The sequence below is a fragment of the Parapedobacter sp. ISTM3 genome (assembly GCF_016533505.1).
GTDB classification, from domain to species: domain Bacteria; phylum Bacteroidota; class Bacteroidia; order Sphingobacteriales; family Sphingobacteriaceae; genus Parapedobacter; species Parapedobacter luteus.
In genome coordinates this window covers 1-57192 of the sequence record NZ_JAENGN010000007.1, presented here as the reverse complement: position 1 = coordinate 57192, position 57192 = coordinate 1, and the positions used below count along the sequence as shown (strand labels likewise).

Sequence of the window (57192 nt, the reverse complement as noted above, 5' to 3'; positions counted from 1 at the left end):
CATTTGCAATCTTAGCGTCTGCCAACTGCAATTGAGCAGAAAGCTGCTGGCTAGCCAGGTGATATTCTTCACGTAGGCCTGTGGAAACGAGCTGCTGGGCTTTTATCTGCATGGCAACGCGCGCGATCTGCGTAATGTTCCAAGTAATGCCCAGCCCCAGGAGGTAATTGGTGCGTGAGGGATTAATGCCGTCCCAGTAACTCCGGGTATATGCATGCTGGTCCTGCGCGTAATTGCTGGAAAACCCCGAGGCGCGCGTCTGAAAAACGCCCACCAGCGATACGGTCGGAAAACTAAACGTTTTGAAGTACCGTGCCTGCCGGTCATTGAAGTCCACGCGGCTTTGGTACCACTGCAATTCAGGATGCTCTGAAAGTACCGAATCGCTGGACAATTCGCCCAACGTATTGGGGATGCGGGTGAAGAAAAAGCTGTCCAGCCTGAATTCAGTAGGCGCTACGCCCATCAATATGGCGAGCTGAGTGGCTTGTTCCTGTTCGAGGTCTTGGGCTTTGACTAATGCAATATGCGCGTTCGAAACTTCCGCATTGGCCTGTGACGAATCTACGCCGGCAATGAGCCCGTTCAGGGCGCGGGTGACGGTGACTTGGCGGAAGGTATCCGCCCGTGCCAGGTTTTTGCGATAGGATTCCGTGAGCCGTTGCGCAGCCAGGAGGTTAAGGTAGGCTGCGGCCACCTTTACGCGGTGCTGAAATACTTCCTGTTGATAGTCCCGCTGCTCGCGCGTGGCTGCCGCCGCTGCGGTCTTCATCCGTTCGTGAGCACGGCCGAACGCAAAAACTTCCCAGTTAATGTTGCCTAAATACAGGGCGCCGAACGCTGCATTCCAATTCTGGTCCGGAAGGGGTAAGCCGGATGAGCTCACGCCCAGCCCACCGAACCCGTACGCAGGGCCGTTTTGCCCGTTGACCGTGCCATATACCTGCTGGGCAGACAACGAAAAGTTAGGCAGGTAATCCCGTTTGGCTTGTGAAACTGCTGCGTTTGCGGCCTCCGCATAAGCAGCCTTGGCTTTGATCCGTCCGTAATTTTCTGTTGCCGTTTGAATGGCTTGTTTGAGGGAAAGCGTTTGCTGTGCCTGCAGGTAGTGCCCCATAAAAAGGCATGTCAATAACAGCAAATAGCATGAAATAGATCGCATAATTTGACAGGATGTAAAAGTATCTGCTTGTATAACGCAAATTTAGCATGCTATTTTGAAGTAATTTTGAAGAAATGGACAAGATAACGGGCCTATCCGTAACAAAAATGTATAGAATCGGATTAGGCGCCGGCAAATACTTCGGTTTTGCGTACTTGCACCTTGTTGGGATCGAATAAGACCGATACGCAATGCCAACCATCGGCATAATGGTAAGCGATATTAAAACCACTGATTTCACAAATTTGCCTGACGATTGCCAGGCCGAGGCCGATACCATCACTGCTCTGGTTGTTTTTCTTGAATCGTTGGAAAAGCTCCTCCGTTGGTGTTTTGGGTGCAATACCTGTGTTGCGGACAACCAGTTGTTCCGAAGTGAGGTTTACTACGATGTGACCTTCCTGGACATTGTGACGAATGGCATTGTGCAGCAAGTTGTTGAGCAAGATTTCGGCCAACGTCGGATGTAGCTTTACATGCACATTTTTATTGACCCGCCGTTGCACAGTAAGCGATTTCAGCTGGATAAGCTCCTGGTAGGCTGAGAGTGTGGCGGTTGTTAGCGTGCACAGCCGGATATGTTCGGACGGCTCAAATTCGTGGTTTTCCAGTTTGGTCAGCAATAAAAGTGACCGGTTGATACGCGAGAGCTTTTCCACGGAATGTTGTGTTTCGGCTATCAGCTGGGCTTGATCGGCCCGTATCGGCGTATTGGCCAGTAAATCCAGTTTACTGCGGATAACGGCCAACGGCGTTTGAAGTTCGTGCGATGCGTTTTCGCTGAATTCTTTGAGCGAAGCATAGTCCTCACTGATTTTATCAGTCATTTTTTGTAAAAGCATGTTCAGCTCCTTGAACTCCTTGGTGCTCGTCTGCGGGAATCCAATTTTTTCTTTTTGCTTTAAGCTGAACGATTGTATCGCCCTGAGCGTTTGGTAGAAGGGCTTAAGGATATAGCCAGATACGATATGCGCGGTGAGTGCTACGCAACAGGCAATTAGCAACATTTTCCAGATTACGCCACTCATCATTCCGGCGAGGATTTGCTTCGCTTTGATGACGTAATCATGCGACTCAATCCGGTAGTAAGTGTCGCCGATTTGGTAATAAGAAGTAACGGTAAGCTGGCATTCTTCACGCTGTAGATCTTCGTTAAAATAGTTTTCTTCCGTTATCCGGACGTGTTCATCAGGGAGTGGTCCAGCTATTTTTGACACATGGATCGGTCTTCCCTGCGCGTATTTTTCATGTGGGATACCTTGGCGGAGTTGGGAGGCGACTACACCATTGACCTGCGTAAGCCGTTCGATTTCCGCTTCGTCTATTTTTTTGCGGATGTTGTAATGGCTAATCGCCATACTGATTGGGGTGGTAAGAATCAGTATGCCCACAAACCACAGGGTGAATTTATTAACCAGCTTCATACTTGTCTGCATTGAATTTGTAGCCCAATCCGTATACGGTGTCAATGTAGTCCCGTCCGCCCAGGTGATTGATTTTCTTTCGGAGGTTTTTGATGTGCTGGTACACGAAGTCAAAATTAGGAAGGCCGTCAATGTAGTCTCCCCAAAGGTGGATAGCAATGGCTTGTCGAGACAATACCCGATTCTTGTTGACGACCAGGTAGAGCAGTAGTTCAAACTCCTTGCGAGTAATATCCAATAGCAGGCCGTTTACCCGAGCCTCAAACGAATCGGTGTTGATAACCAGCTCGTTAAAGGCGATGCTGTTGCTCCCGCCAAGCTGCTTGCGCCGGTAAATGGCCCGTAGCCGGGCATGCAGTTCAGACAGGTGGAAAGGTTTCGTCAGGTAGTCGTCTGCCCCCAATTCCAACCCGCTGATTTTGTCATCCAGCGCATTTTTTGCGGATATGATGAGGATTCCGCTTTGAATTTTTCCATCTTTTATCCGTGTGAGCAAGTCGAGGCCGTTCCCGTCGGGAAGCATGATGTCGAGCAGGATACAATCGTAGGAAAACAGGTGTAATTTCTCCCATGCGTTTGAGTAATCTTCCGCCAATTCGCAAATATACCCTTCTTGGGCCATTAGTCCCAGAATGCTGCTTGCAAGCTCACGATTGTCTTCGATGACAAGGACTTTCATCTATTCATTGTTTTAACCACGCCGGGTTCATGGTAAAAACAAAGATAGGATAGAAATTTGAATAAATTTTGAAATAGTGGGAGCCATCCGCCGCGTACAAACATATACGGCTTTTCATTGTTTGTTTTTGTAGGTAAGTTTGGCTAAGTTTGCCTACAATAAAAGCAATTTCTATGATCCAACGTATCCAAACCATTTGGTTGTTCCTGGCGTCGGCTACAATTTTTGCCTTGTTTCTTTTCCCTTATCTTCAGTATGCTGATATCGGTGGACTGGGCAAAGCATTAAAGGTCACCGGAGTCTATCGCGGGTTGGAAGGGCAGGCTATCCGGGAAGAATTTTTTGTCTTGCAGTCCATTGCCACCGTCCTGTTGGGTGTATTTCCGTTGTACATTATTTTTAAGTTCAGAAACCGAAAGCAGCAGATCCAGTTGGTTGTTTTAGCCGTTGTGCTGATTTTATTATTCGGCGTCTGGCTATATACGGCAGCAAGCGGGGCGCTGACAGAGGCGAGACAGTTTCTTTCGGCGCGGAATATCGGTGTTGGTTTTTTCCTGCTGCCTATCAGTATCATCTTTTTATTGATGGCGTTGGGAGGTATCCGGCGCGACGAAAAGTTAATCAAATCCGCAGATCGACTGAGATGACGAGACAAAAGTTAGTGCTGGTGATGCTGATACTCTCTTCAGCGACGGCTGTATCTGCCCGCGGGACCGCCGCCCGCGATTCCAGCGTGCTTGTTATTGACGATATCCGGTTCGAAGCAGAGCGGTTTGTTGTTGACTCCGCTACCAACGTAGCCACGGTGGAGCTGTCGCTTGTCAACTTGAAAAAAATGCCCCGCGAGCTGAAGGTTAACGTCTACGGGACTCAACTGGTAGACGACAGGCGGGATGCATATTATTTTTCGACGATTGGGTTGGGCCGTGTATTGATGCGTTTTACCGATAAACAAAACTACTTGCACTACCTATTGCAGCCCGATAGTCCTGCCAAGCTTGTGATCACCGCCGAAGGTATTTCCCCGGGGGCGGCCATTCAAGTGGTAAAAATCGTTTTTGAAGACAGTGCGGAAGAAGGAAGGTTCCTTGATGCTTACCTCACGGAGGCGTCAGGCGCAGCTAACTAACCCCTTTTTTTGGGGTTACCGGTAGCGGATTTGCTGGCGGTCCATCATGCCCATTTGGTCTTTCATCATTTTTATCTGATCGGCCAGCAGCTTGTTTTTGTCGGCTTTTTTAGCCTCCTGCAAGTACTTGGTTGCCTCCCGTTTATTCCGTTTGGCCATCGCGATGCCTGCAAGGCTTAGCTTGGCGAGTGCTACGTTGTGCCCCATGTGCAACCCCAAGGTAAGTGCTTTTTTAAAGTACTTTTCGGACTGCATGGGTGATTTTTGTGATTCCATGAGACCCAATAACAGGTGGTAATAGCCATGTTGCGCACGGATGAGCTGTTTTTCGTAGTTTGTGATACGGCTTAGCCATTGAGCAGCCTTTGTCATATTCTCTTTGCGCAAATAGAATTGGGCAATCAGCATATTTTCATTAAAAAATACGGTTACAAAGGCTATGATGGTTATGAGGATACCCAGTATTCCCCACCCCCATTCTCCATAAAAAAATAAGGCTATGGTGCCGATTAATAAAAGCGATGATATGATGATTCGAACAAGATTAGACATGTTGATGATGATTTAATTCACGATGTGCTTAATTTAAATATTAGTGCAAATATCCGTTTATTTAGGCGCTTTAACAACTGCAATATATATATTTTGCAAAATGTGTATTTTTGTTGAATGAGTATACAATTGGAGGCGGGATGGCGGGCGGTATTAGCCCCCGAATTTGAAAAGCCCTACATGGCGGAACTCAAACGTTTTTTACAGGAGGAGAAGCGTCATCATACCGTATATCCTCCTGGTAACCTTATTTTTAATGCGTTTGATCATACACCCTTTGATCGCGTTAAGGTTGTGATCCTCGGGCAGGATCCATACCACAATGCGGGGCAGGCGCATGGCTTGTCGTTTTCCGTTCCGAAAGGGATCGGGATACCGCCCTCCCTTCGAAATATGTATTTGGAGCTGAGCAACGATATTCCGGGGTTCCAGATTCCGGCACACGGCGATTTGACCGCTTGGGCCAACCAAGGTGTACTGTTACTCAATGCGACACTGACTGTGCGGGCACATACTGCGGGTTCGCACCAAGGCAAAGGCTGGGAGGCCTTTACGGATAAAGCCATTGCTGAATTATCGGCTCGTCGGAGCGGAATTGTTTTCATGCTATGGGGCCGGTATGCAAAAAACAAAGCGGCACTCATTGATTACCATAAGCATTATATCCTCACGGCTGCTCATCCTTCACCATTCTCCGCGTCCAGCGGCTTTTTTGGGTGCCGCCATTTTTCCAAAGCCAATGAGTTTTTGGTCAAGCAGGGAATGGAAGCCATCAACTGGCAGGTATGATTTTTAATATTCCATCGGCACGATGGGTTCTTTTTTGCTGGTAGACATGATCATCATGGTCTGGAATGTTTTGACGTAGGGTATTTTGCTGATTTTTTCCATAATTACAGCTTCGTAAGCCTTAATATCCTTCACATAGACTTTCAGGATAAAATCACATTGGCCAGTAACATGGTGGCATTCGGTCACCTCTTTTATGTTTTTCACGGCCGCTACAAATTCGGGGATGGCATTGTGCGTGTGAAAATCGAGCGAAATTTGGATGAACGATTTTATGCCCAGCCCGAGTTTTTCCTCATCAACAAACGCGTGGTAGCTTTTGATGTAGCCGGAATTTTCCAGCTTCCGCACGCGTTCAAGCGTGGGTGCTGGCGAAAGTCCGATGCTTGACGCCAATTGCAAGTTGGTAATCCGGCCGTTTTCCTGTAATAACTTCAGGATTTTAAAATCAGTTTTGTCGGGTTGAAAGGGCATATTTGAAAACAATAACACCAAATTATATTTGGCAATATTACAATTTATTTTCAAATAATTTGCTCTCAAATTGCCATAAGTAGCTAAAACCGTTCATGATAAGGAAATTGTATTCATTATCACTGATTTGTAAAAATACAGTGCCATTCAACCTTGAGCTAAATGAAAGGGCGATATGCACGGTTAATGCCAGTTAAAATTTGTAACTTTGCAACTCGAAAAGTCTGACGGGTTGCCTGTCTGCTCGGTTTTTAATCACGTTGCGAAAGGGTGCGTTATGAGTACTAAAGATGATGAATTGCTGAAAGAGCTAGCGCTCGAGGAATATAAATACGGATTTACGACGGATATTGAGATGGATATAGCCCCTAAAGGGCTTTCCGAAGATACCGTTCGGCTGATTTCTGCGAAGAAGAACGAACCGGAATGGCTGCTGGAGTGGCGGCTGAAGGCGTTGCGGCATTTTTTACAGATGGAAATGCCTGCTTGGCAGAATTTCGAGCATCCCGATGTGGATTTTCAGGATATTTCCTATTATGCTGCGCCCAAGGCGAAGCCCAAACTGAACAGCATGGATGAAGTTGATCCGGAATTGCTGTCCACGTTTGAGAAACTGGGTATTCCATTGGACGAACAGAAGGTGTTAGCCGGTGTTGTTGCCGTAGACGCCGTGTTCGATAGCGTTTCGGTCAAAACCACCTTCCGTGAGAAATTAAAAGAACAGGGGGTTATTTTTTGCTCGTTCGGCGAAGCCGTGCAAGAGCATCCGGAGCTTGTCAAACAATACCTCGGCTCGGTGGTGCCGCAAACAGACAATATTTATGCTGCGCTTAATTCTGCGGTGTTTTCCGACGGTTCTTTCGTATATATACCCAAAGGCGTGCGCTGTCCGATGGAGCTTTCCACGTATTTCCGCATCAATGCCGAAAACACGGGCCAGTTTGAACGCACGTTGATTATCGCTGACGAGGGGGCGTACGTCAGTTACCTCGAAGGTTGCACGGCTCCTATGCGGGATGAAAACCAGTTGCATGCTGCGGTCGTTGAGCTGATTGCACTCAAAGACGCCGAAATCAAATACTCGACGGTCCAAAACTGGTATCCGGGCGACAAGGACGGCAAAGGAGGGATATATAATTTCGTGACCAAGCGCGGGATGTGTAAGGGTGATAACAGTAAAATATCTTGGACACAGGTAGAGACCGGATCGGCCATCACGTGGAAATATCCGGGAGTGATTCTCAAGGGCGATCATTCTGTGGGTGAGTTTTATTCAGTAGCGCTGACACGAAACAGGCAACTGGCCGACACTGGCACCAAGATGATCCACCTGGGCAAAAATACCCGGAGCAAAATCGTATCCAAAGGTATCTCGGCCGGGGTAAGTCACAACAGCTATAGAGGGTTGGTAAAAATAGGTCCCGGAGCTGAAAATTCGCGGAATTTCACCCAATGTGATTCATTGCTCATCGGCGATAAGTGTGGGGCGCATACATTTCCCTATATTGAAAGCCGGAATAAAACCGCCAAACTGGAACATGAGGCTACAACATCAAAAATCGGTGAAGACCAACTGTTTTACCTTACCCAACGGGGCATTGATCCCGAGAAGGCAGTGGGACTTATCGTCAATGGGTACGCGAAAGAAGTTTTAAACCAATTGCCCATGGAATTTGCCGTGGAAGCACAAAAATTATTAGCCATATCCCTGGAAGGAAGTGTCGGGTAATCGAAGTGTGGGATAATTACATAAAGCGAGAGAGTAGTAAAACAACCATGTTAAGTATTAGGAATTTACACGCATCAGTAGAAGATAAACAAATATTAAAAGGGCTGGATCTTGAAGTGAAAGCCGGAGAGGTACACGCCATTATGGGCCCAAACGGTTCGGGCAAAAGTACCCTTGGAAATGTGTTGGCCGGTCGGGAGGCCTACGAGGTGACCGAAGGCGAAGTGCTATTGGATGGGAAAGACCTGCTGGATCTTTCTCCGGAAGACCGCGCGCGCGAAGGTGTCTTCCTGGCGTTCCAATATCCGGTTGAAATACCGGGTGTTTCAAACATCAATTTCCTCAAAACGGCGCTTAATGAGGTAAGGGCCTACAAAGGGCTGCCCCCAATGGAAGCTAAAGAGTTTCTGAGCAGGGTAAAGGAAAAACAGAAGCTGGTGAAATTTGACGCTAAGTTGGCCAACCGTTCGCTGAATGAAGGCTTTTCGGGCGGCGAAAAAAAGCGTAATGAGATTTTTCAGTTGGCTATGCTGGAGCCGAAGCTGGCTATTCTTGATGAGACCGATTCGGGGTTGGACATCGATGCGCTACGTATCGTTGCCGGCGGCGTAAACCAATTGCGGTCCAACGATAACGCATTTATTGTCATCACGCATTACCAGCGTCTACTGGATTATATCGTGCCGGATTTTGTGCACGTGCTCTACAACGGCCGGATCGTGCGGTCGGGTACCAAGGAGCTCGCACTGGAGCTGGAAGAAAAAGGATACGATTGGATAAAAGAAACAGTGGACGCCGAAGGGACCGTTTAATTCTTTTCGGTTTTAGTAAAGAGCGGTTATGTTGGATGAAGTGGCTACAGATATCATGATTACACAAGTAAGCGATTCATTATATACACAGTTGATTAAAACGTATGGCGGCAACCTGCCCTCATCAGAGCCCCATTCGCTTGACGAAATACGCAAGCAGGCTTTCGAGCGGTTCAAAAGCGCTGGATTCCCCACGGTGAAGCAGGAAGATTGGAAGTACACCAATGTACAACCGCTCGTCAATCGTCAGCACTATGTGCTGGATGCGGAAACGCTTTCTTCCGATGATTTATCGCTCGACAAAGCGGTTATTCCCGGTTTGGATGCTTACCGCGTGGTTATGGTCGATGGCAGGTACAACGCTAAGTTATCCACCGCGGCGGATATCCACGGCCTATCTATAATGCCGATTGACCAAGCATTCGACCGTCTTTGTTTTGCGAAGTATTTTGCAGAATATGCAGATAAAACGGATAATCCGTTTGTGGCGCTTAACACCGCTTTGTTTACCTCAGGATTGTTTATCGAAGTGGGCAAAAACGTCCAATTGCAAAAGCCGATACACGTTATCCATGTCGCCTCTGCCATGAAGCCCTTATTTGCACAGGTGCGCAATCTGTACGTGATCAGCACATTTGCTGAAGCTGAAATCATCGAATCATTCATTACGGATGAAGGTGCAGCGCACAACCTCAATAACACAGTGAGCGAGGTTGTGGTACGGGAAAGTGCAAAATTGCAGCATTATTACCTACAGGTTGCAGGGGCACAAGGCAATTACCTCAACCATACCGAGGTCTATCAGGAAAAGCACAGCCTTTATAATCATTACAACTGTACCTTCCCGGGCGCTGCGTTTGTGCGGAATAATATTAATGTTCGGCTGGGCGACAGTGAGGTTGAGAGCCATTTATACGGCGTGACGCTTACCGCAGGCAACCAGCTCGTCGATAACCATACGATCGTCGATCACCGCGAGCCGCATTGCGAAAGCTATGAGTGGTATAAGAATATCACGCAGGATACGTCTACGGCTGTGTTCAATGGAAAGATTTTCGTGCGTCCCGATGCACAAAAGACCAACGCGTTCCAACAAAACAACAATATGCTCATTGGCGAAAAGTCTGCCGTATACACCAAGCCGCAGCTGGAGATTTTTGCAGATGACGTAAAATGTAGTCACGGCTGCACGATTGGACAGTTTGATAATGAAGCGTTATTTTACCTTCGAGCCAGGGGTATCAGTGAGGCGCAGGCACGTGTGCTTCTGGTCCATGCCTTTGCCTTTGACGTGACGAGCCGTTTTGCCAATGCGACCGTACGTGAGTACGTGGAGCACTTGGTGGAGCAAGGGTTGAAGGCGGGGTAAGAGAAGCCCGCTTATCTCGCGGCGGAAGGTTAGTCAGATAATCCCCTCTTTTACTTGTCGTCTTAGCTGGGCCACAAGTGGTCCATGCAGCCCCTTACGCCCGTACCGATGCAGGATGAGTGCGGGTTTGGTCCTATTTCACGCGCCGGTTGCAGCAGACATAAATTTCGTTATAGGATATTTTTTGATGTCGGCCAAAACCTTTTAAAACCGTCCGAAGTGACTTTCCAAACCCTCCGAAGCGGGTTTTACGACCGGCTTCGGAGACTTTCCGGACGCTCCGAAGCCGGTTTTCAGAGTGACCAAGGGTCGTTTTTGGGCTTTTTTAAACAAAAAAGCCGTCCCGAAACACATCGGGACGGCTGCGTAAACGGTTAATGGAGCCGGATTTACCGGTTTTTCTCAAAAGTTAAACCGTCAATCACTTGCTTGACATGCTTGCCGGGATAGAACAGCAGGCGCTTACGGAAGATGTTGGCCGCGGTCACCTCCTCTTCGGCATCGCTCCCCGTGCTGTTGCTTCCCAGGCGGAATGCGCCGAGGTTACCCAAGCGGACGATGTATCCGTGCTGGATGTTGCGCGGGATTTCACGCACGAGGCTCTGCAATACGGCGTAGACATCGGATTCAGTGAGCGATGAGGCGTGCGAGATGTCTGCCGCCAGGTTTTCCAGGGTGATCTCGCCGGCATGGACCGGCCGTGCATAAAACTTCTTCGGCGCCGCGGCATCCCCCGGTTTGCCGATTTCCAGAATGTTGTACTTAATTGCCATTGTTTAAAAATTAAAACGTTAAAAAAAACAAACTTTACTCCGCGTCTCCGGGCGGTACCTGACCCGTTGACAAGACAAAGTTCCGCAGGATGGCAATAAACGCTGTCGGGATTGGCGGGTTTGGCGGAATTGTCGGAATTGACGGGTTGATGGGCAAAAAAAACCGCGGCGGCCAGTCGCCGCCGCGGGTTGTCCCTGAAAATCTGTCGCTGTCCCGGCAAACCCTTTGCCGGCTGCTTGGGTCAGGATCGGCGCATGAAGCGGGAGATTTCTGCTACTGAAATGCCCAGATATTCCGAGGCCTGATAAACCGTCACATGCTGGTGCTTATCCAGCCCAAACATATCCCGGATCTTGTTTAGGAGCCGTTGGCAAGTGCGTTCGCTCTGGCCGGTGATCCGCTGCAGGTCCGCGGGATAAACAGCTAATCTTGGTAAAGATATTTCCATATCTGCCAAATAGCGTATGCAAATTTACGAAATACGCAAAATTGTCGGAAATAATTGGTTGATTTTCTGTGGTTTGATGGTTGTTTTTATGAAATTTGCAATTTGCTTCGTATCACGATTTTTATATTTTCAACATCGGTAGAATACAATTTATGAAAATGGCAAATGAAACTCCCGCAAGCTGAAAAATCAGAGCGAAAGACGAGGCTCGAACTCGCGACCCTCAGCTTGGGAAGCTGATGCTCTACCAACTGAGCTACTTTCGCTAATACAACTACAAATGTAAGGCGGCCGTTCGTTATTTTCCAAATCTTTTTAATCCTTTATGGCATCGGCGCAGTTCATCCCATCAATGGCTGCCGATACGATGCCGCCGGCATAGCCCGCCCCTTCGCCACAGGGATATAGTCCTTTGATTTGCGGATGCTGCAACGTCATTTTATCCCTTGGTATCCGCACGGGCGATGAGGTGCGGGATTCCACACCCACTAAAATGGCCTCATTCGTATAGTAGCCTTTCATCTTTTTTCCAAATAGCGGGATCGCTTTCCGGAGTGCGTCATGTACAAAAGGAGGAAGCACCTCCGAGAGCAACGCGCTGTGGGTGCCCGGTTTATAGGAGTTGACAGGCAGCGTATTCGACAATCTGCCCTCCACGAAGTCGACCATCCGCTGGGCTGGAGCCACCAATTTGCCCCCGCCCACTACGTAGGCCCTTTCTTCTACCTCATGCTGGAAATCCAGCAGCGCAAAAGGATAACGTACAGCATGCGGGACGTCTTCGAGGTTGACCTGCACGACAGTGCCCGAGTTGGCATAGGGGTTGTTGCGTTTCGAAGGCGACCAGCCGTTGACGACGATCTCACCTTTATCCGTTGCACAGGGCGCGATGATGCCGCCCGGGCACATGCAGAACGAGAAGACCCCCCGGCCATCCACCTGTTCGACCAGGCTATAGTACGCCGGTGGAAGGTGCTCGCTCCGCACGTTACAGTGGTATTGGGCCTGATCGATGATTTGCTGCGGGTGTTCGATGCGCACACCGAGGGCAAATGGCTTAGGCTCGACTAACCATCGCCTTCGATGAAAGATTTCGAAGATGTCGCGTGCCGAATGCCCGGTGGCCAAGATGACATGCTCAGCGTTGATGTGCTCGCCGGAAGCCAGCTTCACTCCTTTTACATGACCGAACTGCTCCACGATATCCACTACCCTGCTGTCAAAATGAATTTCTCCGCCATGGTTGAGGATGGTATGGCGTATCGCTTGGATGATGTGGGGCAACTTATTGGTGCCGATATGGGGGCGGGCATCCACCAGGATGTCGTCCGTGGCGCCATGGGCGACGAGGAGCTGTAGGACCCGCTGCACATCCCCGCGTTTATTGGATCGGGTATACAGTTTCCCGTCGGAATACGTGCCCGCACCGCCTTCTCCAAAACAATAGTTGGAGTCTGGATTGACGATTCCCTGTCTATTCAATACAGCCAAATCCCGGCGGCGCTCCTGTACACGTTTTCCCCGTTCAATGATGATGGGGCGTATCTTTTTTTCCAGGCATCGCAGGGCCGCAAACAGACCGGCAGGACCGGCGCCAACAATGATCGCTGGTGGATCGTCTGCAACATTGGCATATTCCAGGGGTAAAATTTCAGGGATCGGCTGTTCGTCGATGTAGAAGATGACCCGTACCCGGAAGACTGCCTGTTTCCCCCGGGCGTCAATGGAGCGTTTGCGTATTTTTAGGCCTTTAATCCGTGCTGGAGCAATCTTCAACAACGCGGCACCTTTTTGCAGGATGTGCGTTTGATCCGCGATTCTTTCCGGCAGGATGGCCAATTCAAGTTCGTGCTGCATGAAATGATGTCGGGTTTTTATCCCGAAGTGTAACAAAGGTATGAATTTTGCCATCAAAGTGTTAAATTAGTAGCAATATGAATTTAAATTCAGTCAACATGAAAAGCAGATTGTTTGTTGTAATGGTAGGTGTATTCGTAGCCCTTTCGTTCAGCTCATGCGGATATAATACCCTGGTGAACCAAGAGGAGAATGTAAAGGCCAAATGGGCTCAGGTGGAAAACGCTTACCAACGGCGCGCGGACTTGATTCCGAATTTAGTCAATACGGTAAAAGGTGCGGCCAATTTCGAACAGGAAACGCTTACGCAGGTTATTGAAGCGCGTGCCAAAGCTACTTCTGTAACCGTTGATCCGGAAAACCTGACGCCTGAAGCCATTCAGCAGTTCCAACAGTCACAGGACGCATTGTCCCAATCGCTGGGACGGTTATTGGTGAGCGTAGAACGTTACCCTGAGTTGAAAGCCAATCAGAATTTCCTTGAGTTGCAAGCGCAACTCGAAGGTACCGAAAACCGTATCAGTACCGAACGCCGGGCATTTAACGAAGCAACACAGGAGTACAACTCATCGGTAAGGCGCTTCCCGAACAACATTACGGCAGGCATGTTTGGATTTAAACAAAAAGGTTATTTTACCGCCGAGGCTGGAGCTAATCAGGCTCCGGAGGTACAGTTTTAGGTATATGGAACAATTTACAGCGGAGCAGCAGGAAAAAATTGTGCACGCCATTCAATTGGCCGAGTCGCGTACGTCTGGAGAAATACGGTTGGCCGTGGAACCCCACTGCCCCACCGATCCATTGGAACGTGCGACGGTGTACTTTCAACGGCTGGGCATGAACCAGACTGCCCAGCATAACGGGGTGCTGCTCTATATCGCGACGGAAGATCACCAGTTTGCTATCATCGGCGATCGCGGCATCAATGCGAAAGTACCGGCCAATTTCTGGGAAGAGACGAAAGAACTTATGGTACAACATTTCAAGCGAGGTGATTTGGTGCAGGGCCTTATTGAGGGTATTGTGCACGCTGGCGAGCAGCTACAGCACTTTTTTCCGCGGCTGGATGACGATGTAAATGAATTGCCTAACGATATCGCCTTTGGTAATGGTAAAGACTAAACTTTTTTTGCTGAAAACTATCCTTCTATTGGGCGTGAGTGGTGCCTTGGCACAAGATTTTCCTCCTACGCCGAATAGATTGGTCAACGATTATACACAAACACTGACAGCCGCACAGGTACAGCAATTGGAACACAAGCTGGTGGCATTCGATGATAGCACATCCACGCAGATAGCTGTGGTACTGATGCAGTCAACGGGGCAGTACGACATCGCTGATTATGGTGTGCGACTGGCCCAACGATGGGGCGTGGGCGGCAAGGATCATGACAACGGTATTTTGCTCTTGGTGGCTTTGGGCGACCGGGCCGTGACCATCCAGACAGGTTATGGCGTGGAAGGGGCTGTGCCCGATGCGATAGCGTACCGGATCATCGAAAACGAGATTAAGCCTGCTTTCCGGCGGGGTGATTATTTTACGGGGATTGACAGGGCCACGGACGCGCTCATTGCTTACACCAAAGGCGAGTACACGGCGCCACCGAAGCGTGATGGCAAAGGAGGCTCCGGCTCGATCGTATTGATACTTATTATTGTCTTTGTTCTCGTAGCCCTTCTTAGTCGTGGTGGCGGAGGCCGTGGTGGCGGCAAGGTTCTAGGCGGCCGCGGCGCGTCGGACCTCCTGTGGTGGACATTGCTTAGCGGGATGGGCCGTGGAGGCGGCCGAGGTGGCTTCGGTGGAGGGTTCGGTAGCGGCGGCGGTGGCTTCGGTGGTGGCGGCTTCGGCGGTTTTGGCGGCGGCGGCTTCGGCGGCGGCGGTGCCAGCGGAAGGTGGTAGTGCACAAAATCTCTTACAGGACCTGTGGTTTCCGATAAAAATATGGCATCTTTGCCATAATTGCATATATAAATAAAAAAGAACCCTATGATGAGAAGGTTGGTTTTGATGGCAATGACGGTATTGCCGACAGTGGGATTTGCGCAGGATGATTTTACAATTACGGCCAAAGTCGGCAGTTTAAACGCACCGGCTAAAGCTTACTTGAGTTACCGCACGGGCACCGGCACTGTATTGGACTCTGTGGATGTCGCTGATGGTCGGTTTAAGTTTCACGGCAGCGTGGAAGCGCCATCTCGGGCGCTGGTACTCCTCGCTCATGAGGGGGGCGATATCCGCGAAATGGATGATCCCGATCGGGTGGAGCTCTATTTAGAGAAGGGGGCCATTACGATTACAGCGGACGACTCACTAAGTGGTGCTTCAGTAAAAGGAGGCGATATTAATAAGGATTTCCTCGTTTATCGGTCGCACTCGGCACCCGTACAGGAGAAAATGGGTGACCTTATAGAGCGGTATGCCGCGGCATCGGATAGCCAGAAGCAGGATCCTGCATTTGTACAAGCGCTGCAAATGGAAGCCATGACTATCCAGGAAGAGCAGAAAGCCGTTGATTTCAAATATATCGCCGATTATCCGGCAAGCGTTGTGAGTCTGGATCTGCTTTTTCCTTATGTTGGTTCGGAACCGGTGCAGGAGGTGATCGAACCTGCATTCAATGGGCTTTCGGCGGCGTTGAAAACTTCGGACAAGGGCAAAATCATTGCTGAGCAGTTGGAAAATCTTAAGCGCGTAGGGATTGGTGCCATAGCCCCTGATTTTACACAACCGGATACCGCTGGCAATCCGGTGGCCTTGTCGTCATTGCGGGGCAAATATGTGTTGGTCGATTTTTGGGCGAGCTGGTGTACCCCCTGCAGGCACGAAAATCCCAATGTGGTGGCGGCATATCAAGCATACAAGGACAAGAATTTTACCGTATTCGGCGTATCGCTCGATCGGCCAGGGCAGAAAGAGGCGTGGCTGAAAGCGATTCATGATGATGGCTTGCAGGACTGGCCACATGTATCTGAACTGAAGTGGTGGCAGTCTGATGTTGTTGAGCAATATGCGATTCAGGGTATCCCCGCAAATTTTCTACTTGACCCGGAAGGCAAAATTATAGCTAAAAACCTCCGCGGGCCGGAGTTGCACGCAAAACTGGCCGAGTTATTAGACTGACCGCAGCGTAAGCCGCTCGCCGAGATATCAAAAGCCGCCTCTTTCCTAAGGGCGGCTTTCATTTTGGTATACTGTTTTGACCTGGTGCCCGACCTCGCTTGTTGAATGCGGATGCATCCTGCCGGACCAAAAATTCGGAAATGGATAAAAATGGTAAAATACCATAGTATTCGGTCAAAATATAATCAAAAGCTTTGGCTATTTTTGGAAATTCTAATCAATAAAAACCAATCGCTGGCATAGCCGGAAATAGGGCATTTATATCGAATTGACCTACGATCTTTTTGTTTTTGCATATGAATCGACATGTAACGTTGGACGAGGAGCTACTAAAGCGATTGAAAAAAGGTGACCAAGACGCGTATGCATTCTTATATAAGGAATACTATGTCTTACTTTGTGCCTATGCATTTAAATTTGTGCACGATCACCTGACATCCGAATCCATCGTCAATGACGTGGTATATACCATCTGGAAAAACAGAGAAAACCTGATGATTGAGAAAACGCTGCGCAGCTACCTGGTGCGTGCGGTAAAGAATAGATGTATCAACCACCTCAACCAGCAGAAGCTGCAGCAGACACTACGAGACCAGATCTTGCTGGAGCATTCCTTCGTCAACAACGAAAACAGTTTTGATAAACTGATCCTCCGCGAATTGGAAGACCGGCTGGAATCGGCGTTGAGGCAACTGCCTGAGCTCACCGAAACGATTTTCCGGAAAAGCCGGTTCGAGCAGTTGAGATATCAGGAGATTGCCGATGAACTTAAGGTTTCGATTGATGTCGTTAAGTATCACATCAAAAGTGCCCTTTCGGCATTGCGTGTTGCCTTGAAGGATTTCTTGTTTTTATTGCTGTTGTTAAATTTTTTTTAATTTTCATTTACCCGCTTTTAATTTTCACTTGTCTACTAAACGTAATCAGAAAATGATAGAAAACAAGTCCTTTTGGAAGACGTTGATCACGGGCTTTTTGGCCGATGAACTGACTGTGGAGGAACAACGGAAACTAAAAGACTGGCTCGACGCTTCCATAGACCACCGGGCTTATTTTCAGGAGCTTGAAAAGCTTTGGTTTGCGAGTGATTTACCTGCTAACCAATACAACTATAACACAGATGCAGCGTGGAGCCAGTTCAGGGGTCGTATTGAAGAAGAGACGGTCGTCGCGCCGCCGCGCCATCCGTCAAAGCGATTGTTCTTTAACAGGCTGTTGCCGTATGCGGCCGTCTTGGTGCTCGGGTTTATTGCCGGTTTCCTGTCACTTAAGTGGGTCAACCGAGATACCAGCCAGCGGGTACCAGTGGTGATGAGTACGCCGAAAGGGTCGAAGTCGAGGGTTACCCTGACTGACGGAACAGTGGTTTTCCTGAATGCGGATTCCCGGCTGGTACTGGCGCCAGGGTTCGGGAACAGCGAACGGCGCGTGCAGTTGGATGGAGAAGCCTACTTTGAGGTGGCAAAAGATACCAAGCGCCGGTTTGTGGTAGAAACCGATGGTGTGGAGGTGAGCGTGCTGGGTACGAAATTCAATCTCCAGAACTATGGTGAAGCCGATAAGCTAGCACTCCAACTGTTGGAAGGGGCTGTGCAGATGGCCTTAGATGGCAAGGAGAAAATTATACTGAAGCCAAACGAAGAGGCAGTATTGCTGAAGGCGACCAACCAGGTCGTTGTCAACGAACGGAACGCCGCTGATGCCATTAAATGGACGGAAGGTAAGCTTGTTTTTGATTCCATACCTTTCCGCGAGATTAAAACCGTTTTGGAGCGGAACTACGGCGTGGAGATACAGGTGCATGACCATAAATTGAATGACCGGATTTTCTTCGGTGAGTTCGAAAACGGCGAAACTATCGAGCAAGTGCTCAATGTGATTACTGCGGACGGCATGTACCGATACACGATAAAAAAGAACAAAATTAATATATATAAATTATGAGGAAATACTGACAAAGCAACAACAAGAGACACGAGTTACGCGGTCGCCAATTGTAAATTCATTTAATTAAACTGTATTAACCAATGATTAAAAATAAACTTTTCGCAAAGTTTAAGGGTTTTCCTTTGCCTTTAACTTCGAGAATCTGGACCTTATTGATGATATGCCTGACTTCCTTTTCGGTGCTGGCTTCGTCCATCTCACTGAACAAACGGGTGTCTATCCGGGCGGAAAACAAGACCATCAAGTACATTCTGAAAGAGATCAAACGACAAACAAACTATTCGTTTTGGTATGATGTGGAGCTTATCAATAATACCAAAAAAGTAACCATGCATGTTGAAAACGGCACACTGGAGGATGTGCTTGGGCAGCTTTGCACGCAATACGGGCTGGAGTTTAAGGTCAACGAAAATCACATTGTCCTCTTACCCAAGCGCCATGCACCACGGTCCGATAAGGCTGCGCTCGCAGATGGAGCGCCCCTCAACCGTCAGCAGGAGCTATATAAGGGATACGTGCGAGATCAATCGGGCGAGCCCGTGGGTGGGGTGACCATCAAGGTAGAAGGCACCTCAAGTGCTACGACAGCCACTGACGAAAACGGGCAATTCCAGTTTTCTGCAGTACCCGGCGGTACCGTTACATTCAGCCATTTGGCGTATCATACCAATTCGTTTACGCTTGGCGAGGCTACCACCCTCAATGTTGTGTTGGAGCTGATAGACCAAGCCTTGGAAGAAGTGGTGATCGTTGGTTACGGCGCGCAAAAGAAAGTAAACCTTACCGGTTCGGTAGCAGCCATCAATGCTGAAGTGATCAATGACATCCCATCATCCAGCCTTTCAAACGCGCTGAGCGGCCGGATGTCGGGCGTATTGATTACACAGAGCGTCGGCAAACCCGGGGCAACATCGAACATCAAGGTCCGGGCAGACGGCACGTGGAATTCGGCGGCGCCATTGTACGTCATCGACGGTGTGGTGCGCGATAAGTTTGCATTTGATGGGCTGGATGCATCTGAAGTTGAAAACATCTCCATTCTTAAGGACGGTGCATCGGCCGCCATTTACGGTTCGCGAGCTGCAAATGGTGTCATTTTGGTCACCACCAAACGCGGTAAGGTGGGCAAACCCGTCATCAGCTATACCGGTTCGTTCGGTGTCTCCGATGCCACATTGATACCGCATCGGCAGAGTGGTTATGACCAAGCCATCCTGATCAATAACAGCCTGGCCATTGATCAGATCCCCACTACCGACAACCGGTACTTTACCAGCGATGAGCTGGAGTACTTCAAAAACAATCGGTGGGACTGGCTGGACGATTCATGGGTAAATCCCATTCGCAATAGGCATTCCTTGAATGTAAATGGCGGTTCGGAACACGTCCGTTTTTTTGTGGGCGGCACTTACTATAATGAAACCGGTTCTTTCAGGAATTTAGATTTTGATCGTTATAACCTCCGGGGCAATTTGGAAGCCAATATCACCGAAAACCTGACCGCTTCGCTCAACCTGAATATTGAAAACCGAGATGATCTGAAACCTTACTGGCGCTGGGACAGCGACAATGACAACATGGCCGACCTGTACAAAGGGCTGTTGGTCCGTTCGGAAATGATACCGCCATATATCAACGGCAGACCCAATGGCGGCTTTGTGGAATGGCATCCCTTGGAGATTCTGGCCGACCATACAGGTTATAACCGCAAACGGTACGGCAACTACGAGGCCACGCTGGCGCTGGAATACAAAGTCCCTCAGATTGAAGGCTTGAGCGTAAAGGTGATGTACAACCGTTACAACCGGCATGCGTTCATCAAGCAGTTCAACCGGCCCTACCCGCTGTATAACCCGGTAATGACCGGTGGGCACGGCCACATCGCTACGGATGAGATCGAAAGCGTGAAAATACGTAATGATGGCGATTTTCTTTTCGAGCGCTACGATCGCACAGATAATTACCAATTCAATACGATGGTCAATTACAACAATCGGTTTGGTAAGCACGACGTTGGCGCTGTGTTTGTTTATGAGCAAGCGGAAGGCATGCTCGATTGGTTCAACGGGCAGCGGAACTTTTTTATCTCCTCTGCGGTAGACCAATTCTATGCAGGCAGCCCCGATGCCATTAACTCTACGGTAAACGGTACCGGTGAGGAATTTGGCCGCCTTTCGTATGTTGGCCGGCTAAACTACGGGTACGACGGCAAGTACCTCATCGAAGCTTCTTTCCGTTATGACGGGTCGGCAAATTTTGCGCCCAGCCAGCGTTGGGGATTCTTCCCGTCAGTATCGGGTGCATGGCGTATCTCTGAAGAATCTTTTTTCAAAAACAATGTCCGGTTTTTTGACGAAGCCAAGCTGCGCGCTTCGGTCGGACTGTTGGGCAACGATGCCGTGGGTGGATGGCAATGGCTGCAAATGTATAACTTCGTGAGCGGGTCAACACCGGTAACAGGAGCCCAGTTTGGGAATCTCAGTAGCGGCATCGTGGCCGGCGTGGTGCCCAACCCGAACATTACGTGGGAGAAATCGCTGAATTATAACGTGGGTCTGGACACCCGGTTCTTGCAAAACAAAATGTCGCTGACGGTGGATGGATTTTACAAAAAAACCTACGACATCCTCGGGGCGCGCATGGAAAGCCTCCCGACCACCTTCGGAGCCGCCATGCCTGCGGAGAATTATGCGAAGATAAATGCCTACGGCTTCGAATTAGAATTTGCATACAACGATCAAATAAGCCAGGATTTCTCCTATCAGGTAAGGGGCAATTTCGGGTATGCGACCAACAAATTGGTCCTCAAAGACGAACCTGAGAACATCCGGGCATTCCGTTCGGAAATCGGTCTCAACACCGGTCGCACGCTGGGTTATGTCGCCACCGATATCATACGCACGCAAGCCCAACTGGATGCCCTTCCTGACGGGTACACGATATTCGGTCAGAAACCGGAGCTAGGTATGCTGAACTACCAGGACTTACGTGGTGCCACTTCTGACACGCCGGACGGGAAAATCGATGAGCACGACATGGACTGGATAGTGAACCGTACCATCCCTCCGGTAAACTACGGTTTACTGCTTGGGGCCAAATGGAGGAACCTGGCGTTTGAGGTATTCGTACAGGGCGTTGCCGGCAATGACGTGCTGATCAACCAACGGAGCATCGAAGCTCGCCCGCATGTGACCAACTTCGATTTCTGGACAGATCACTGGACGGCCGAAAACCCCAATGCCAGTTTTCCGCGACCGGGCCGGAATACTGCCGACGCCCCTTCTACATTTTGGGTGAGGGACGGGTCTTTCGCCCGGCTGAAGAACCTCCGGGTCTCGTATGATTTACCTGCCGACTGGCTCCGTAAAATCGCCGTTTCACAACTGCGGGTATTCTTGAATGGTGATAACCTATTTTTGCTGCAAAACAACGTGAAGTATTTTGATCCCGAAAACTCCAGTATCATAGCGTATCCCTTGATGAAGAGTTATACAGTAGGTGTTAACCTTAATTTTTAATGACGACATGAAAAGGAACTTAATCTATTATACAATCCTTACCGGAGCTTTGGCCTTGACAGGGTGTAGCAAAGTCCTCGACAAACGAAACCTGTCGGCCGTTTCAGACGACCTCGTTTGGAACGACGAGAATTATGCAGAAGCATTTCTGAACAAACTATACCTTGACAATCTTCCGTCATGGGACGTCGAAGTATCTTCCTATTCGGACGAGGCGTCACCCGAAGTTGGCAACTCAGCTATTCTGTACGGGCAACTAGTCACGACTTCAATAGACGAGTGGTATTATGATCAAATCAGGTCTATCAACTTACTGATGGCCAACGTAGACAAAAGTAGTTTGGGCGCTGAGGTGAAAAACAGCTTCAAGGCGCAGGCGGCCGTGCTCCGGGCATGGCGTTACTTTGAGATGGTACGCTTATATGGCGGGGTGCCCTTGGTGCTGCATCCCCAAGAACTTACGGAAGACCTTTCCGTCTCGCGTGCCAGCGCCTCCGATTGCATAGATGCTATCCTTGCTGATTTGGAGTTTGCTGAAGCCTACCTGCCTTGGCGATGGACGGGCAATGACGAGGGACGTTTCACTAAAGCCGTCGTCCAAGCGCTGAAAGGCCGTGTGCTGCTGTACTACGCAAGCCCCCAGTTCAACCCCAATCAAGACCAGGACCGCTGGACAGCATCATACAATGCCAATAAGCGAGCAAAGGAGGAATTGGCAGCGGAGGGTTATGGTTTGTATGAAAGCTACGCTAATCTTTGGTTTGACGAAATGAATAAGGAAGTGATTTTCGTGAAACGTTTCCAGGAACCTACCGTCGTCCATAGTTGGGATGCAAGCACCCGTCCGCTATCCGAGGCTCAGAACTTCTCGGGGGCCAACCACCCGACGTGGGATATGGTGGCGTCATATCCGATGGCATCCGGTGCGGCCATTGACGATCCAGATTCGGGTTATGATCCAATTTACTATTGGAAGAACCGCGATCCGAGGTTCGATGCGACCATCGCCTATAACGGCGTGTTGTGGGAACTGAGTGGCAAAAGCGGCAGAAGACAATGGACCTATGAGGGAGCCGAGGCCAATGCGCCTACGCTATCGGGGTTCTATTGCCGCAAAGCCGTCAATGTAGGTTATACGCCTTATTTTACCGAAAGAAGCAGTACCGATTGGATCGAGCTGCGTTATGCCGAAGTGCTGCTGAATTTCGCCGAGTCGGCGGTAGAGACCGGCCGGTTGGATGAAGCGTATGACGTGCTCAAGCAGATTAGGCACCGTGCCGGTATCGCTCCGGGCAGTGAGCAGCTTTATGGCCTGAAAGCTGGTATGGGTAAAGCTGAACTGATTGCGGCCATTATGCTGGAACGCAAACTGGAGTTTGCTTTTGAAGGCAAGCGCTACTGGGATCTCCGGAGAAGGAAGCTGTTTGAACAAGAGTTGAACGGCAAGCGCCGCAAGGGATTGCTGCCGAAGCTGAAGGTTTCAAACGCCGAGTTCGAACGGGTAAAAGATCAAGTTGATTTGAACACCCAATATCATTTATATTTTGAAGACGAAATCATCAATGTGGACAGGGTGTTTGATATCAATTTCCGGGATAACTATTACTTTTATGCCCTCCCGAATAGACACTTGGAAACTAACGCTAACCTGGAACAGACTATCGGTTGGGAAGGTGGTACATTCGACCCCTTGAAATAGCCCGAAGCGGCATGTATGCAAGGAATAGACAATACAAAATAAAACGAAAAACAGGCGATATGCGTATGACACGATTCGGTATCAAAAAGGCGGCCTTGGCTGTTATACTGACGATGGCCATCCACCTCGTGATGGCAACGGACTTAAAGACCGCACAAACCCAGGTCAGCATCGATGAAAAGGGCTTTTACCGTTCCATCAAGGTTGCGGGGCAGGAAATTCTGGGGGCAGGCTCCTACCCGCTCCTTTCGGCAGCGAAGGGCAACCAGATCGTATTGCCCCGTGCATTGGATGTGCGTGGCAACCGTTTTGTGCTGACGATGGAAGACGGACAAACAATCGAACTGCTGGTTGAACAGGCCTCGCAAGCCATAACCTATGAGGTTACCCGGATCAGTGATGATTACCGTTTGGTGGTCTTTGGTCCGCTTAAGGTCTCGTTATGCGAGGTTGTTGGCGAAATCGTGGGTGTAGTGCAGCAGGGCGACATTGCGTTCGCCATGCAATCCCTGCACATCAAGACCAATGGTGGGATCCCGCAGGAATATGCTGATCAGTACAGTGAGCAGTTTGCTTATACCGGTGCAAATACCGAACTCTCCGTGGCCAGCATACCGTTTTACAATTTGGCAGCTGTTGACGCGGGCGATGGCACGGTGTTCCAGCTGTCAAGCCGTGACCGCCAAAATGTGGAGTACCGGCAAGTGCAACAGGTAAGCCGGTCGCTCACGCTGCCTGTGGTTGGTGCCGATGGCCGCATTGTGGGTTCGAAGATTGCGCTCTTTGGAGACTTGCGCACATCAATCCTTGACCGCATAGGCAACGTTGAGATCGAACAGGGATTGCCTCACCCGCTCATCGAGGGCGAGTGGGACAAAGTATCGCGTGCCTCAATGGGGTCTTACCTCATTTCCAATTTTTCAGCTGAAGATTTTGATTTTGTCTTGTATAAAGCCGAACGTGCCGGTTTCAAGCATGTATACCATACAGACCCGTTCGAAACCTGGGGGCATTTCCGGTGGAAGCCCGCATTTGTCAAGGATGGAGACCACGGAGTGAAGGCGCTTGTAGATCGCGCCAAGGCCAGGGATATTCATGTGGGGGTGCATACCCTCACCAATTTTTTGACGACGAATGACCCATACGTCACACCCGTGCCAAGCAAGAAGCTGTTGAAACAGGGGGAACTGACCTTAACACATGACCTGGACGAAACGCAGACCGAACTGGAGATCATGCATTCGGATTTATTTGACATGCCGCTCTCACTGAATGCATTGCAGATTGATGACGAATTGATTACCTTCGGTAAAGTAACCCAAGCGGGTGACCGGATCAAACTGACCGGATGTACGCGGGGCGCATTCGGCACCCAAAAAGCCGCTCATACCAAGACCAGCACCCTATACAAGTTGTGGGATTACCCGTACAAAACGCTGTTTCCTGATTTGGAACTTCAGGATGAATTCGCGCACAGGCTGGCCGAGATTTTCAACCGTACCGGGCTTAGGCAAATTTCATTTGATGGCTTGGAGGGCAGCATGTATACCGGTCATGACTATTACGCAACAGCCCGGTTCATTACGGCGTATTACAATAAGCTGGAAGATCAGGCGAATTTAGTTAATGATGCTAGCCGGTTGGATCATTATTTATGGCATATCCATACGCGGATGAATTGGGGCGAGCCTTGGGGCGAGGAAATGCGCAAAGGGCAAGTGGAAAACCGCATCAAAAACCAGGATTTTTTTAAGCGGAACTTGTTCCCACGCATGCTGGGGTGGTTTTTGGTACGGTTGGCCGAACGCCAATTCGAGGCCACGACATTAGAGGATCTGGAGTGGGCGCTGTCTGAATCGGCCGGCTTCGATGCGGGTTATGCCATGAGCATCAATATGCGTACACTTAAGCGTCACGGTCAAATCGACCTGCTATTGGACGCCATGAAAAATTGGGATGAACTGCGTTTCGCTCAGGCGTTCTCGACGGAGCAGATGGAACGGCTTAAAGATCCTGAAACGGAATGGCACCTTCAGAAGCTTGACGACCACAATTTTCTGCTCTATCCGCTGCATATCTCTGAACGCTATCGTTGCAATCTTGCCGAAATGCAGCCGGGGCAACCCGGCGGGGCGGATTGGTCGTGGTATACGCCCTATGAAAGCACCTATGCGCTACGCCTGAAAGTGGAGGGTGAAGGAGCGATCTCTAATCCTTCTTTTACCACTACGCGCGGTGTTATCAAGGTCGAGGGCACGATTGAAGCGAACCAATACCTTCTGCTTGATCACGAGGGCAACGCCACCGTGACCGACCAGAATTATAACGTATTGAGCCGGCCGGCAGTACATGGCAAGGCCATATTGGCTGAAGGATCCAGTAGCATAGCGTTTGCCTGCGATGTGGAGGATGATAGCACGCCGGAAGTCGTCGTGCGGTACATCACCCGGGGTAAGCCGGAAAAGATCGTGAAGCGCTGAATGGCTTGGACGTGACGCGGATATGGTCGTATCGGCTATCTCAAAAACAACGTGCCCCCAGGAGTTTGATGACTGCTGGGGGCATATCATAGCCGCTACGAAGATAGGATGTCGACGATCCGGAGTAAATTGTCGTTAATCGCGCCAATGTGTTTTATGGCTTTATTGAAGGGGGTAAACGCAATCTGGCCATGCACCAACCCTGCCATTTCGCCCCGCCGGCCTTCCATCAAGGCCTCTACGGCGGCTACTCCCAGACGGCTGGCCAACACGCGATCCATGCATGACGGGCTACCGCCTCGCTGGATATGCCCGAGGATAGAGACGCGCAGGTCGTAGTGCGGAAAACGTTCCTTGATGCGTTCTGCGACGGCGAAAGCGCCACCAGCTTCGTCGCCTTCAGCCACGATGATCACCCGAGAGGCCTTATTTTTGCGCGTCCGATCCAGCCTGTCCATCATGGCTTCGTAATCTACCTTGATTTCCGGGATGAGCACACACTCTGCCCCTACGCTGATGCCCGACCGTAAGGCAATCAGTCCGGAATCACGACCCATCACTTCGACGACAAATACCCTGTCGTGGGATTCAGCGGTATCGCGGATTTTATCTACCGCTTCAATGACCGTATTGATGGCAGTATCATAGCCAATGGTAAAATCCGTCCCTGCCAGATCGTTGTCAATCGTGCCGGGCAACCCAATGACAGGAATGTTGTACTCTTCGATAAATTTGGCCGCGCCGGTGAATGTTCCGTCACCGCCGATGGCCACCAGACCATCGATACCATGCTTTTGCAGATTTTCGAACGCCCTGCGGCGGCCTTCCTCGGTTCGAAACTCGTCGCTGCGTGCGGTTTTCAGGATGGTTCCTCCCCGCTGGATAATATTGGCTACGGATTTGGCGTCCATGGAGAAAATATCGCCATGTACCATGCCGTCATAACCACGCCCGATACCGAAAACATTGAGTTTGTAATACAATCCTGTACGGACCACTGCGCGTATAGCGGCATTCATGCCCGGTGCATCTCCTCCGGATGTGAATACAGCGATGTTTTTAATGTTTGTGCTCATTGATATTAAATAGGTTTTTGTTTTACGTTTTAGGGACGGTTGGCGCGGAATGCTTCCAATCCGCTGGTCAAAAAATTAAGGTAATTCGAAACATCTTCGTTATAGGCCTGTGCAGGCACCAGTTGATTACCCTCACTGTCTACGATGACATAATAAGGTTGTGCATTCACACCAAATCTGGACTGTTGGAGATCCGACCATTTCCGGCCAACGGTGTTAATCTGCTTACCGCTGAATTCGGAAACATACTGTTCATGGGGCTCCAGTTTGGTACGGTCATCCACATACAATGAAGCGAGGATATATTCTTCTTTTAGGAGTTTTAGCACTTGGGGGTCCGGCCACACCGACTCTTCCATTTTGCGGCAGTTGACACAGCTCCACCCGGTAAAGTCAAGCAACACGGGTTTGCCGACCTGCTTGCTATACTCGAGCGCCTGTTCATAATCGTAGAAGGCGTCTATGCCATGCGGTGCATGAAAGAGGTCTCCGTATTTTTTTGCAATTCCTGCACTCGCCTGTGGCGTAGCGCCCGCAAGACGGGCTTGGTGCAGGTTGAAATCCTGCGTGGGCGACGGGGGTAACCATGCGCTCAGTGCTTTGAGCGGCGCACCCCACAATCCCGGAATCATATAAACGGTAAAGGAAAGGACGGCGATGGCAAAGAATAATCGGGGAATCGAAAGGAAGGGGACATCACTGTCGTGCGAGAATTTCAGCTTGCCCAACAGGTATAATCCGAATAGTCCAAAGATGACGATCCAGATGGATAAGAACACTTCTCTATCGAGTATACGCCAATGGTAGGCGAGGTCTACATTAGATAAAAATTTAAATGCCAACGCTAACTCCAGAAATCCCAGGGAGACTTTTACGGTATTTAGCCAACCGCCTGACTTGGGCATTTCCTTTAGGAGAGACGGAAAGAAAGCAAACAACATGAATGGGATGGCCAGTGCCACTGAAAACCCCAGCATTCCCATGGCCGGTCCGAGCAGGGCTCCTTTTGATACGGCCTCCACCAATAGGTAGCCGATAATGGGGCCGGTGCAGGAAAAAGATACCAATGCCAGGGTAAATGCCATGAAAAACAGCCCTAACAAACCGCCTTTATTGGATTTTTCATCCATCTTATTGACAAAACGAGAAGGCAATGTAATTTCAAATGCGCCGAGAAACGAAATGGCAAAAATAATGATGATGACAAAAAACAGCAGGTTGAACCACGCACTGCTTGCCGCTTCATTGAGCGCAGAGGCCCCGAAAACAAGCGTAACGAGCATGCCCAATGCGACGTAAATGACAATAATGAAAAGGCCGTACAACAGGGCATTGCCTATGCCTCTCGCCCTTGTGCCACTTTGTTTGGTAAAGAATGAGACCGTGAGGGGAACCATCGGATAAATACAAGGCATAAGAAAAGCTGCAAATCCACCAATGATACCGGCAATGAATATACCCCATAGTGTCTGCGGGTTCTGATCGGAGGCATCGGCATGACCGGCCGAAGCCACTACCTCGGAAGTATCCTGACCGTCTGTAAATACGACGTCATCAGGAACGTCCATATACGTAGCTTCGGCAGTATCCTGTCCATCCGTAAACTCGACATCGTCGAAATCAACCAAGGTATCTTGAACGACTGAACGCGAAGTGGCGATGTGGATAATGCCAAGCAGGAAAAGCAAAGCAAGAGAGACTCGTTTCATGAATCTGTATACGTTAAACGGGCTGCAAACATAATAATAAAAAAAGGCAGTACACTGCCTTTACTGAATTCTTTTAATGCAGGTTATTTTACAGCCACCGTAAAGGCCACCTCATCCGGAGGGAGGCATTGCGTGGCATCACAAGCCATGAATTCGACTGTTCCTTTGACGGTGGTCGCTCCTTTCTTCAGCTTGATTTTTTGCTGGAAGACCACTTCTTTGTCGAAATAAGCGACATCCATGTCGAAGACGTCCTCGTGTTTGACTTTCGGCTTCGGCTCAGCCGGCTGGCCTACCAATGTGTAGTCCGATGACGGGGCGAACGAAAACGAAGTTTTTATGGGGCCTCCCTCTTCAACGTTTTGGGAGTAAATGTGCCAGCCGTTGTCCATGACCGCTTTCATGAAAATAACCGCCTCATTTTCGTTCAGTTTTTTAGCGCCGAACTGCCATTTTACAGGTTCCAAGATTTGTGCGGAAATACTCGTAACTGAGATAAATGAAACCGCTATTGCAAACAAGAATTTTTTCATGATATCGTTATATTATGTATTGTTTTAAGATAAGACCTTCAAACAATGTGGAGGTTTAATGCCCTGCCAGTTTACGTTCGGTATTTGCGATGCAAAGCTAACCATTCTAACTCAAATGACAAAAGCAATCTCCTTAATATCAAAGTCGACTACGTGTCCCTCAAAATCGATCTGTAACCGGCCGGCCTCTGTGACTCCTGCCAGTGCGCCAGTTACTTTCACGCCATCGACGAGGAAAGGATGTGTTTCACCAAACCGATAGAGGCGCTTCCTGTATGTTGCCAGAAGGGTGTCGAAGCTTTCCTTTTTTAGCGCCTGATACGCGTGTCCGATGTGGTTACAAAGTTCGGCTAATAATTTTGGTATATTGCTATCGTTGTGTAAAATTTGTTTGATAGACGTGACCTGCCTACTGATCGGGTCGGGGAACACGGTTTGATTGACATTGATGCCAATGCCGACAATCGCTGATTTCCAAGTCTTTCCGGCGAGGATGTTTTCGATAAGTATACCGCCGATTTTTTTGTCGCCGATGTAAATGTCGTTGGGCCATTTGATTTTCACCGGCGTTTTAAGCAGGGCTTCCAGCCATTGCGCGACAGCCAAACTGATGGCAACGGTGAGGCGGAATTGATGCTTCGGATTCAAGAAAGTGGGGGTGAGCAACAGGCTAAACGTCAGGTTTTTTCCCGGTTCGCTGTGCCAAATAGCATCCTTCTGGCCCCTGCCAGCGTACTGATCCACTGCCATTATTACAGTTCCCTCGGCAAGTGGCGTGGATTTTGACAGTTCTTTTTTTAGAAATTCGTTTGTGGAGGGAGTCCGCTGTAATGTAATAACATTTTGTCCTTCTAATAATCCTGAAAATGTGTTACTTTGCAATACGAATAAATTAAGGGGTAATATTGCCCAAAACTATAATTATTTTTAATGATAAAAAACAAAAAATCAGCCATGTCAGCTCGCATATCGGAGGCTGTTATCCACGGTATGCTGGAGAAGAAAGGGAATGAGATTGTGCGGCTTGATTTAAGAAACATCCATAGTTCGGTATCAGATTATTTCGTAATTTGCCACGCGGATTCATCTACCCAAGTCAACGCATTGGCAAAAAGTGTAGAAGAAGAGGTGTTTAAAGCCTTGAATCAGGAGCCCTGGCGGAAAGAAGGTTTGGAACACGGTGAGTGGATATTACTGGACTTTGTCGACGTAGTGGTACATATATTTAAGACAGACAAACGTAAATATTATGGCATTGAAGACCTCTGGGGCGATGCCGAATTAGAATATTATCAAAGTGCGTAATTCAAAAGAAACGAAACAAAAGAGGAAGAAAGGTATGCCTAACGGACCTGATAGAATGAAGCGAGTACCTAGCAAGAAAGTGACGCCTAAGCCGCCGCGTTTCAATATTATGTGGTTGTGGGTGGCGATGATTTTCGGCTTTTTTGCGTTGCAGTATATATTTACCGACGATAAAGCAAAACAGATAACTTATCAGCAGTTTGAAGAAACGATGCTGAAGGAAGGGGATGTGGAGCGTCTGGTAGCCTACAAGCGGAATGATTTGTTTTTCGTGGAGGTGTTTATCAAAAAAGACCGCCTTTCGGACCCCAAATATCGGGATGTAAGACCAAGTGCAAACAGCCTTACGCTTACTCCCTCAACGGGGCCGCAGTATTTCTTTACGGACGGCTCCTATGACGCGTTGGAACGTAAGTTGAATGCTGCTCAGGAAGCGATGGAGCCAAGCGAACGGGTATCCCTTCGGTTGGAAGATCGGACAAACGCATGGACGGGGTGGATATTTTCCATCATGTTGCCCCTACTGCTGATTATCGTATTTTGGATATTTATCATGCGGCGTATGGGGGGCGGCGGTGCTGGCCCCGGCGGCCAGATTTTCAACATCGGAAAATCTAAAGCTACGCTTTTCGACAAAGAATCCCAGGTGGCCATCACGTTCAGTGATGTAGCAGGTCTTGAAGAGGCCAAGCAGGAAGTGATGGAAATTGTGGATTTTCTGAAAAATCCGAAGAAATACACCAACTTAGGCGGTAAGATTCCTAAAGGAGCCCTATTGGTAGGTTCTCCCGGTACGGGTAAAACGCTACTGGCAAAAGCTGTGGCGGGGGAAGCACAGGTGCCATTTTTCTCGCTTTCAGGTTCTGATTTCGTGGAAATGTTTGTCGGTGTCGGTGCGTCGCGCGTGCGGGATCTCTTCCGTCAGGCGAAAGACAAAGCGCCATGTATTATCTTCATAGACGAGATTGATGCGATTGGGCGTGCGCGTGGGAAGAACAGTGTGATGGGCGGCAATGACGAACGGGAGAATACACTGAACCAGCTGCTCGTGGAAATGGATGGCTTTGGGACAGACTCCGGTATCATTATCATGGCCGCAACCAATAGGCCTGATGTCCTGGATTCCGCATTGCTGCGTCCCGGACGGTTTGACCGCCAGATATCGATTGACAAACCCGATTTGGTAGGGCGCGAGCAAATTTTCAAGGTGCACCTGAAGCCATTGAAATTGGCCGCAGAAGTGGATGCTAAGAAGTTATCTGCCCAGACCCCCGGCTTCGCGGGAGCCGAAATAGCAAACGTGTGTAATGAAGCGGCGCTTATTGCGGCCAGGCGTAATAAGGCTTCGATTGATATGCAGGATTTTCAAGACGCAATAGACCGTGTAATCGGTGGCTTGGAAAAGAAAAATAAAATCATCTCACCGGAAGAAAAACGTATCGTTGCTTTCCATGAGGCAGGACATGCCATTGTAGGCTGGTTTCTCGAACACGCCGACCCCTTGGTGAAGGTTTCGATCGTACCCCGGGGCGTTGCGGCGCTGGGTTATGCGCAATACCTGCCGAAGGAGCAATTTTTGTATACGACTGAGCAACTGATCGACGGCTTGTGCATGACCATGGGCGGCCGCGTGGCTGAAGACATTACATTCGGCAAAATTTCGACCGGAGCACAGAATGATTTGGAACGCATTACCAAATTGGCCTACGCCATGGTTGCCGTGTATGGGATGAATCCGCGTGTAGGCAACGTCTCGTTCAATGATAGTCAGGAAAACCAGTTTCAGCGGCCATATTCCGAAAAAACGGCCGAACTGATCGACGAGGAAGTACGCAAGTTGATAGCGGAAATCTATGACAAGACCAAGAAACTGCTGCTTGACAAGCAGGACGGACTGATTGCGTTGGCCGAAAAGCTCCTTGAGAAGGAAATCCTTTTTCAAGCTGATTTGGAGCAAATATTGGGCAAGCGCCCCTTTGATCACCGGACAACCTATGACGAGTTTGTCAATGGCGAACGCGGGGAAGGCGATCAAAGCAAAGCTGCCAAAAGTTTGGTGCATGATGGCGTAGGGGATAATTCGGGAACGTTCGAAAAGCGATCTGCCGAGGAAGAAACCAAAGGCTCGGAAGACTAAGTGGACAGTCTACGGGTGAGTAATAGATTGAGAGCTTGCTTTGCAAAAAAACACAAAGACCACGACGGCCAAGGAGCGCATGCTGAAAAAGATCCGGCATGCGCTGCTTCAAAAGCGGGAAGCCCCCTATCCCAATTTTGAAGAGGCTGAGTTGCACCCTAAAGAGTCTGAGCCGATTGATGTACTTTTCGCCCAGCGGTTTACCGATGTGGCAGGCAAATTCGTCTATTGTGAAGATGAGATAAGTTTTATCGAAAACCTAATTTCCTTGGCTGAACGCGAAAAGCTCCGAAGAATGTACGCTTGGGAGCCCGCTGTGCAGCAGCTGCTGGATAAATATGGTTTTCCGTTTTACCGTACCGAAAGGGACCTTGACCAAATAGAAGCAGGCATCACCACGTGCGAAGCGCTCATCGCGCGGTCGGGCAGCATCCTGGTAAGTAATGGGAACGCTTCCGGGCGCCGGCTGGCTATCTATCCGCATGTGCATGTAGTGATGGCCTTCGCCTCACAGTTGGTGATGGATATTAAAGACGGGTTGTCGCTCATGCAACGCCGGTATGCCGAAGGCCTTCCGTCCCTAATCAATGTCATCACCGGACCGAGCCGCACAGCGGATATCGAGAAGACTCTTGTTCTTGGGGCGCATGGACCTAAAGAGGTGTATGTCTTTTTGTTGGAAGATAGACCGATGTAGGGTTACCTCTTAACTGCCTTGATCAAATTGTTATCTTTTCTTGCGTGTTGTTTACTAAATAAATTAGTATATTTGCATGTATGGATACGATACAAAACCCCGAATATTTCAAAGGTCGTGGGGCGCAGGTCAATACATATAATAAGTTTGCCGCACAACGATATGTGGCCGAACATGTGGAGGGGCTGGATGAGGAATTTTTGGAAAACACGTCTACCCAGCTGATTGATGAGCATGCGAAGAAGATCATCAGTGTGAATGACAGCCCGGATTTATCGTTGGGTTATTCGTTGAATCCGTATCAAGGATGCGAACACGGGTGTATCTATTGCTATGCACGGAATGCGCATGAGTACTGGGGATATAGTGCAGGCCTGGATTTTGAACGTAAGATTATTGTCAAACGAAACGCTGCCGAATTGTTGGAACGGCAGTTTAATGCTAAGGGGTATAAGCCCCAACCAATTATGCTTTCGGGTAATACGGACTGTTACCAGCCCATTGAGCGTAAATTGAAGATTACCCGAGCACTTTTGCAAATCATGCTATCGTATCGCCATCCGGTATCCATCATCAGCAAAAATAATCTCATCCTCCGGGATATCGATATCCTGTCCCAACTGGCGGAACTCCAGCTGGTGCACGTCGCCTTGTCCATCAATTCGTTGAATGAAGATCTCCGGCAGAAAATGGAGCCGCGTACCGTTACGGCTAAAGGGCGGCTGCAGGTTATCCGTAAGCTCAGCGACGCGAACATCCCGGTGATGGTGATGTGTGCACCTATCGTACCCGGGCTGAACAGCGATGAGATGCCGGAGGTCATCAAAGCAGCGGCCGATCATGGTGCCAGCGGTGCCGGGTATACCATCGTGAGGCTAAATGGAGCTATTGGTGAATTGTTTACCGATTGGGTGTACAAAGCATATCCAGACAGGGCTGAGAAGGTGCTGCATAGCATCGCTGCGTGCCACGGGGGAAAACTAAACGACAGCCGCTGGAGCGTGCGCATGCGGGGCGAAGGCGAATTGGCGGAGAGCATCAGGCAATTGTTCAAAATAAGTGTAAAACGGTATCTGGCCGGGGCGACGATGCCGGATCTGAGGTTGGATTTATTCGCTCCCAAAGGAGGAAAACAATTGGATTTATTTTAATGGCGGATAATTTTTCTTACTTTCGACACATGAACATCATGGCATGAGAGACTACTTGATTAATACACCTGTGGCAAGTATCATTTTTGCCTTTACCATTGTCACAAGCATTTATACGTTTTCGAACCACCAGCTCTTTGGGAGATTCATGCTTCACCCTTATAGCATAAGCAAGGGAAGGAAGCTTTATACCTTGCTGACCAGTGGCCTTATCCATCGGGATTGGGGGCACCTGCTGTTCAATATGCTTACGTTTTATTTTTTTGGATTTCCCTTAGAGATGCTGCTGGCTAGCCTGAGCACTTGGGGGCATGTGCAGTTTGCAGTGATTTATATATTGGGACTGGTGCTTAGTGACGTCGGAACGGTCGTCAAGGAGCGCAATAACCCGGTGTATTACAGCCTGGGGGCTTCTGGAGCCATTTGCGCGATCCTATTCAGCTTCATCCTTTTCGACCCGAAGATGATGCTGGGTGTTTTCTTTTTTATTCCGATGCCTGCCTGGATATTCGGCATACTTTTCCTGGGCTACTGCGTGTGGGCTTCACGAAACGCACGGGATAGCATCAACCATGATGCTCATTTTTACGGCGCCGTCTTTGGCATCATTCTCACTATCCTTTTTTATCCGGGAGTAATCCAGCATTTTATCAAACAGTTTACCGGCGCTTAGTGTGGTGACAACACTAATTTAATTTATTCAATGCCAGTTGGATAGGAGCGCATAATGAAATTTAACACGTAAATGTCATCCCTTGGTATTGATATTTTACGATTAATATTTACATTAGCTCACTTTATAAGCTTAACCTTGATTTAAATAAGGCACAATGAAAACCTTAGCGACGTCAGATTATATTGTATTTTTATGTTATTTTATCCTTATTTCAGGCTATGGCCTTTGGATTTATTACCGCAAGAAATCCAAAGAACTGAATACAAAGGACTATTTTTTGGCTGAGGGGTCATTGACCTGGTGGGCGATCGGCGCTTCCTTGATAGCGTCCAACATTTCGGCAGAACAGTTTATTGGTATGAGCGGCGATGGGTTTAAGCTGGGCTTGGCCATTGCTGCCTACGAATGGTTAGCGGCAGCTACTTTAATTATTGTCGCCGTATTCTTCATTCCCGTTTATCTGAAGAATAAGATTTACACCATGCCGCAGTTTCTCAACCAGCGGTACAACGGAACGGTGAGCACGATTATGGCCGTATTTTGGTTATTGCTGTATGTGGTGGTCAATCTGACGTCCATCCTTTATCTGGGTGCATTGGCGGTGTCCGCCATTTCCAGCATCAATTTTACGGTATGTATGTATGGTATTGCCATTTTTGCAATATTCATTACGCTGGGCGGCATGAAGGTGATCGGTTATACCGATGTCATTCAGGTGCTGGTGCTTATTCTGGGCGGCTTGGCGACCACGTATCTTGCGCTGAATATGGTGTCCGAACACTTTGGTACGACCGGTGTGCTCAATGGGTTGGGATTGCTGCACGAGAAGGCACCTACGCACTTTGATATGATTTTCGACAAGACACAGGAACACTACATCAGCTTACCCGGCTTATCGGTACTCATTGGCGGTATGTGGATTGTGAATCTGAACTATTGGGGGTGCAATCAGTACATCACACAACGGGCATTGGGTGCGGATCTGACGACTGCCCGCAATGGTATCCTTTTTGCAGCATTTCTGAAAATGCTGATGCCTATCATCGTTGTGTTGCCGGGTATTGCAGCATGGGTGCTTTATCGTGAGGGGATTTTTCAGGAGGAGATGCTGGAGGCCGGTGCTGTGCGACCCGACAAGGCCTATCCGGTGCTGCTGAATCTGCTGCCCGTGGGATTGAAAGGGTTGGCGTTTGCGGCGTTGACGGCAGCTGTAGTGGCTTCGCTTGCTGGCAAGTCAAACAGTATTGCCACTATCTTTTCGTTGGATATTTACAAGAAAATATTCAATAAGGAAGCCAGCGAACGTACGTTGGTAAACACGGGTAAGATCACCATTGTCGTGACCATGATTCTGGCAGTAATCATTGCTCCGCACTTGGGTATTGAGAAGGGTGGATTTCAATATATTCAGGAATATACGGGCTTTGTATCGCCAGGTATCTTTGCCATGTTTATCCTTGGGTTCTTTTGGAAGAAAGCCACGTCAAATGCGGCCTTGTTTGCTACGATAGGTGGGTTTGCGCTGTCCGTTGTTTTGAAATTTTTGCCTGAATGGGTCGATTTGTCTTCTTTGTATTCAATAGGTTTTGCCGTGCCAAATGTCGCTGGCATTTACGAGATCCCTTTCCTTGATCGCATGGGAATAGTTTTTGTATTCTGCATTGTCGGAATGTTTATCATCAGTACGGTTGAAAATAAGCGGGGTGTCGTTCCTAACGGGTTGGAGGTCGATCGCAGCATGTTCAAAGTACATCCTCCGTTTCTGGTCGGCACTATCCTGATTGTTGGATTGTTGTTGGCCATCTATACGATATTCTGGTAGCAGCATGCTTGTCATCGCCAATCAGGGCGTCCCCTGATTGGCGTATGCCGCTTTCCAAACAAATTGTTACATATTCTCCTATGGAAAAGTGAGTACATTAGCTACCGGTATACTTAAACATATCCGCCAATGCTTAAAAAATTACTTTCCATCGCCTTTATCGGCGCCAGTTTATCGGTTTACGCTCAACAATCCGTACTCACGGTCGAGAAAATCATGCGGGATCCCAAATGGATGGGCATCGCTCCCAGCGGGGCTTTTTGGGAAGCAGGCAGCAATAAGCTTTATTTTTCGTGGAATCCTGAGGCAGCAGAGACTACGCCTTTGTATTACGTGACCCCTTCGGATCGTGATCCGCGGCGGATCGGTGAACCGGAGGCGCAGAATGTCATCCGGCAATATAGCTATGATAAGTCCAGGAGCCGTATTGTTTTTGAGCGGTCAGGCGATATTTATCTTCGCGAACTGAAGTCGGGTGAGGAGTCGCAGCTAACCAAGACCGTTGCGCGTGAAAGTAATCCGCGTTTTACGCCTGACGGGCGGAACATTGTGTTTCAACAGGGAGATGACCTTTTCAGCCTGTCGTTGGATGGCCGTGAGTGGGAGCAGCTAACCCATTTTGGCAGGGCAGACAACACGTCCCGGCGCGGCCCGGCCGAACGATCAGGAGCGCTTAATGAGCAGGACAGCTGGTTGCAAACCGACCAATTGGAGTTGTTTGATGTGCTGAAGGTACGCAAACGGCAAGATTCTATCCGCAGGGTACAGCGGGACAACGCCGGCCGGCGGCCTTTGAGGTTATTGGACATCGGATCGGATATGTTGTCCATGCAGCAGTTGAGTCCGGATGGGCGTTATGTCACCTACCAACTTACCAAGCGGGCAGAAGGCAACCGCAACACGATAGTGCCTAACTATGTGACCGAGTCAGGCTATACAGAAGATATTGCCAGCCGGACCAAAGTAGGTAATGCGTTGCCTGTATCACGGTCCTACATTTATGACCGGCAGCGCGATACGGTGTATATGATCGAAACAAAATCGATACCCGGGCTCAAAGATTTACCTGATTTTTGGGATGATTATCCAGACAAGAAAGCAAAGCTTTTGGAGGAAAATAGCGATCGGCAGGTGTCGATCGGGCAGGTGAGCTGGAACGAACAGGGTACGGCTGCCTGTGTCGTGGTGACCTCTGCGGACAATAAAGATCGTTGGATTATGCGGCTTGATGCCGAAAAAGGCATCTTGCATTTGATCGACCGCCAGCGTGACGAAGCCTGGATTGCAGGCCCTGGCATTGGGCGCTCGTGGGGTACGGGCAACATCGGCTGGATAGATGAGTCGTCTATCTACTTTCAAAGTGAAGCCTCCGGCTATTCGCATATCTATACGGCAAACGTTCGCACCGGAGAAAAACGACAGCTCACGGAGGGTAAGTGGGAAGTCAGTGATCTTCAGCTTTCAGCCGATAGACAGCATTTTTATTTTACTGCCAATAAAAAGCATCCCGGCATTACCCATTTTTACCGCATGTCAGTAAAGGGTGGTGAACCCACGCAGCTCACTGAAATGGACGGCGGGAATGAAGCCGTGCTTTCGCCCGACGAGAAATGGTTGGCTGTCCGTTATTCGTATTCGAACAAACCTTGGGAGCTATACCTGCAGGAAAACAAGCCGGGGGCGAAGGCTGAAAAAATTACAGCGTCACTTACCGAAGAGTTTAGGGCTTACCCGTGGCGCGAGCCGGAAGTGATTGTCTTCAAAAATAGATTTGGGGACGATGTGTATGCCCGGCTATACCAACCGGCCACCCCAAAACCTAGCCGTCCTGCGGTGGTGTTTGTGCATGGTGCTGGATACTTGCAAAATGTGCACTATTGGTGGAGCCAATATTCGCGTGAGTATATGTTTCACAATCTGCTGGCTGATAAGGGCTACACCGTACTGGATATCGACTATACGGGAAGCGCAGGTTACGGGCGCGATCACCGCACCGGCATATACCGCCACATGGGCGGGAAAGATTTGACTGACCAGGTGGATGGGGTCAAGCTATTGGTAGAAAAATATGGAGTAAATCCCAAAAATATCGGTATCTATGGCGGATCATATGGGGGCTTTATTACCCTCATGGCCATGTTCAATGAACCGGACGTATTTGCAGCAGGTGCGGCGTTACGTTCGGTGACAGATTGGGCGCATTATAATCACGGTTATACGGCCAATATTCTTAATGAGCCATCAGACGACCCGATTGCCTACAAGCGCTCGTCACCCATTTATTTTGCTGAAGGACTAAAAGGCCATCTCCTGATGTGCCATGGCATGGTCGATGTGAATGTTCATTTTCAAGACATTGTACGCGTGAGCCAACGACTTATTGAGCTTGGCAAAGACAACTGGGAATTGGCCGTGTATCCCGTGGAGGATCATGGCTTTGTGGAGCCCAGTAGCTGGACGGATGAATATAAGCGTATCCTGAAACTGTTTGAAGAGCGACTAAACAACTGAAGCTGCCGGTGATGCCGTTGTGTTATTCTGCCCAATCACGGCGATCGAGGCTGCGGAATTGAATAGCTTCCGCCAGATGTTCGGTTTTGATATCCGTGCTTCGGTCCATATCGGCAATGGTACGGGCAACTTTTAGGATTCGATCATAAGCGCGGGCGGAAAGGTTGAGCCTTTCCATGGCGGTTTTGAGTAACGCCTGTCCTGTTGAGTGGAGGAGGCATGTCTCGCGTACCAGCCGCGAGCTCATCTGCGCGTTGCAATAGATGCCGGGAATTGAGTCGAAGCGCTTGGCCTGTAGCTCGCGCGAAGCGACCACGCGGGTGCGGATGGAGGCACTTCGCTCTACAGTATCTTTGGCGACCAATTGGGTGAAGTCAACCGGGGTGACTTCCACATGCAGATCGATGCGGTCCAGCAGGGGGCCGGATATTTTACTGAGGTACTTTTGTACGGTGCCGGGGTTGCAAAGGCATTCTTTCTGAGGATGATTGTAGAATCCACACGGGCAGGGGTTCATCGCTGCAACCAGGATGAAACTTGCAGGATAGTTTACGGAAAATCGCGCCCGCGATATGGTGATATTCCGCGATTCAAGGGGTTGCCGCATTACCTCCAGGACGGTGCGTTTAAATTCGGGCAATTCATCCAAAAAGAGTACGCCATTATGTGCCAGCGAGATTTCTCCCGGCTGAGGCTGGTGCCCCCCTCCTACCAGTGCTACATCGCTGATGGTGTGATGTGGAGCGCGGAAAGGTCGCACGGTCATCAATGATTCGGCTACGCCAAGTTTGCCAGCAACGGAGTGTATTTTGGTTGTTTCCAGCGACTCATCGAGACTCAATGGCGGCAGTATGGTGGGCAAGCGTTTGGCGAGCATGGTCTTGCCCGACCCCGGCGGTCCGATAAGGAGCACATTATGTCCGCCTGCGGCAGCTATTTCGAGTGCGCGCTTGATGTTTTCTTGTCCCTGTACATCGGCAAAATCCACTTCGTAGCTATCCCCACGCCTAAAGAAGTCGGCATGCGTATCAACCTGTGTCCTATCCAACGATTGCCTGTTGCTTACAAAATCAACAACTTCTTTCAGATGCCGGATACCATATACTTGTAATCCGGACACGACGGCGGCTTCCCGGGCATTGGCGAGGGGCAATATCATACCCTTGAAACCGTCGTGGGCCGCCTGCATAGCAATAGCGAGCGCGCCCTTAACGGGTTGTATGCCGCCGTCCAGTGACAGCTCGCCCAGGATGAGAAACTCCTGCAACAGGGGGGCTTCAATTTGTTTGGATGAGGCCAGTATGGCAATGGCTATGGCAAGGTCATATGAAGAACCTTCCTTGCGGATGTTGGCTGGAGCGAGATTGACCACAATCTTCTGCCGGGGCATGCGGAACCCCGAAGTCGATAAGGCACTTTCAATGCGGCGTAGACTTTCTTTTACCGCGTTATCGGGCAAGCCTACGATGTAGTACTTAGTCCCTCCCGAGATGTTGACTTCGATGGTTATGGTGGTCGCTTCAATGCCGTTTATGGCACTTCCGTAGGTTTTGATAAGCATAGGCAGTTGTATTTCCGCTAAAATAACGAATATCCTTTGCTTTAGAAAACACGCCGACCTTCAGCTACGCTTTAGGCAACATAAGGATGATGTAAAATATAGGCTCAGCCGTTAATTTTGGTGTTGTTTTTCTTCATACTGCTGCAGGGCTTCCTCGGCCACTTCCCGGGCATGGTCGCGCAGTTGGTAGATCTTCTCATGGTCTTCTTCCACTATCAAGGGTTGGGCGCGTGCAATCACCTGGCGTACATCATACAGCCAAAGCATGGTGTTCATCAATAGGGCAATCAATGCGATGAGAATCAGGAGCTCAATCGTGCCGATATGCTGAAACGATAGCGCTGTGCCAATCATGAGTACGTTAAAACTTGATAGGGCAATCGTGGCTTGGGTATGGCTCATGCCCGTATCCAGAAGCCGGTGATGGAGGTGGTTGCGATCAGCCATAAATGGCGATTTGCCCTGAACCAGCCGGATGACGATGACCCGTAGCGTATCGAAAATCGGGATAATCAGTATGGCAATAGCTACTGCTGGCACCGAGTCCACGAAAGGCGGCGCCACAGCTATGTCTTGTGCTTTGTTGAGTTCAATGAACTGAATGGCCAACACCGCTATGATGAAGCCAATCGAATAGGCGCCGGCATCTCCCATGAATATCCTCGCCTTGCCCGCGTTGTACCGAAGAAAACCCAGCACGGAACCCGCCATGCTCATGGCCAGCAATGCCAGCCCGTATTCTTGCATCTGGAAGAAAATATATCCGAACGTAAGGCTTACAATTAAACTCACGCTACTCAATAAGCCGTTGATGCCATCAATCAGATTAAATGCATTGATGATAAATACGATGAGTAATGTAGAAAAAGGATAGCTTACTACCGGATGCATTTCATAAATGCCGAACACCCCGTAAAAACTGGTAAGCCTGATATCGGCGAAATAAACGACGATCAACGCTGTGATGGACTGTGCGAAGAATTTTTTATGCGGGTTCAGCGCGGCCAAATCGTCTTTAAGGCCTACCAAGAAAATCAACAGTCCGGAGGCAAAGACATAATTGGCATAAGGCAGGATGTTTCCCGAGATACAAAAACAAGCAGTGAAGGCAAAAGATGTAAGTACAGCTATTCCACCTAAGTTGGGCGTACGGTATTTATGGATTTTCCGTTCTTCAAGCGCCGGATCATCAAACAGCCGTTTTTGGTACGCCAACTTGATTAAAGAAGGGACGGCATATAGTGTGATGGCACATGAAAGTAAGAACGAAAAGAGTACCAAGTAAATGTCTATCATATAGAATAGCGTAATAGTACAAAGCGTAAAGCAACAAAGATAAGTTAAAAACAAAGTCTGCGTGCTTATTTAGCTAAAAATATTTCAATATAGCATTGAAGGTTTAGTCGCAATATTTATGCCACTTAGTTTGGAATTTTGGCATTCCTACATAAAATACCTAATGTTAGGTATGGGTTTTATGACAATATGCGGTTTTCCGGCAGTTTTTTTGATTTTGGCAAACGATTTGCAGGCTCATTTGTATAGTTAACTGGGTGAAGGAGGCAATCACGGGAAACGGAATGTCAAAATGAATAGTCTTGATTTTTCAACTAAATTATAGCAAGTTATGAATGATAACGCAAAAGTGGTAGCAGCATTATTAGCAGGGTTGGCCGCAGGTGTGGCTTTAGGAGTTTTGTTTGCACCGGATAAGGGATCTGAGACCCGTGAAAAATTGAATGATTCGCTGAAGGATCTGGGCGATGCGCTAAAGGAGCGTACAGCTGAGCAATTGGAGCATCTCAATGATTTCAAGGAGAAAGTTGTGGCAGCTGTCAAATCCAAACTGAATAAGGGCGAACAGGCGATGGAGGATGCCTTAGAGGAACACGCTTGAATATAGAAAGGGGTTCTTGCCCTAAGCCATAACATGGCACAGCACAATGGGGTAGCCTACCCCGGCTTTCTATGAGTTCACGCGAGCTCATGGATGAACGCTTTCGGTATCGATTAATTAAGCCCTTGGCCAAACCAATATGGAGGAAAGAAAATTTTCACTTAGTGGTGTATTTCAGAAAAGCAAGGAATACATAGATACTCGTTTTAAACTTGTTAAGCTCAAGCTCGTCGAGCGGTCTTCAAGGCTCATTGCCAGCTTGATCGTAGATGTCGTAAAAACCGTATTTACCGTGTTTGTGGTGTTCTTTCTCAGTTTGGCTTTAGGGTTTTACCTGGGGGAGCTTCTAGACAGTAATTCGCTCGGGTTTCTCACTACCGCCGGGATATTTGTGCTGTTGATTGTGCTGGTGTCTCTTTTTGAAAATCCCATTGAACGCTTATTTATGAACCTTTCCATCAAGCGTTTTTTGCAAAAATGGAATGACGAAATAGATGAAGAAAATGATGATAAAGGAAAGCAAGATTAAGAACTTGGCTGATTTGAGGGCGGAAATTTATCGCCTTAAAGCACTCGCCAAGGAGCAGGAGGAGTATCTTAGCGATCAATATCATCTTTTCAACGAAAAGGCTGCTGCTCCTGTCCGATTTGTCAAATCGCTGATTTCGTGGATTCCGGGTACGGCGGCGGTACGCGAATTATTCGCCAAAGGCAAGAAAGAAGAAGACTGGTTAAATAAGGCTTTGCGAATAGGTCTTCCACTTGTGCTCAATCGATTCTTCCTGCGCCGTGCTGGTTTCCTGAAGCGGGCGCTGGTGACTTTGGCTTCACAGCAGGCTGCGGGCGTGTTGAATAAAGACCGGATGAGCAGTCTGATTAATAAGGTAGCTGACTTCGTTCGGCCCTCTAAAAGCAGCAGGAAAACCCGGAGGCATGTCGACTATGGCATCCCTCCCGACAGCGAGACTTATTAGTAACTTCTTTTTTCCCCCATTGCCCAGGGTAGGTATGACAAATTAGCCTATTTTTGCAGCCTATCGGATAACAGATGGGAAAAGACAAATTAAAGAAGTTTGCAGCAATCAATACCTTTGCCAATGTACTGCAATTGGATGAAGGAAAGGTAATGAAAGGTCAATGGGCGGCGAAGCATTTCGGCAACGGGCAGCCTATTGTACTCGAACTGGCGTGCGGAAAAGGTGAGTACACCGTCAACCTAGCGAAGCTCTTTCCAGACAGAAATTTTATCGGTATTGATTACAAGGGCAATCGCATCTGGCGGGGTGCCAAGACGGCCCTGGAAGACAACATCGCCAATGTGGCATTTCTCCGTATCCAGATTGAAACTATACTGGACCACTTTGCCAATGGCGAAGTCTCGGAAATTTGGATTACCTTCCCTGATCCTCAACCACAGAAAAGCCGCGAAAAAAAGCGACTTACCCATCCTGCATTTTTGGAAAAGTACCGGCAGATTATGGAGCCGCGAGGCGTCATGCACCTAAAAACGGATAATGATGGGTTATACGCCTATACGCTTGATAAACTGAACGAACTGGGCCTCAACGTTCACTGGCAAACGGCAGACCTGTACCGTTCTGCTATGGTTGATGAAGTATTATCCATTAAGACCTACTACGAAAAAAAATACCTTGTCACGGGGAAAAACATCAACTACGTGCAGTGGGGATGGCCGTGATTTTTTTATGCTTCCGCTTGCTAATTTTTTCGATGTTGACCGGTTGGGGTACTTTTATGTAATAGCCTGTGCCGTCATATGGCCTTTTCCTCGGGTGCTCCATGCAGGTATCAGAACAGCAGCCTTCCATCTTCCATCCACACGCCTCACATTGGGTGAAGTGCTCGTTGCATTCAGGGTTAGCACAATTGATCATGCGGCTGGTCGTGGTGCCGCAGTTTAGGCATGTGGAGACTACGGTAGGGTTTACCCGATTGACATCGACGGTCACGCGGTTGTCAAACACATAGCATTTGCCTTCAAAATCCTTGCCACCCACTTCCTTGCCGTATTTGATAATCCCTCCATGTAACTGATATACGTCTTTGAATCCTGCTTTCAACAGTAAGGCGGAGGCTTTTTCACACTTAATGCCACCGGTACAATAGGTTAAAATTTTTTTGTTTTTATATTGAGCCAGTTCATTGATTTTATTAGGAAACTCCCTGAAATTTTCGATGTCCAGCGTGACGGCATTTTTGAAACGGCCGACGTTATGTTCATAATTTGAGCGTACATCCAGTACGACCACGTCTTCGCGATCTTTCATCTCCAAAAACGCTTTTGGTTCAAGGTGTTTGCCAGTCTCCTTGGTTGGATCTATCACATTGGGATCGCGTAGCCCTGAGTGCACGATTTCGGATTTGTACCGGCAGTGCATCTTGATAAACGAAGGCTCATCGACCTCATCGATCTTGAAATCGGTTTTGGCAAACCTAGGATCAGCATGCACGGCGGCCATATAAGCTTTGCACGCCTCCGGCGTGCCAGATACCGTACCATTGAGACCTTCATCCGCTACGATGATGCGGCCCACGAGACCCAGTGATTTGCAAAATTCAAGGTGATCCGCGGCAAACTGTTCCGCATTGTCAATGTGGCTGTAGCAATAGTACAGCAGGGTTTGATAGTGTTTCATATGTCCATTGATACCGCTGCAAACGGCGTTTAATGTTTATTCTTCCGGGTGCAAAGGTAGTAAAAATTAGCACTACCCAATGGCCCCATATTGCATGAACGCAAAAAACTAAAAAAATAGTTCGTAGTTTTGCGTTATGAAAACGATCATCCTATTGATATTTCTCTGTCTGACGTCATTTTCACCGGTACAGGGACAGACTAAGATTCTTTCCTTTTCGGCGAGCAAAGCAAACGGGTCGTCATGGTCTGACCTGGATAAGCGGTACAAAAATGCTTTGGATGCCGATTCGGCTCTGGCCGTGTTTAAAACAGCAGAGGAACAGGCGAATCTGATTGAAGCCTATCAGGGTTTTTTGGTAGCGATAAGTAATCACCTAAGCGAACAGGGGGTTAAATGGAAGGGGACCACTCGGATATTCAACAGGTTCTATTTCGACCGAAATGGAAATGTGGAATACTATAGCTATACTTTCTTGTCGAATCCGCCGAACGAAGCGGATGAGCGACAATTCGTGGACGCCATGAGTTCGTTTTTTAAGGCTCATAGGTTCGGGGTCACAGCTGACGTACCTTTTGCTCAGTGCAGCCCGGTCACTTTTCAATGACGGCCATTAAAGGAGCCGAAAAGCCTACCGATAGTCCCTTAAGGGCAGAAAGGAAGGTGGGCTTACATCCTTTTTATGAATGATAATCGCTATGCAGCGATTATTGGGCGCTATTTCAAAGGCGATCCCTTCATCCGTGTCATAAATGGTATAAGGATCGCCCATGGCGTCGTATGTTTCGGTTAGGCGAAGCGGGTATGCTGAAGCGATCTCCTGATGCGTACTGCCAACGTGGATGGATTGCCGCGTTCGGAAGCTTGGGGCCGTAACCCGTACCTGCTGGATGCGCGCCGATTCATCGTTGCCCATATCACGGGAGGTAAAGACCGACAACGGATAGCCTTGTGTCGTATCACCACGCCACACCAATACCGCTTTGCCCATGCCAGCATTGCTAAAATCAGGCTGGCCGAGCCGATTAAGAAGCGAGCTATCGGTGTCACCCAGTGCGATAAGCCCTGCCGATTGGCCGGGTACCAGCAACAAACTGTCGGGAACCGTGGTTTGCTGCGCTGCCAAGGAGTCGGCCTGGCTGTCGTCTGACCGGCTATTCCGCTCGTTGCAGGCGATTAGGGCCATTCCCATCACGAGGGGTATTAATCGTTTCTGAAACCAATACACAATATAATACGTATTAATGCCTACTAAACGTCTACGAAGAAGTTTTGTTTCGCAGTGGGACAAGCAGATATTCCAAGCCGTTCAGCTTGATTTCATACATGGTGGCTAAAAGCATACCCAATTTGCCGTTGGGGAAACCTTTTTGGTGGAACCACACGAGGTAGGCCTCCGGCAGGTTGCAAATCAATACCTCTTTATACTTGCCAAAAGGCATCCTGGTGGTTGTAAGCGCGTGGAGTATTTCTTCTTGTTTCATTATGTGTTCATAAGCTGCCGTCGTTCGGTTTGCCATGACGAGCATAATAAGCCGCAAGGTTAATGGCGATCACGATGTGATTGAAGATATTTGGCAGCAGCCCATAGTGCTTGCTAAAAATCTGGAAACGCTCCCTAAGACTTTGCCAATGCCGCTTTTTGGACATGCCACCCACGAGGTATTTGGCCACAAGGCGACGGGTGTGAGCAATAGTCTTCGCCTTTTTTGCGGCGCAGATTATCCAGTCAATATCGGCACTGAGCTGATAACGCAAATCGTAAGGACCCGTAATGGCGCGGCGGATGTAGATGGCTTGATGACTGACATTCATTCCGTACCGGAAGCTTCGCCAAGTAAAGCGGTCCGGAGCCGCGTGTCTACGCAAGCCGAGCGATTCCCAGCGGGCATCAAACATTTCGGTTTCACCGTAGTAAATATCGGCGTTAGGTGCGGAAGCAAAAACTTGTGCTACGGTATCCGGATCGTAAATTTCGTCGCCCGAATTCATGAACAATACGTAATCTCCGGTCGCCAGTGCTAATCCCTTATTCATCGCATGGTAAATCCCACTATCCGGTTCGCTTATCCATCGCGTAATGTGACCGCTGTACCGCTGAATGATTTCGGTGGTGCCATCGGTAGACGCGCCGTCAATGACGAGGTATTCGATGTGAGGATAAGTTTGGTTGATGACGGATAGCAGCGTGCGTTCAATGCCCCGTACATCGTTATATACGACGGTAATGACCGTAAGTTTGGGCGAAAATGTATTCATCAGGATTCCGGCTGGTTTGCTGGCTTTTGCACAACCAGGATATTGTTATGGAAAAAGTTCATGTTTTTGGGAAGCAGCGCAGACAGCAATAGCCCGCAAAGCGTAAAAGGTGTGATGAAAAGGGGTGTCAAAGCTATCCGAAACATTTTATGCTTGGGGAAGATATGCTGGTAGATATAGGCAATCCACATTTGACAGATGGTGGCCACATAGTTGGTCGTTTTTTGGCTTTCAAGTACGATAAATCCCGATTGCTCGATTAAATGCCGGATGCCGAATGAGGTGTACCTGGCGTAATCGTAGGGAATTTCGTGCTCGTCCCATACAAAGGGCAACGTAACCAACATTCGCCCGCCTGGCTTGAGCACCCGGTGTAATTCGCCAAGAATCTCGGGCAAGTTGAAGATGTGCTCGAAGACCTCGCTGGAAAAAATGCTGTCAAAGTACGCATCGGTAAACGGCAATGTCTTGCCGTCGTAATACACGTCGATTTCTTCGTTTCGGTGATCGTGACCGCTTACTTCAATGTCCGTACCGATGTATTCCGTGACATGAAAGAGCGCTTTGTAAGGCTTGCTCCCACAGCCGAAATCCAGCAGCCTTCCCTGCATGTGGGCGCTGGATTTGGATATCCCCTTATATAGGCCACCCCGGATAATAAAAAAAGGATTAAAAAACAACCCAAACAACGTAGGTTGGAAAAGGGACCGATTATATAGTTTCTTTAACACTGCTGGTAACTCCTTGTATATTTTAGTGATTGAACTGTTCTTTCCAGCGTTGTACCGCATTCGAGTCAAGATATAACTTCACGCTCATTTCTTCGTGTATCTTCTCTTCAAGTAAGTCCATTCGCTGGCGTTCGAGGACATTCAGGCCAATGTCATTGCGCATTTCGATGGCGCGGTTGTCAATACCGATAATGATAGCCTTCCGCTTCTTTTGCAGCGCACGTATGCCGGCGTGCAGCCGCGTGCCCACATACTCGCAGGGCTCACGCTCCAGAAACGCATCAAAGGCCGATAGTTTTGGAGCGATGTAATGGATATCCGATGTCAGGCTTTCGATATACGATTGGTCTTTTGAGCCTTGGATCCACACATGGACTTCCTCGTAATGTTTTTTGAGGATTTCGAGCATCTGCCGGTCCCGCTCCGGATCGCGCATATAGTCGGTGATGGTGGAGACTACTTTATCACGTTTCTTTGGGTTTATCTGCGAACAATGGGGTTCGTTTAGCTCCCACACGGTAGGGCAGCCTGTATTGATCACATTGTGGACGCCCATTTCGTTTAACTTTTGCAACGTATAGCTATCCCGTACGGCATGAAGGTATTTGGTGGAAAACAAGGCTTTATACATGGCCCGCGAATACAGGGAAACAGGCTTTTCCTGATACTGCCACCAGCCTACACCCAACAACACGACCTTGTGCCGCAATACCAGTACATCCTTTAGTCCAACCTTCCATTGGCTTTTGCGTAGCGTGTCGTTTTTCAGTAAGTTGGTACCTCCTACGATACCGGTGTCGTATTTGCGGAGTTTTAGCAAATCTTTTGGATGGATAGCAAAGTGAGTGGGTACGTTGATAACGAAGTCGTTCATAAACAACTCGTCAGCAATCCGGTTTACGGCGTCCATAATGATGTGGTCGCCGAGATTGGTTGTACCTATGGATGTGTCGAAAATGATCTTGGGCATGAGGTATCTTACAGCTTATCGTTTCATTAAACGTTGAATAATCGGGATAAATAGCAACGCTCTCATTATCATGCATCCCTGGCTCCTCGTTTTGGGGACAAAGATAACAAACAGCGCGGTGGATGCATACGCAACCAACGTAGCATAGGCAGCACCAATCATGCCATACTGCGGAATCCACCAGCTATTGAGGAAGATATTGACCAACGCACCAGTTAGTGCCCGAGCGAGGGAAAGCAACGTGTAGCCCTCGGCAATCAGGTATTGGCCACTTGCTACGTTGAGGAATACAAATACGCCGGCCCATACATGGACCGTTAGTACCGGGGCACCGGTGGCATACCCCGGTGCGTAAAAAGTGGAATAAATGATTGGAGCGACAAATGTGATCGTAGCGGCAATCGCAACGCTGATGACGACCATCAACTCATACAGGTGAAGCAACCTTTTCCGGTAACGTACGGGGTCATCCCGCCGGGCATTCATGATGGCAGGAAAAAGGGCCGTGACAATAGCCATTGGAATAAAATACCATCCTTCACTAAGTTGTACTACAGTAGCATATACGCCTAATGCCGCTTCTCCCAGATAGGTGCCCAGCATGAGCTGGTCAATTTTCATGTAGAGGGTGATGAAGATAGCGGAAAACGCCAATGGCCAGGCAAGCCTGAACAGGCAATTGGCTGTAGGACGATCGAACTTCCAATCGGAAATGTTATAGCCTGTCTTCTGGTACATATATACATTTCCGATACTTAGCAGGATAACATCTAATAACAACGCCCAAATGAACCAACCGAGTGATGCCTGAAATAAAATAAACAATAGCTTGAATACTGCAGACATGAGGTTGGCTCCAACTTGCACATACATTATATACTTGCCCTGTGCCCTTGCTTGGAAGTGACAGTCAATGATATTGACCGACTGGAACACACAGATCAAGGAAACAATACCGACGTAACCAACAGGCGCCGCGGGGGGCTCTTGGGCAAAACCGGCAATACAGAAGTAACTTAGATAAATAAGCGGAAGCGCCAACAGGCCGGCGCAAAGACGCAAACGGAAAGCGGTGCCCAGGATAACGTGCTGTCTACCCGGATCTTGCAGCAATTGGCGGGTGACAAAACTGTCCATACCCAGGCTGCTGGCAGCCATGAAAAAAGAAACCAGTACCAAGGGATAATTCAATATGCCATTCTGGTGCGGCCCTAAATAGTTGGGCAACACTACCGCAGTGATGATCATCTTGATGAACAGCGACCCTACGCGGGCTATCATCAGCCAACCGGTATGCTGCAAATACCTGTTAAACGCTTCGGTATCGAAGCCGGGTAGTGCTGGAATTTTCATTAAACGATTTCTACCACCTTGCTAAACCCTGCCAGACTCGGGTGCTTGGGCGCTAAGTCTGTGACCAGGTAGGAGATGGCATTAAGGCTACATACTTTCATCTTTTGTACCGAATTGAGTTTCTCGGCGATACTGAGTATAGCCGTTTTGCTCGAACTCCGTATCATCGCTTTCTTAATCTGTACCGCCTCCCAATCGGAGTCTGTAACCCCGTCTTCTACCGAAAGACCATTGGTGCCCAACAGGCAAAGATCGACACGTATTTCCGATAATTGGTTGATAACTTGGGAACCAATACTGATATTCGTGTTTCTGGAAAGTTTACCGCCGATAAGGATGACATCTGCATGGGTCCGCTCCGCGAGTTCGAGTGCTACGAGCGGACTGATAGTGAAAAACGTACATTGCAGGCTTTCAGGCACAATCCGCGCCAGTTCGAGCATGGTCGTGCCACCGCCTGCCAGCACGGTCATTCCGTTTTTAATCAGGCTAATGGCTTTATGTGCGATTTGTTTTTTGGCATCGCGGGCATATATATTGGTTTCCTGAAACGGGTATTGGAACGACTTAGATAGCGCCCCGCCATATACCTTCAACACCTTGCCATTTTCGGCCAATTCGTTCAAATCGCGCCGGATGGTATCCTCAGAGACATTGAGTTGTACGCTGAGGTCCGAGGACAAGACCTTGTTGTGCAAGTTTATTTGATGGACAATAAAGGCTTGCCGTTCTTCTTTTAACATCGTGTATGCGGTTTATTTTAATCGGTAAAGATAGGATAAATAAAAGAAATTTGTATTATTACCGCATTAAAGCGGCAATAGATCCGATAGCATAATACAATGGCAGAATCATGCGTAGCAATTATTAACGGGACGATATTTACCGGTGAAACGTTCGTCGACGGCAAAGCGCTTTTGATAAAAGGGAGCCGGGTTGAAGGGCTGCTTCCGCCAGACAAGATTCCGCCTGAAGCTGACATTGTTGATGCAATGGGCAATTACGTTGCACCAGGATTCATCGATTTGCAGATATATGGCGGTGGTGGCCGTTTGTTTTCTGCCGAAACTTCAGAAGTTTCCATCACAGACATTGCAAACGCATTGGTGAAATCAGGTACAACGAGTTTTATGATTACCATGGCTACAAATACGATGGCAGTGGTAAACCGAGCGCTGGAGACATTAAGTGAATACCGCCACCCAGCGCTGCTGGGTTTGCATCTCGAAGGACCATACTTGAACGCGTTAAGAAAAGGTGCGCATCCGGAGGCGTATATCCGGGAACCTGATCAATCCGAAATCGCTGGTCTATTAAAAAAGGCAGACGGTTGCCTTCGGATGATGACCATTGCGCCCGAAAAGTTTGATAAGGCTACGGTCGATCTACTGATAGACCATGGGGTGCTGCTATCTGCGGGACATAGCAACGCTTCCTATAGAGAAGCCATGACCGGATTCGGACAAGGTATCCGGGCCGTTACGCATTTATTCAATGCCATGTCTCCGCTCCACCACCGCGACCCGGGCCTTCCAGGAGCGACCTTCCAATCCGATAGTGCCATGGCGAGTATCATTGCTGATGGCATCCATGTGGATTATCAGGTGCTTTCCATTAGCAAAAAACTGCTGGGCAGTCGTCTGTTTCTTATCACAGATGCAGTCGCAGCTGTGAATGAGGGCACATATATCCATGTATTTAAAGGCGATCGGTACACGCTGCCAGACGGTACGTTATCGGGCTCTGCGCTGACAATGATGCAGGCGGTGGCGAATTGTGTGCGCCATGGCGGTATACCTATGGACGAGGCGTTGCGAATGGCCTCATTGTACCCTGCGACATTTATCGGTGCCGATGACCTCGGCCGAATTGCAAATGGAACGGTGGCTGATTTGGTCATCTTTGATAATCATTATACAGTCAGACAGGTCTTTCTGAAAGGGCGGCATCAATGAGAAAGTTAGTTACCTTGCTCTATTTTCAGGTAATTGTCGCTATTATCATCGGTATTCTGATTGGTCATTTTTATCCGTCATTAGGCGTGCAATTAAAGCCGCTCGGCGACGGATTCATCAAGTTGATAAAAATGGTCGTCGCTCCGCTCATCTTCTGTAGCATCGTCTTGGGGATTGCAGGAATGGAGGATGTGAAGAAGATCGGGAAAGTAGGCATGAAGGCCCTATTATATTTTCAGCTTTCGACTATGGTTGCGATGTTGCTCGGCGTGATGGTGATCAATTTGCTGAAGCCGGGTGACGGTATGCATGTGGATGCGAGCTCGTTGGATACCACTGAAGTGGCAGGGTACATAACTCAAAGCAAGGAACAGGGCGGGGTAAAGGACTTTCTGTTGAACATCATTCCGGAAAATGTTTTCGGGGCATTGTCTTCGGGCAATTTGCTACAGGTGCTTTTCTTCGCTGTATTGTTTGGATATGGTCTCTCCAAAATTGGAGCCCGCGCGGAGCCTGCCACCCGCGTCATGCAGTCTTTTCTGGATGGATTGTTTGCCGTTATTAAGATGATCATGCGTGTTGCACCCATTGGCGCGATGGGGGCCATGGGATTTACTATCGGACGATATGGGATCAGCTCGCTTTCATCGTTGGGGATGCTCATGGTTGCCTTTTATTTCACGTGTTTATTATACGTGTTTTTGGCGCTGGGCTTGATTTTAAAGTATTACGGCATCAGTGTGTTTAAATTAGTCCGTTATATTAAGGAAGAACTACTGGTCGTATTGGGAACATCCTCTTCGGAGTCTGTTTTGCCGGCAATTATGCAAAAGCTGGAACGTATGGGATGTTCAAGACCGGTTGTTCGGTTGGCGGTCCCTACCGGGTATTCATTCAATTTGGACGGAACAACCATCTATTTGACGATGGCAGCTATATTCCTTGCTCAGGCATTGGACATGCCCATGAGCTTAGGCGAACAGTTGTTTCTGTTATTTGTCCTGACCATCACATCCAACGGAGCGGCCGGAGTGACGGGCAGCGGGTTTATCATCCTTGCTGCTACGCTGCCTGTGGTGGGGCATATGCCGGTAGAATCCGTTGCGCTTATCTTCGGCATCGACCGCTTCATGAGCGAGGCACGGGCATTGACCAACCTCGTTGGGAATACAGCGGCTACCCTGGTGGTGGCTCGTTGGGAAAACGAGTTGGACATGGAGCAATTGAAGTCCGAGCTGGGCTAAGCTACTCTTCCTCTGTCGGTGGTGATGAATCAACATCGGTAGCCAAACTAGCCAATATGGTGTTTACCTCCTCTTCAGTAGCGGTAAGCTTGGCTTTGCACACACTGATGAGCAGCGTTGCGCGCTTCACTTTCTCGGACAGCTCATCGATGGTGATTTCTCCACGCTCAATTTCGGCTACAATGGTTTGCAGCTCGTTGAATGCATCTGTATAGGTGTATTTTTCGTTACTCATTTGCTGATGGGTTAATTTGGATGACGACACTGCTGAGGCTTCCTGATGCTAGATGTGTTTCCAACGTATCGCCGTCTCGGATGTTTTCGGTGTGCTTCACCGCACGGCCGTTGATTCGGGTGATGCTATATCCTCGGTTTAGGACCTGCTGCGGATCCAATAGCTGCACGGATTTCTGCATGGCGGCTAGGTTAAACTTGTTGTTTTTGAGTGTGGCTAAACTCGTTGACAGCAACGCTTGCTGCGGATAAAGCAAGGCCTGGTTTTCGTGCCGTAGACGGCTAACGCTTGCCATATCCAATCGCATGGCGTGGTACTCAAGGGCCCTATGCTGCTGATTTAATAAGTGTACGCTATGCAAACGGAAATGGTGGATACAATTCATCAGGTTGCTTTTCTGTGTCGCGAACAATTTGGCCGCAGCCTGTTCGATGGCGTCTTGCGCATGGGAAACGGGTACGGCAAAGTTGTGGAACCGCTGGATGAGAAAATCAGCCAGTTCACTTGGGGTAATCGCATTTTGATAAGCCACCATTTCGCTCACTGTCTGGTTGGTGGAGTGCCCAATGCCCGTAAGTACAGGGATGGGAAACCGGGCGATGGCGGAAGCGAGCAAGTAGTTGTTGTAGCTGGAAAGCCCTACATCCCCGCCGCCCCCACGGATGATGGCGACAACATCATATTCTTCCACATGCTCGGCGATGCGCACCAATTGGTTGATAATGGAAGGAACCGCTTTGTCGCCCTGCAATAATGCTGGAAAAAGGGTTTGCTCAAAGCGATAACCCCAGGAATTCCCATTTAAGATTTTCACGAAGTCGGCATACCCCTTGCTGGTTTCGACCGAGATGACGGCCAATCGTTTCGGGATGGGTGGAAAAGGAAGCTGTTTGTTGGCATAGAAAAGCTCTTCGTGTCTGAGCCGCTGGATATTCTCCTGTTTTTCGCGTTCGAGCTCGCCCAACGCGTACGCGGGGTCAATGTCCAGAATACGCAGACTAAGGCCATATAACGGATCATAGGAGATTGTTGCCTGAAATAAAATGGTAATACCGTTTTTCAAGGGCTCCTTTGCAATTTCGATAAACCGTTCGTTGATGCGTTTGTAATCGCCATTCCAGAGTACGGAACGCATTTCTGCGATCACTTTGCCGTCTTTTTTTTCGACTAATTCCGGATAACAATGGCCAGAATGGCTATAATGATTGAGCTTGTTCATCTCTGCCTTTATCCAATAGACGCTTTTATAACGTTCGGCGATGGTCTTTTGGATGCTGCGGGCCACCTCCACAAGGGAAAAGACTGTTTTGTCGGGTAGTTTCTCAGGCATGATCAAAGATAAGGGTTTTCTATAAAATCATTACTTTTGTATCATGAAATTACCTATCATAGCCTATGGCGACCCGGTTTTGAAGCGAAAGGGAGTAGCGATTGAAAAGGATTATCCCGATTTGCAGCAGTTGATAGCCAATATGTTTGAGACCATGTATGCAGCACATGGCGTGGGGTTGGCTGCACCGCAGATAGGTCTTTCCATTCGCGTGTTTGTGATCGATGCGAGTCCGTTTGTAGATGATGACCCAACGCTTAAAGATTTTAAGAAGGTCTTTATCAATGCGGAGTTGCTCGATGAGCATGGCGAGAAATGGGCATTCAACGAAGGGTGCTTGAGCATTCCTGAAATCCGGGAGGATGTAAATAGATACCCTGATATACGTATCCGCTACGTTGATGAAAATTGGGTGGAGCACGAAGAAAATTTTACAGGGCTGGCTGCGCGCATTATCCAGCACGAGTATGACCATATTGAAGGTAAGCTGTTTACTGAGAAGCTGAGCCCCCTGCGGAAAGCCATGATTAAAAGCAAGCTGGAGGCAATTTCAAGAGGGCAGGTGGATGTGGATTACAAAATGAAGTTTCCCGCATTAAAGAAAAAACGTTGATACCGCTGATGTTATCCGCCGACAATGGGTAACGTCAATTGATATCTTACAGCAATAACCCGAATGACGGAGACTAGGCTTGCGCTAAGAAAAGCATTGAGGTTATAATTGACTCCGCCCATGTCGAGCAGTACAAATAAGATAGCTCCCGATAGGCAAGCCGTGGCATAGATTTCTTTACGGAGAATTAGCGGGGTCTCGTTTAATAAGGTGTCCCGGATCACGCCACCCATCACAGCAGAAAACATGCCTAATACGACAGCGGCAATGCCGCTCGCCTCAAATAGCAATGATTTTTGCACGCCGACTACGGTGAAGAAGCCAATTCCTAACGCGTCAAATAGAAAGAGTGTCCTTGCTAATTTGTCCAGTACTTTCTTGAACAAGACGGCGATTAATACGCCGGCCAGTATCGCTATCAGGTAGTTGCCGTCGTCTACCCATACAGGCCGTAGATTAAGAAAGATATCGCGAAGGCTGCCACCACCGATAGCGGTGACAAAACCGGTGAATGCGGCCCCAAATATGTCGATGCCATGTCTTGACGCAGCCATGGCCCCGGAAATAGCGAATACCATGGCGCCGAGTAAGTCGATGTAGTAAATTAGTTCCAAACCCCATGCGTTTGCTTGTAAAAATACAATAAATTCGAATTATTCCATTCGGTATGTGGGGTCGGGCTCGTGAAAGGTATGGCAAGCCCAGCGTGACGGTGTCGGTAGTTTAAATTTTTCTTGCTGATTTATAGTGACTAACGTTTTTTTTGCCATTTATTTCATCTTATAGTTTGGAAATTGACGATAAGGG

55 protein-coding genes and 1 tRNA gene (1 of these 56 only partly in view) are annotated in these 57192 nt (G+C 48.7%); 30 read left to right on the top strand and 26 right to left on the bottom strand.

Annotation, left to right across the window (positions count from 1 at the left end):
• The 3 genes from JHJ32_RS11240 to JHJ32_RS11230 form a co-directional block, all read right to left on the bottom strand.
• Positions 1–1117, bottom strand: partial view of a TolC family protein gene (locus JHJ32_RS11240; RefSeq protein ID WP_200121020.1) — the 5' portion only. The gene continues 236 nt to the left of window position 1, outside the view; 1117 of the gene's 1353 nt are visible here — the first part of the coding sequence; it begins with the start codon at positions 1115–1117; its stop codon lies beyond the left edge, outside the window.
• A gap of 167 nt (positions 1118–1284) precedes the next feature.
• Entirely contained in the window at positions 1285–2586 is a 1302-nt protein-coding gene (locus JHJ32_RS11235; protein WP_200121019.1) for a HAMP domain-containing sensor histidine kinase, read from the bottom strand.
• Positions 2573–3265 (bottom strand): response regulator transcription factor, encoded by a 693-nt coding sequence (locus tag JHJ32_RS11230; protein WP_079717202.1) that lies wholly within the window; start codon positions 3263–3265, stop codon positions 2573–2575. The genes JHJ32_RS11235 and JHJ32_RS11230 overlap by 14 nt, the downstream gene beginning before the upstream one ends.
• A gap of 173 nt (positions 3266–3438) precedes the next feature.
• On the opposite strand from JHJ32_RS11230, the gene JHJ32_RS11225 reads away from it, so the two are divergent.
• Both JHJ32_RS11225 and JHJ32_RS11220 read left to right on the top strand, forming a co-directional pair.
• The gene (locus JHJ32_RS11225; RefSeq protein ID WP_079717203.1) at positions 3439–3912 is read left to right on the top strand and encodes a DUF4293 domain-containing protein; all 474 of its coding nucleotides are present in this window, start codon (positions 3439–3441) and stop codon (positions 3910–3912) included.
• Positions 3909–4394, top strand: a complete 486-nt coding sequence (locus tag JHJ32_RS11220) for a hypothetical protein (protein WP_200121018.1) — start codon at positions 3909–3911, stop codon at positions 4392–4394. Before JHJ32_RS11225 ends, JHJ32_RS11220 begins: the two co-directional genes overlap by 4 nt.
• Positions 4395–4409: 15 nt before the next feature.
• Here the strand turns inward: JHJ32_RS11220 and JHJ32_RS11215 are convergent, their stop codons facing one another.
• The gene (locus JHJ32_RS11215; protein ID WP_079717205.1) at positions 4410–4946 is read right to left on the bottom strand and encodes a hypothetical protein; all 537 of its coding nucleotides are present in this window, start codon (positions 4944–4946) and stop codon (positions 4410–4412) included.
• 117 nt (positions 4947–5063) lie between these two features.
• On the opposite strand from JHJ32_RS11215, the gene ung reads away from it, so the two are divergent.
• Positions 5064–5735: a uracil-DNA glycosylase gene (gene ung / locus JHJ32_RS11210; RefSeq protein WP_079717206.1), complete on the top strand. Its 672-nt coding sequence runs from the start codon at positions 5064–5066 to the stop codon at positions 5733–5735.
• A 3-nt stretch (positions 5736–5738) separates the two neighbouring features.
• Here the strand turns inward: ung and JHJ32_RS11205 are convergent, their stop codons facing one another.
• Complete coding sequence (locus tag JHJ32_RS11205; protein ID WP_079717207.1) at positions 5739–6209, bottom strand: Lrp/AsnC family transcriptional regulator; 471 nt, start codon at positions 6207–6209, stop codon at positions 5739–5741.
• Positions 6210–6486: 277 nt separating this feature from the next.
• Between JHJ32_RS11205 and sufB the strand changes: the two genes are divergently transcribed.
• The 3 genes from sufB to sufD are packed head-to-tail and all read left to right on the top strand — an operon-like array spanning position 6487 to position 10119.
• Positions 6487–7938, top strand: coding sequence for a Fe-S cluster assembly protein SufB (gene sufB, locus JHJ32_RS11200; RefSeq protein WP_079717208.1), 1452 nt, complete (start codon positions 6487–6489; stop codon positions 7936–7938).
• Between the two features lie 47 nt (positions 7939–7985).
• Positions 7986–8750: a Fe-S cluster assembly ATPase SufC gene (gene sufC / locus JHJ32_RS11195; protein WP_079717209.1), complete on the top strand. Its 765-nt coding sequence runs from the start codon at positions 7986–7988 to the stop codon at positions 8748–8750.
• A 28-nt stretch (positions 8751–8778) separates the two neighbouring features.
• Positions 8779–10119, top strand: coding sequence for a Fe-S cluster assembly protein SufD (sufD, locus tag JHJ32_RS11190; protein ID WP_233632607.1), 1341 nt, complete (start codon positions 8779–8781; stop codon positions 10117–10119).
• Between the two features lie 389 nt (positions 10120–10508).
• On the opposite strand, the gene JHJ32_RS11185 is transcribed toward sufD, so the two are convergent.
• The 4 genes from JHJ32_RS11185 to JHJ32_RS11170 all read right to left on the bottom strand — a co-directional run bounded on the left by JHJ32_RS11185 (position 10509) and on the right by JHJ32_RS11170 (position 13198).
• Entirely contained in the window at positions 10509–10892 is a 384-nt protein-coding gene (locus JHJ32_RS11185) for an HU family DNA-binding protein (protein ID WP_079717211.1), read from the bottom strand.
• Between the two features lie 242 nt (positions 10893–11134).
• The gene (locus tag JHJ32_RS22845; RefSeq protein WP_139378672.1) at positions 11135–11341 is read right to left on the bottom strand and encodes a hypothetical protein; all 207 of its coding nucleotides are present in this window, start codon (positions 11339–11341) and stop codon (positions 11135–11137) included.
• Positions 11342–11534: 193 nt separating this feature from the next.
• Positions 11535–11607: transfer RNA gene (locus JHJ32_RS11175), tRNA-Gly, on the bottom strand.
• 49 nt (positions 11608–11656) lie between these two features.
• The gene (locus JHJ32_RS11170; RefSeq protein WP_200121016.1) at positions 11657–13198 is read right to left on the bottom strand and encodes an NAD(P)/FAD-dependent oxidoreductase; all 1542 of its coding nucleotides are present in this window, start codon (positions 13196–13198) and stop codon (positions 11657–11659) included.
• 98 nt (positions 13199–13296) lie between these two features.
• Between JHJ32_RS11170 and JHJ32_RS11165 the strand changes: the two genes are divergently transcribed.
• The 9 genes from JHJ32_RS11165 (at position 13297) to JHJ32_RS11125 (ending at position 25963) form a co-directional block, all read left to right on the top strand.
• Complete coding sequence (locus JHJ32_RS11165) at positions 13297–13878, top strand: LemA family protein (RefSeq protein WP_079717273.1); 582 nt, start codon at positions 13297–13299, stop codon at positions 13876–13878.
• Positions 13879–13882: 4 nt separating this feature from the next.
• On the top strand, positions 13883–14320 hold the full coding sequence (locus JHJ32_RS11160) for a TPM domain-containing protein (protein WP_200121015.1): 438 nt from the start codon (positions 13883–13885) through the stop codon (positions 14318–14320).
• Complete coding sequence (locus JHJ32_RS11155; protein ID WP_079717214.1) at positions 14307–15098, top strand: YgcG family protein; 792 nt, start codon at positions 14307–14309, stop codon at positions 15096–15098. Before JHJ32_RS11160 ends, JHJ32_RS11155 begins: the two co-directional genes overlap by 14 nt.
• 87 nt (positions 15099–15185) lie before the next feature.
• On the top strand, positions 15186–16319 hold the full coding sequence (locus JHJ32_RS11150) for a TlpA disulfide reductase family protein (protein ID WP_233632606.1): 1134 nt from the start codon (positions 15186–15188) through the stop codon (positions 16317–16319).
• A gap of 296 nt (positions 16320–16615) precedes the next feature.
• Complete coding sequence (locus tag JHJ32_RS11145) at positions 16616–17197, top strand: RNA polymerase sigma-70 factor (RefSeq protein WP_200121014.1); 582 nt, start codon at positions 16616–16618, stop codon at positions 17195–17197.
• A gap of 52 nt (positions 17198–17249) precedes the next feature.
• On the top strand, positions 17250–18263 hold the full coding sequence (locus JHJ32_RS11140; protein ID WP_079717216.1) for a FecR family protein: 1014 nt from the start codon (positions 17250–17252) through the stop codon (positions 18261–18263).
• 83 nt (positions 18264–18346) lie between these two features.
• Positions 18347–21784: a TonB-dependent receptor gene (locus JHJ32_RS11135; RefSeq protein ID WP_200121013.1), complete on the top strand. Its 3438-nt coding sequence runs from the start codon at positions 18347–18349 to the stop codon at positions 21782–21784.
• Positions 21785–21791: 7 nt separating this feature from the next.
• A complete protein-coding gene (locus tag JHJ32_RS11130; protein WP_200121012.1) occupies positions 21792–23483 on the top strand; it encodes a RagB/SusD family nutrient uptake outer membrane protein in 1692 nt (563 codons plus the stop codon).
• Positions 23484–23542: 59 nt separating this feature from the next.
• Positions 23543–25963, top strand: coding sequence for a hypothetical protein (locus JHJ32_RS11125; protein WP_200121011.1), 2421 nt, complete (start codon positions 23543–23545; stop codon positions 25961–25963).
• 95 nt (positions 25964–26058) lie between these two features.
• Here JHJ32_RS11125 and pfkA read toward each other — a convergent pair whose 3' ends face one another.
• The 4 genes from pfkA to JHJ32_RS11105 form a co-directional block, all read right to left on the bottom strand.
• A complete protein-coding gene (pfkA, locus tag JHJ32_RS11120; RefSeq protein ID WP_079717219.1) occupies positions 26059–27039 on the bottom strand; it encodes a 6-phosphofructokinase in 981 nt (326 codons plus the stop codon).
• Between the two features lie 29 nt (positions 27040–27068).
• Positions 27069–28748, bottom strand: coding sequence for a protein-disulfide reductase DsbD (locus JHJ32_RS11115; RefSeq protein ID WP_200121010.1), 1680 nt, complete (start codon positions 28746–28748; stop codon positions 27069–27071).
• A gap of 83 nt (positions 28749–28831) precedes the next feature.
• On the bottom strand, positions 28832–29281 hold the full coding sequence (locus tag JHJ32_RS11110) for a protein-disulfide reductase DsbD domain-containing protein (protein WP_200121009.1): 450 nt from the start codon (positions 29279–29281) through the stop codon (positions 28832–28834).
• 111 nt (positions 29282–29392) lie between these two features.
• On the bottom strand, positions 29393–30163 hold the full coding sequence (locus JHJ32_RS11105; protein ID WP_200121008.1) for a biotin--[acetyl-CoA-carboxylase] ligase: 771 nt from the start codon (positions 30161–30163) through the stop codon (positions 29393–29395).
• 48 nt (positions 30164–30211) lie between these two features.
• Here JHJ32_RS11105 and rsfS point away from each other — a divergent pair, with 48 nt between their 5' ends.
• From rsfS to JHJ32_RS11070, 7 genes are all read left to right on the top strand, one after another.
• Positions 30212–30586, top strand: coding sequence for a ribosome silencing factor (rsfS, locus tag JHJ32_RS11100; RefSeq protein WP_079717223.1), 375 nt, complete (start codon positions 30212–30214; stop codon positions 30584–30586).
• A gap of 55 nt (positions 30587–30641) precedes the next feature.
• On the top strand, positions 30642–32723 hold the full coding sequence (gene ftsH / locus JHJ32_RS11095; RefSeq protein WP_079717224.1) for an ATP-dependent zinc metalloprotease FtsH: 2082 nt from the start codon (positions 30642–30644) through the stop codon (positions 32721–32723).
• A gap of 40 nt (positions 32724–32763) precedes the next feature.
• A complete protein-coding gene (locus JHJ32_RS11090; protein ID WP_317043114.1) occupies positions 32764–33420 on the top strand; it encodes an LUD domain-containing protein in 657 nt (218 codons plus the stop codon).
• An 80-nt stretch (positions 33421–33500) separates the two neighbouring features.
• Positions 33501–34571 (top strand): PA0069 family radical SAM protein, encoded by a 1071-nt coding sequence (locus JHJ32_RS11085; RefSeq protein ID WP_079717225.1) that lies wholly within the window; start codon positions 33501–33503, stop codon positions 34569–34571.
• Between the two features lie 43 nt (positions 34572–34614).
• Complete coding sequence (locus JHJ32_RS11080; RefSeq protein WP_079717226.1) at positions 34615–35244, top strand: rhomboid family intramembrane serine protease; 630 nt, start codon at positions 34615–34617, stop codon at positions 35242–35244.
• Between the two features lie 157 nt (positions 35245–35401).
• Positions 35402–37069 carry a sodium/sugar symporter gene (locus JHJ32_RS11075; protein ID WP_079717227.1) on the top strand — a complete coding sequence of 556 codons (1668 nt, stop codon included), beginning with the start codon at positions 35402–35404 and terminating at the stop codon, positions 37067–37069.
• 129 nt (positions 37070–37198) lie between these two features.
• Positions 37199–39580: a prolyl oligopeptidase family serine peptidase gene (locus JHJ32_RS11070; RefSeq protein WP_233632605.1), complete on the top strand. Its 2382-nt coding sequence runs from the start codon at positions 37199–37201 to the stop codon at positions 39578–39580.
• A gap of 22 nt (positions 39581–39602) precedes the next feature.
• Here the strand turns inward: JHJ32_RS11070 and JHJ32_RS11065 are convergent, their stop codons facing one another.
• Positions 39603–41141: a YifB family Mg chelatase-like AAA ATPase gene (locus JHJ32_RS11065; protein ID WP_079717229.1), complete on the bottom strand. Its 1539-nt coding sequence runs from the start codon at positions 41139–41141 to the stop codon at positions 39603–39605.
• A gap of 111 nt (positions 41142–41252) precedes the next feature.
• Positions 41253–42437 (bottom strand): glycosyltransferase family 4 protein, encoded by a 1185-nt coding sequence (locus tag JHJ32_RS11060; protein WP_200121007.1) that lies wholly within the window; start codon positions 42435–42437, stop codon positions 41253–41255.
• A gap of 331 nt (positions 42438–42768) precedes the next feature.
• Here JHJ32_RS11060 and JHJ32_RS11055 point away from each other — a divergent pair, with 331 nt between their 5' ends.
• The 4 genes from JHJ32_RS11055 (at position 42769) to trmB (ending at position 44737) form a co-directional block, all read left to right on the top strand.
• Positions 42769–43038, top strand: a complete 270-nt coding sequence (locus tag JHJ32_RS11055) for a YtxH domain-containing protein (RefSeq protein WP_079717231.1) — start codon at positions 42769–42771, stop codon at positions 43036–43038.
• A gap of 139 nt (positions 43039–43177) precedes the next feature.
• A complete protein-coding gene (locus tag JHJ32_RS11050; protein WP_079717232.1) occupies positions 43178–43567 on the top strand; it encodes a hypothetical protein in 390 nt (129 codons plus the stop codon).
• The gene (locus JHJ32_RS11045; protein ID WP_233632604.1) at positions 43542–44012 is read left to right on the top strand and encodes a hypothetical protein; all 471 of its coding nucleotides are present in this window, start codon (positions 43542–43544) and stop codon (positions 44010–44012) included. Before JHJ32_RS11050 ends, JHJ32_RS11045 begins: the two co-directional genes overlap by 26 nt.
• Positions 44013–44086: 74 nt before the next feature.
• Positions 44087–44737: a tRNA (guanosine(46)-N7)-methyltransferase TrmB gene (trmB, locus tag JHJ32_RS11040; protein WP_200121006.1), complete on the top strand. Its 651-nt coding sequence runs from the start codon at positions 44087–44089 to the stop codon at positions 44735–44737.
• On the opposite strand, the gene JHJ32_RS11035 is transcribed toward trmB, so the two are convergent.
• The gene (locus JHJ32_RS11035; RefSeq protein WP_079717235.1) at positions 44709–45695 is read right to left on the bottom strand and encodes a rhodanese-related sulfurtransferase; all 987 of its coding nucleotides are present in this window, start codon (positions 45693–45695) and stop codon (positions 44709–44711) included. The two genes, trmB and JHJ32_RS11035, sit on opposite strands and share 29 nt — an antisense overlap.
• A gap of 136 nt (positions 45696–45831) precedes the next feature.
• On the opposite strand from JHJ32_RS11035, the gene JHJ32_RS11030 reads away from it, so the two are divergent.
• Positions 45832–46302, top strand: a complete 471-nt coding sequence (locus JHJ32_RS11030) for a hypothetical protein (RefSeq protein ID WP_079717236.1) — start codon at positions 45832–45834, stop codon at positions 46300–46302.
• A gap of 24 nt (positions 46303–46326) precedes the next feature.
• On the opposite strand, the gene JHJ32_RS11025 is transcribed toward JHJ32_RS11030, so the two are convergent.
• From JHJ32_RS11025 to JHJ32_RS10995, 7 genes are all read right to left on the bottom strand, one after another.
• Positions 46327–46887, bottom strand: coding sequence for a hypothetical protein (locus tag JHJ32_RS11025; protein WP_200121005.1), 561 nt, complete (start codon positions 46885–46887; stop codon positions 46327–46329).
• Between the two features lie 67 nt (positions 46888–46954).
• Positions 46955–47179 carry a DUF3820 family protein gene (locus JHJ32_RS11020; RefSeq protein WP_200121004.1) on the bottom strand — a complete coding sequence of 75 codons (225 nt, stop codon included), beginning with the start codon at positions 47177–47179 and terminating at the stop codon, positions 46955–46957.
• A gap of 7 nt (positions 47180–47186) precedes the next feature.
• A complete protein-coding gene (locus JHJ32_RS11015) occupies positions 47187–47954 on the bottom strand; it encodes a glycosyltransferase family 2 protein (protein ID WP_200121003.1) in 768 nt (255 codons plus the stop codon).
• Positions 47954–48685, bottom strand: a complete 732-nt coding sequence (locus JHJ32_RS11010; protein WP_176146191.1) for a class I SAM-dependent methyltransferase — start codon at positions 48683–48685, stop codon at positions 47954–47956. Before JHJ32_RS11010 ends, JHJ32_RS11015 begins: the two co-directional genes overlap by 1 nt.
• A gap of 22 nt (positions 48686–48707) precedes the next feature.
• Positions 48708–49655 carry a polysaccharide pyruvyl transferase family protein gene (locus JHJ32_RS11005; RefSeq protein WP_200121002.1) on the bottom strand — a complete coding sequence of 316 codons (948 nt, stop codon included), beginning with the start codon at positions 49653–49655 and terminating at the stop codon, positions 48708–48710.
• 15 nt (positions 49656–49670) lie between these two features.
• Positions 49671–51008, bottom strand: a complete 1338-nt coding sequence (locus JHJ32_RS11000) for a flippase (protein ID WP_200121001.1) — start codon at positions 51006–51008, stop codon at positions 49671–49673.
• Complete coding sequence (locus JHJ32_RS10995; protein ID WP_079717242.1) at positions 51008–51751, bottom strand: DeoR/GlpR family DNA-binding transcription regulator; 744 nt, start codon at positions 51749–51751, stop codon at positions 51008–51010. The genes JHJ32_RS11000 and JHJ32_RS10995 overlap by 1 nt, the downstream gene beginning before the upstream one ends.
• A gap of 99 nt (positions 51752–51850) precedes the next feature.
• On the opposite strand from JHJ32_RS10995, the gene nagA reads away from it, so the two are divergent.
• Entirely contained in the window at positions 51851–52963 is a 1113-nt protein-coding gene (gene nagA, locus JHJ32_RS10990) for an N-acetylglucosamine-6-phosphate deacetylase (protein ID WP_079717243.1), read from the top strand.
• The gene (gene dctA, locus JHJ32_RS10985; protein WP_079717244.1) at positions 52960–54207 is read left to right on the top strand and encodes a C4-dicarboxylate transporter DctA; all 1248 of its coding nucleotides are present in this window, start codon (positions 52960–52962) and stop codon (positions 54205–54207) included. The genes nagA and dctA overlap by 4 nt, the downstream gene beginning before the upstream one ends.
• 1 nt (position 54208) lies before the next feature.
• Here dctA and xseB read toward each other — a convergent pair whose 3' ends face one another.
• Both xseB and xseA read right to left on the bottom strand, forming a co-directional pair.
• Positions 54209–54442 carry an exodeoxyribonuclease VII small subunit gene (gene xseB / locus JHJ32_RS10980; RefSeq protein ID WP_079717245.1) on the bottom strand — a complete coding sequence of 78 codons (234 nt, stop codon included), beginning with the start codon at positions 54440–54442 and terminating at the stop codon, positions 54209–54211.
• On the bottom strand, positions 54435–55772 hold the full coding sequence (gene xseA / locus JHJ32_RS10975) for an exodeoxyribonuclease VII large subunit (RefSeq protein ID WP_079717246.1): 1338 nt from the start codon (positions 55770–55772) through the stop codon (positions 54435–54437). The genes xseB and xseA overlap by 8 nt, the downstream gene beginning before the upstream one ends.
• 43 nt (positions 55773–55815) lie before the next feature.
• Here xseA and def point away from each other — a divergent pair, with 43 nt between their 5' ends.
• Positions 55816–56385, top strand: coding sequence for a peptide deformylase (def, locus tag JHJ32_RS10970; RefSeq protein ID WP_200121000.1), 570 nt, complete (start codon positions 55816–55818; stop codon positions 56383–56385).
• Positions 56386–56396: 11 nt separating this feature from the next.
• Here def and JHJ32_RS10965 read toward each other — a convergent pair whose 3' ends face one another.
• On the bottom strand, positions 56397–56999 hold the full coding sequence (locus JHJ32_RS10965) for a trimeric intracellular cation channel family protein (RefSeq protein ID WP_200120999.1): 603 nt from the start codon (positions 56997–56999) through the stop codon (positions 56397–56399).
• Positions 57000–57192: the final 193 nt, after the last annotated feature.

Bases quoted from the DNA above. Each gene is read 5' to 3' on its own strand.
- JHJ32_RS11235 (WP_200121019.1), bottom strand. From the start codon at position 2,586: ATGAAGCTGGTTAATAAATTCACCCTGTGGTTTGTGGGCATACTGATT.
- JHJ32_RS11230 (WP_079717202.1), bottom strand. From the start codon at position 3,265: ATGAAAGTCCTTGTCATCGAAGACAATCGTGAGCTTGCAAGCAGCATT.
- JHJ32_RS11225 (WP_079717203.1), top strand. From the start codon at position 3,439: ATGATCCAACGTATCCAAACCATTTGGTTGTTCCTGGCGTCGGCTACA.
- JHJ32_RS11220 (WP_200121018.1), top strand. From the start codon at position 3,909: ATGACGAGACAAAAGTTAGTGCTGGTGATGCTGATACTCTCTTCAGCG.
- JHJ32_RS11215 (WP_079717205.1), bottom strand. From the start codon at position 4,946: ATGTCTAATCTTGTTCGAATCATCATATCATCGCTTTTATTAATCGGC.
- ung (WP_079717206.1), top strand. From the start codon at position 5,064: ATGAGTATACAATTGGAGGCGGGATGGCGGGCGGTATTAGCCCCCGAA.
- JHJ32_RS11205 (WP_079717207.1), bottom strand. From the start codon at position 6,209: ATGCCCTTTCAACCCGACAAAACTGATTTTAAAATCCTGAAGTTATTA.
- sufB (WP_079717208.1), top strand. From the start codon at position 6,487: ATGAGTACTAAAGATGATGAATTGCTGAAAGAGCTAGCGCTCGAGGAA.
- sufC (WP_079717209.1), top strand. From the start codon at position 7,986: ATGTTAAGTATTAGGAATTTACACGCATCAGTAGAAGATAAACAAATA.
- sufD (WP_233632607.1), top strand. From the start codon at position 8,779: ATGTTGGATGAAGTGGCTACAGATATCATGATTACACAAGTAAGCGAT.
- JHJ32_RS11185 (WP_079717211.1), bottom strand. From the start codon at position 10,892: ATGGCAATTAAGTACAACATTCTGGAAATCGGCAAACCGGGGGATGCC.
- JHJ32_RS22845 (WP_139378672.1), bottom strand. From the start codon at position 11,341: ATGGAAATATCTTTACCAAGATTAGCTGTTTATCCCGCGGACCTGCAG.
- JHJ32_RS11170 (WP_200121016.1), bottom strand. From the start codon at position 13,198: ATGCAGCACGAACTTGAATTGGCCATCCTGCCGGAAAGAATCGCGGAT.
- JHJ32_RS11165 (WP_079717273.1), top strand. From the start codon at position 13,297: ATGAAAAGCAGATTGTTTGTTGTAATGGTAGGTGTATTCGTAGCCCTT.
- JHJ32_RS11160 (WP_200121015.1), top strand. From the start codon at position 13,883: ATGGAACAATTTACAGCGGAGCAGCAGGAAAAAATTGTGCACGCCATT.
- JHJ32_RS11155 (WP_079717214.1), top strand. From the start codon at position 14,307: ATGGTAAAGACTAAACTTTTTTTGCTGAAAACTATCCTTCTATTGGGC.
- JHJ32_RS11150 (WP_233632606.1), top strand. From the start codon at position 15,186: ATGATGAGAAGGTTGGTTTTGATGGCAATGACGGTATTGCCGACAGTG.
- JHJ32_RS11145 (WP_200121014.1), top strand. From the start codon at position 16,616: ATGAATCGACATGTAACGTTGGACGAGGAGCTACTAAAGCGATTGAAA.
- JHJ32_RS11140 (WP_079717216.1), top strand. From the start codon at position 17,250: ATGATAGAAAACAAGTCCTTTTGGAAGACGTTGATCACGGGCTTTTTG.
- JHJ32_RS11135 (WP_200121013.1), top strand. From the start codon at position 18,347: ATGATTAAAAATAAACTTTTCGCAAAGTTTAAGGGTTTTCCTTTGCCT.
- JHJ32_RS11130 (WP_200121012.1), top strand. From the start codon at position 21,792: ATGAAAAGGAACTTAATCTATTATACAATCCTTACCGGAGCTTTGGCC.
- JHJ32_RS11125 (WP_200121011.1), top strand. From the start codon at position 23,543: ATGCGTATGACACGATTCGGTATCAAAAAGGCGGCCTTGGCTGTTATA.
- pfkA (WP_079717219.1), bottom strand. From the start codon at position 27,039: ATGAGCACAAACATTAAAAACATCGCTGTATTCACATCCGGAGGAGAT.
- JHJ32_RS11115 (WP_200121010.1), bottom strand. From the start codon at position 28,748: ATGAAACGAGTCTCTCTTGCTTTGCTTTTCCTGCTTGGCATTATCCAC.
- JHJ32_RS11110 (WP_200121009.1), bottom strand. From the start codon at position 29,281: ATGAAAAAATTCTTGTTTGCAATAGCGGTTTCATTTATCTCAGTTACG.
- rsfS (WP_079717223.1), top strand. From the start codon at position 30,212: ATGATAAAAAACAAAAAATCAGCCATGTCAGCTCGCATATCGGAGGCT.
- ftsH (WP_079717224.1), top strand. From the start codon at position 30,642: ATGAAGCGAGTACCTAGCAAGAAAGTGACGCCTAAGCCGCCGCGTTTC.
- JHJ32_RS11085 (WP_079717225.1), top strand. From the start codon at position 33,501: ATGGATACGATACAAAACCCCGAATATTTCAAAGGTCGTGGGGCGCAG.
- JHJ32_RS11080 (WP_079717226.1), top strand. From the start codon at position 34,615: ATGAGAGACTACTTGATTAATACACCTGTGGCAAGTATCATTTTTGCC.
- JHJ32_RS11075 (WP_079717227.1), top strand. From the start codon at position 35,402: ATGAAAACCTTAGCGACGTCAGATTATATTGTATTTTTATGTTATTTT.
- JHJ32_RS11070 (WP_233632605.1), top strand. From the start codon at position 37,199: ATGCTTAAAAAATTACTTTCCATCGCCTTTATCGGCGCCAGTTTATCG.
- JHJ32_RS11065 (WP_079717229.1), bottom strand. From the start codon at position 41,141: ATGCTTATCAAAACCTACGGAAGTGCCATAAACGGCATTGAAGCGACC.
- JHJ32_RS11060 (WP_200121007.1), bottom strand. From the start codon at position 42,437: ATGATAGACATTTACTTGGTACTCTTTTCGTTCTTACTTTCATGTGCC.
- JHJ32_RS11055 (WP_079717231.1), top strand. From the start codon at position 42,769: ATGAATGATAACGCAAAAGTGGTAGCAGCATTATTAGCAGGGTTGGCC.
- JHJ32_RS11050 (WP_079717232.1), top strand. From the start codon at position 43,178: ATGGAGGAAAGAAAATTTTCACTTAGTGGTGTATTTCAGAAAAGCAAG.
- JHJ32_RS11045 (WP_233632604.1), top strand. From the start codon at position 43,542: ATGATGATAAAGGAAAGCAAGATTAAGAACTTGGCTGATTTGAGGGCG.
- trmB (WP_200121006.1), top strand. From the start codon at position 44,087: ATGGGAAAAGACAAATTAAAGAAGTTTGCAGCAATCAATACCTTTGCC.
- JHJ32_RS11035 (WP_079717235.1), bottom strand. From the start codon at position 45,695: ATGAAACACTATCAAACCCTGCTGTACTATTGCTACAGCCACATTGAC.
- JHJ32_RS11030 (WP_079717236.1), top strand. From the start codon at position 45,832: ATGAAAACGATCATCCTATTGATATTTCTCTGTCTGACGTCATTTTCA.
- JHJ32_RS11025 (WP_200121005.1), bottom strand. From the start codon at position 46,887: ATGGGAATGGCCCTAATCGCCTGCAACGAGCGGAATAGCCGGTCAGAC.
- JHJ32_RS11020 (WP_200121004.1), bottom strand. From the start codon at position 47,179: ATGAAACAAGAAGAAATACTCCACGCGCTTACAACCACCAGGATGCCT.
- JHJ32_RS11015 (WP_200121003.1), bottom strand. From the start codon at position 47,954: ATGAATACATTTTCGCCCAAACTTACGGTCATTACCGTCGTATATAAC.
- JHJ32_RS11005 (WP_200121002.1), bottom strand. From the start codon at position 49,655: ATGCCCAAGATCATTTTCGACACATCCATAGGTACAACCAATCTCGGC.
- JHJ32_RS11000 (WP_200121001.1), bottom strand. From the start codon at position 51,008: ATGAAAATTCCAGCACTACCCGGCTTCGATACCGAAGCGTTTAACAGG.
- JHJ32_RS10995 (WP_079717242.1), bottom strand. From the start codon at position 51,751: ATGTTAAAAGAAGAACGGCAAGCCTTTATTGTCCATCAAATAAACTTG.
- nagA (WP_079717243.1), top strand. From the start codon at position 51,851: ATGGCAGAATCATGCGTAGCAATTATTAACGGGACGATATTTACCGGT.
- dctA (WP_079717244.1), top strand. From the start codon at position 52,960: ATGAGAAAGTTAGTTACCTTGCTCTATTTTCAGGTAATTGTCGCTATT.
- xseB (WP_079717245.1), bottom strand. From the start codon at position 54,442: ATGAGTAACGAAAAATACACCTATACAGATGCATTCAACGAGCTGCAA.
- xseA (WP_079717246.1), bottom strand. From the start codon at position 55,772: ATGCCTGAGAAACTACCCGACAAAACAGTCTTTTCCCTTGTGGAGGTG.
- def (WP_200121000.1), top strand. From the start codon at position 55,816: ATGAAATTACCTATCATAGCCTATGGCGACCCGGTTTTGAAGCGAAAG.